The organism is Burkholderia sp. 9779_493 (genome assembly GCF_015712215.1).
Lineage (GTDB): Bacteria > Pseudomonadota > Gammaproteobacteria > Burkholderiales > Burkholderiaceae > Burkholderia > Burkholderia cenocepacia.
Genome location: NZ_JACCQA010000009.1, coordinates 168,619 through 224,516 on the forward strand (window position 1 = coordinate 168,619; position 55,898 = coordinate 224,516).

A 55,898-nucleotide genomic window follows, 5' to 3' on the forward strand; every position below is an offset into this window, starting at 1 on the left:
AATCGACGGCGTTCCAGCGCAACGAGTCGCAGTGGCCGCTGGCGCTGCGCTTCACCGGCAAGGGCGGCGAGTTCCTGGCCGACGTCCATGTCCGGATCGTCGACGGCAAGGGCGCCGAGGTGCTGAAAACCGACACGCGCGGGCCGTACATGCTCGTGAAGGTGCCGCCGGGGCGCTATACGGTGCACGCGTCGTACCAGGGCAGCGACGAATCGCGCGCCGTCACGGTCGGCGCGAAGGGCGGCGCGAAAGCCGCGTTCCAGTGGAGTGCGCAGTAGCCCGTCGCGCGCGGCCGGGCTCCCGGTCGCGCAATCGGACGAAGTTTCGCCCATAATGAAAGCCACGGCATGCGTGCCGTGGCTTTTTCGTTTCCTGCCCCCGGCCTGACGCCGCCCGAAGGAGAAACGATGTCCGATGCAGCCGACCCCCGACTCGAAATCGTGCCGAACCGTCATCGCGTGCGCGTGATTCATCGCGGCATCACCTATGCCGATTCGCACGGCGCGCTGACCGTGCGCGAGGCGGGGCTCCCGGACATTCATTACCTGCCGCGCGGCGACGTCAACATGCGCCGGCTCGTGAAATCGGGCGTCACGTCGGCCTGCCCGTTCAGGGGGCAAGCCGTGCATTTCGACTTGCAGACGGAAGACGGTGTGATCGAGAACGCCGCATGGAGTTACGAAGAACCGAAGGAGGCGGCGGCCGTGCTCGCGCACTACGTCGCCTTCGATGTCGCACGGGTCGACAGTCTCGTCGAGACGTCCTGATGCGGCGCGCGTTCATCGGGGAGGCGTCATGGAACTGAACGACACGTTACGCGTACCGCTCGCGCCGCCTGTCGTGCGGGATGCGCTGGAGGATCTCGCGCTGCTGCGGGCGAGCTTCGACCATTGCGAATCGTTCGTGAAACTCGCGCACGGCGAGTTCGCGCTGACGATCACGGTGCCGCTCGGCCCGCTGCGCGCCCGCTACGACGTGCGCGCGCATGCGGCCGCCGAGCAGGGCGACGCCGAAGGTCGGCCGCGCCGGGTGCTCAACTTCAAGGCGCGGGCCGACGGCCTCGGCGCGCTGCGCGGCCAGGTCGAACTGGTGCTGACACCGGATGACGATGCGAACGCCACGCGGATCGAATACGTGGTCTGGGCGACGGCCAGCGGGCCGCTCGCGGAGTTGCCGGCGCGGCAGATCGACAATGCGCTGCGCGAATGGACCGACACGTTCTTTCGCGAGTTCGGCGCGGTCGTGCAGGCGAAGCACGGTCTCGCGCCGAATCGCGCGCGCGCCCCGGCGCAGCGCCGCCAGCATGTCTTCCTGCGGCCGGCGTCACTGGTGGCCGCGACGAAGCGTTCGCTGCCGCCGCACTTCGGCGGCGCGCTGAGCGGGCGGGCGGCGAGCGCGCTTCCGCATCGCGATTCGGGCACCGTGCCCGTATGGGCCTGGGCGGCGATGATCGTGTTCGTCGCGTTGCTGCTTTACGCGGCGCGCTGGATCAACGGCGGCTGAGCGGCTGCCCGGTTCCGCTTCGAGGCCTGCCCGCCACGCGCGCGGCCGGCGTCACTGTCCCGCGTCGGCACGGGCTCCGGCGCCGCGAAATTCCCTTCGATACGCAGACGGCGACGTGCCGAGCGCGCCCGCGAAATGCTGGCGCAGCGACACGCTCGAGCCGTAGCCGGCCGCCTGCGCGATCGCGTCGATCGACTGCCCGGTGGTTTCGAGCAGATGCTGCGCACGCGCAAGCCGTTCGGCCTGCAGCCACGCGGTGACGGTCGTGCCCGTCGCCTGGCGGAAGTGGCGCGTGAACGTGCGGCGGCTCATCAGCACGCGTTCGGCGAGCGAATCGACGCTGTGCGCGGCGTCGAGATGCGCGCGCACCCAGTCGAGCAGGCCCGCGAGTCGTGCATCGCGGGGGTGCGCGGCGACCGGCTGCGGCACGTATTGGGCCTGTCCGCCCTGGCGGTGCGGCGGGATCACGAGGCGGCGCGCGATCCGGTTCGCGGCGTCCGAGCCGAAGCGCCGCCGCACGACGTGCAGGCAGCAGTCGAGGCCGGCGGCCGTGCCGGCCGACGTCATCAGGTTGCCGTCGTCCACGTAGAGCACGTCGGGATCGAGTTTCACGCGCGGAAAGCGTTGGGCGAAATCGTCGGCCCACGCCCAGTGCGTGGTGGCCGGACGGCCGTCGAGCAGGCCGGCCGCGGCGAGCACGTAGGCACCGAGGCACAGGCCCACGAGCTCCGCGCCGCGCGCGGCGACCGCGCGGACCGCATCGAGCAGCGCGTCGGGCGGCGCTTCGTCCGGGTCGCGCCAGGACGGCACGATGACGATGTCCGCGTCGTCGAGCGCGTCGAGCCCGTACGGTGCGGTGATCGTGAAGCCGCCCGTCGTCGCGAGCGGGCCGCGCTCGGCCGAGCAGACGCGGAACTCGAACGCGGGCGACGCGGCCGCATCACGTTCCTTGCCGAACACGACCGATGGCACGGACAGGTGGAACGGACTGATGCCGTCGTACGCGATCACGGCGACGATGGTCGGAACGGACGGGGCGGGCGACGCGGCGGCGAGCATGGCGGATTCCGGAAAGGCGATGGCCCGATTTTATCGAAGAATGGCTATCGGGCCACTATCGGCATACGCGCTGCGGTCCGACAATGCATCCCATCGCACTGCTGGCCGCCCTGCTCCGGGGCGGGGCAGCGCCTCCCGACCAGGAGTCCGCCATGCTTGCCGCCGCGTCGCCCGCCGTCCCGCAATCCACTTCCCGTCCCGCTGCCCGCCGCGCACTGATCGTGATCGACGTGCAGAACGAATACGTGACGGGCAACCTGCCGATCGAATATCCGCCGCTCGACGTGTCGCTCGCGAACATCGGCCGGGCGATCGACGCCGCGCACGCGGCCGGCGTGCCGGTGATCGTGGTTCAGCACGTCGCGCCGGCCGGTGCGCCGATCTTCGCGCCCGGTACCGACGGCGTCGCGCTGCACACGGTGGTCACCAGCCGCCCGTACGCGCACCTGATCGAGAAGGCGCAAGCGAGCTCGTTCGCCGGCACCGATCTCGCCGCGTGGCTCGACGCGCACGGAATCGACACGCTCGCGGTGACCGGCTACATGACGCACAACTGCAATGCGTCGACGGTCTATCACGCGGCGCATGCGGGGCTGAAGGTCGAATACCTGAACGACGCGACGGGCGCGCTGCCTTACGAGAACGAAGCGGGGGCGGTGAGCGCCGAAGAGATTCACCGCACGTACGCGGTGGTGTTCCAGTCGAATTTCGCGGCGGTGATGTCGACCGACGCGTGGATCGCGGGGCTCGCCGGCGCACCGATGCCGGCGCGCGATTCGGTGGCCGCGTCGAACCGGCGGGCCCGCGCGCGGCGCGCGAAGGCGGCCTGACCCGGCACGGCGACGCGGCGCGCGATGCGCCGTGCCGTCAGTCGCGGTCCTTCAGCATCGCCGGGCTGTAGCGCAGCATGTCGAAACAGCCGTCGACGAGCTTTTCCGCATGCTGCTCGGCGTCGATCTCGTCGGGCAGCATCAGCATGTCGCGCACGAAGCCGCTGACCAGCGTGTGCAGCATCAGCGTCGCGCGCCACGTGTCGAGCCGCTCGGGCAGCAGCTTGAGCCCCACGGCCACCGCGAGATCGGCGTCGATCATGTGCAGCGCCTCGCTCATCCCCGCGCGGTTGCGCTGCAGCAGCGGCTCCATGTCCGCGACGTACTCGCACTTCATGAACAGGATGCTGAACACGCGGCGCAGCTGCGGGTCGCGCTGCACGCCGAGCAGGCACCAGATCAGGATCTGGCGCACCTTCTCCAGCGGATTGCCGCCCGGCGCGTCGAGCGGCATCCGTTTCAACTCGTCGATCGGCAGGAACACGCGGTCGAACATCGCATCGAACAGTTCGCTCTTGTTCGCGAAATGCCAGTAGATCGCGCCGCGCGTCACGCCGGCGTGCTGCGCGATGTCCGCGAGCGACGTGTGCGACACGCCTTTCTCGAAGAACACGTGTTCGGCGGCGTCGAGAATGCGATTGCGCGTCTCGAGCGCCTCCTCCTTGGTACGTCTGACCATGTGCAGGCCTGATTGGATCGATCGTAGGTGAATATAGGGTCCGCAACCCCTCGTCGCCGTCACGCAGACGGGCTATGCTTGCTGCTGGTAACAATCTGTAAGACTGGACAGCGGGCGGAGTACAAACGGGCTTTTTACATACATTCGTGAATGTATATACAATACCACCCTACGATCGAATGACCCAAGTGGCAATCAGTTAATATCCCACTCTGCTGATTCCCGCCCTAGTACCAGTCCGCAGTTCGCGGCATCCCCGTCGGCACGGAGGTCTCGTGCCGACGTGCTGTATCTGGCAGTCCAGTAATTCAGGTGTTCGATCTGCGCCGCGAGGCGCATCCGTGTTGCGCTCCGGTCGGGCGTGGCACTTATTCCATTGGTTATACACAGAGGTCGCTCCATGCGCGTCGAACGGGTTCCATACCGCTTAATCACTGTCGCGACGGCCGCCGTTTTCCTGGCCGCGTGCGGGAAAAAAGAATCGGCACCGCCGCCGCAAACGCCGGAAGTCGGCGTCGTCACCGTCCAGCCGCAATCCGTACCGGTCTTCACCGACCTGCCGGGCCGCACCAGTGCATTCCTCGTCGCGCAGGTGCGCGCGCGGGTCGACGGCATCGTGCTGCGTCGTGAATTCACCGAGGGCACCGACGTCAAGGCCGGCCAGCGTCTCTACAAGATCGATCCGGCGCCGTACATCGCGGCCCTGAACAGCGCGAAGGCGACGCTTGCGAAGGCGCAGGCGAACCTCGTCACGCAGAACGCGCTGGTCGCGCGCTACAAGGTGCTGGTCGCCGCCAACGCGGTCAGCAAGCAGGACTACGACAACGCGGTCGCCACGCAAGGGCAGGCCGCGGCGGACGTCGCGGCCGGCAAGGCGGCGGTCGACACCGCGCAGATCAACCTCGGCTACACGGATGTCGTGTCGCCGATCACCGGCCGCGTCGGCATCTCGCAAGTGACGCCGGGCGCCTACGTGCAGGCGAGCCAGGCGACGCTGATGTCGACCGTGCAGCAGCTCGATCCGGTGTACGTCGACCTCACGCAGTCGAGCCTCGAAGGGCTGAAGCTGCGTCAGGACGTGCAGAGCGGCCGTCTGAAGACGACCGGTCCGGGCGCGGCGAAGGTGTCGTTGATTCTCGAAGACGGCAAGACCTATTCGGAGCCGGGCAAGCTGCAGTTCTCGGACGTGACGGTCGACCAGACCACCGGCTCGGTGACGATCCGCGCGGTGTTCCCGAACCCGAATCGCGTGCTGCTGCCGGGCATGTTCGTGCGTGCACGGATCGAGGAAGGCGTGAACGAGAACGCGTTCCTGGTGCCGCAGATCGGCGTCACGCACGACCAGAAGGGCCAGGCGATCGCGATGGTGGTGAACGCCAGCAACAAGGTCGAGCCGCGTCCGCTGAAGACCACCGGCATGCAAGGCCAGAACTGGGTCGTCGAAGGCGGTCTGCAGGCGGGCGATCACGTGATCGTGCAAGGCGTCGACAAGGTGCGCCCGGGCGCGACCGTGAAGACGGTCCCCGCGCAGCTCGCCCCGGCGGCCGATGCCGCTTCGGGCGCTGCTGCCCCCGCCGCGCCGGCCGCTGCCGGGTCCGGCGCCGCTGCCGCTTCCGGTGCCGCCGCATCGGGCGCCGCGCCGGCGAGTGCTGCCGCTGCTTCGAGCGCGAAATAACAGGGAGCCTGTTTCATGGCAAAGTTTTTTATCGATCGCCCGATCTTCGCGTGGGTGATCGCCATCATCCTGATGCTGGCCGGGGTTGCGGCGATCTTCACGCTGCCGATCTCGCAGTATCCGACGATCGCGCCGCCATCGATCCAGATCACCGCGAACTACCCGGGCGCTTCCGCGAAGACGGTGGAAGACACGGTGACGCAGGTGATCGAGCAGCAGATGAGCGGTCTCGACAACTTCCTGTACATGTCGTCGACGAGTGACGACTCGGGCAACGCAACGATCACGCTGACCTTCGCGCCGGGCACCAACGCCGACATCGCGCAGGTCCAGGTGCAGAACAAGCTGTCGCTCGCGACGCCGGTTCTGCCGCAGGTCGTGCAGCAGCTCGGTCTGTCGGTCACGAAGTCGAGCAGCAGCTTCCTGCTGGTGCTCGCCTTCAACTCCGAAGACGGCAGCATGAACAAGTACGACCTCGCGAACTTCGTGGCGTCGCACGTGAAGGATCCGATCAGCCGGCTGAACGGCGTCGGTACCGTCACGCTGTTCGGCTCGCAGTACGCGATGCGGATCTGGCTCGACCCGAACCGCCTGACCAACTACGGCCTCACGCCGGTCGACGTCAGCTCGGCGATCACCGCGCAGAACGTGCAGATCGCGGGCGGCCAGATCGGCGGCACGCCGGCCACGCCGGGCACCGTGCTGCAGGCGACGATCACCGAATCGACGCTGCTGCAGACGCCCGAGCAGTTCGGCAACATCCTGCTGAAGGTCAACCAGGACGGCTCGCAGGTGCGCCTGAAGGACGTCGCGCAGATCGGCCTCGGCGGCGAAAACTACAACTTCGACACGAAGTACAACGGTCAGCCGACCGCGGCACTCGGTATCCAGCTCGCGACCAACGCGAACGCGCTCGCGACCGCGAAGGCCGTGCGCGCGAAGATCGACGAGCTCGCACCGTTCTTCCCGCACGGCCTCGTCGTGAAGTATCCGTACGACACGACGCCGTTCGTGAAGCTGTCGATCGAGGAAGTGGTCAAGACGCTGCTCGAAGGTATCGTGCTCGTGTTCCTCGTGATGTATCTGTTCCTGCAGAACCTGCGGGCGACGATCATCCCGACGATCGCGGTGCCGGTCGTGCTGCTCGGTACGTTCGCGATCATGTCGATGGTCGGTTTCTCGATCAACACGCTGTCGATGTTCGGCCTCGTGCTCGCGATCGGCCTGCTGGTCGACGATGCGATCGTGGTGGTCGAGAACGTCGAGCGCGTGATGGCGGAAGAGGGGCTGTCACCGAAGGAAGCGACCCGCAAGGCGATGGGCCAGATCACCGGCGCACTCGTCGGCGTGGCGCTCGTGCTGTCGGCGGTGTTCGTGCCGGTGGCGTTCTCCGGCGGCTCGGTCGGCGCGATCTATCGTCAGTTCTCGCTGACGATCGTGTCGGCGATGGTGCTGTCGGTGCTGGTCGCGTTGATTCTGACGCCGGCGCTGTGCGCGACGATCCTCAAGCCGATCCCGCAAGGGCATCACGAAGAGAAGAAGGGCTTCTTCGGCTGGTTCAACCGCACGTTCAACAACAGCCGCGACAAGTACCACGTCGGCGTGCACCACGTGATCAAGCGCTCGGGCCGCTGGCTCATCATCTATCTGGTCGTGATCGTCGCGGTCGGGCTGCTGTTCGTGCGCCTGCCGAAGTCGTTCCTGCCCGATGAAGATCAGGGCCTGATGTTCGTGATCGTGCAGACGCCGTCGGGCTCGACGCAGGAAACGACCGCGAAGACGCTCGCGAACATTTCCGACTACCTGCTGAAGGACGAGAAGGAAATCGTCGAATCGGCGTTCACGGTCAACGGCTTCAGCTTCGCGGGTCGCGGCCAGAACTCAGGTCTCGTGTTCGTCCGCCTGAAGGACTACTCGCAGCGTCAGCATGCGAACCAGAAGGTGCAGGCGCTGATCGGCCGGATGTTCGGGCGCTACGGGAGCTACAAGGACGCGCTCGTGATCCCGTTCAACCCGCCGTCGATTCCTGAGCTCGGTACGGCTGCCGGCTTCGACTTCGAGCTGACGGACAACGCCGGTCTCGGCCACGACGCGCTGATGGCCGCACGTAACCAGCTGCTCGGGATGGCATCGAAGGACCCGACGCTGCAGGGTGTGCGTCCGAACGGCCTGAACGATACGCCGCAGTACAAGGTGAACATCGACCGCGAGAAGGCGAATGCGCTCGGCGTGACGGCGGATGCGATCGACCAGACGTTCTCGATCGCGTGGGCGTCGAAGTACGTGAACAACTTCCTCGACACCGACGGCCGGATCAAGAAGGTGTACGTGCAGGCCGATGCGCCGTTCCGGATGACGCCGGAAGACATGAACATCTGGTACGTGCGCAACGGGTCGGGCGGGATGGTGCCGTTCAGCGCGTTCGCGACCGGTCACTGGACGTACGGTTCGCCGAAGCTCGAGCGCTACAACGGTGTGTCGGCGATGGAAATCCAGGGTCAGGCCGCACCGGGCAAGTCGACCGGTCAGGCGATGGCCGCGATGGAAACGCTCGCGAAGAAGCTGCCGGTCGGTATCGGCTATTCGTGGACGGGCCTGTCGTTCCAGGAAATCCAGTCCGGTTCGCAGGCGCCGATCCTGTACGCGATCTCGATCCTCGTCGTGTTCCTGTGTCTCGCGGCGCTGTATGAAAGCTGGTCGATCCCGTTCTCGGTGATCATGGTCGTGCCGCTCGGCGTGATCGGTGCGCTGCTCGCGGCCACGATGCGCGGCCTCGAGAACGACGTGTTCTTCCAGGTCGGCCTGCTGACCACCGTGGGCCTGTCCGCGAAGAACGCGATCCTGATCGTCGAGTTCGCGCGCGAACTGCAGCAGACGGAGAAGATGGGGCCGATCGAGGCCGCGCTGGAAGCGGCGCGCCTGCGGCTGCGTCCGATCCTGATGACGTCGCTCGCGTTCATTCTCGGCGTGATGCCGCTCGCGATCAGCAACGGCGCGGGTTCGGCGAGCCAGCACGCGATCGGTACGGGCGTGATCGGCGGGATGATCACGGCGACGTTCCTCGCGATCTTCATGATCCCGATGTTCTTCGTGAAGATCCGCGCGATCTTCAGCGGCGAGAAGGAAGACGTCGACGAGGCGCTGCGTCTGGCTCAGGAGCACTCGCACCACGAAGAGAAGCCGGGCAACGGCGACGAAGGCAACAAGGGACAGTGATGATGCAAAAACACGCTTTGACTGCAATCGCAGTCGCGCTCTTTGCCACGGGCTGCACGATGGCGCCGCACTACAAGCGGCCCGACGCACCCGTCGCGCAGGCGTACCCGGCCGGCGGCGTCTACGCGACGCAGCCGGGCGCGGCCGGCGCGCGCAGCGCGAATGGCCAGGCGGCGACTGCCATCGGCTGGCGCGAGTTCTTCGTCGATCCGCGCCTGCAGCGGCTGATCGAGATCGCGCTGAAAAACAACCGAGACCTGCGCGTGTCGGTGCTCAATATCGAGGCCGCGCGTGCGCAGTACCAGATCACGCGTGCGGGGCTGTTCCCGACGCTCGACGGTACGGGTACGGGCAACCGTCAGCGTTTGCCGAATTCGCTGACGGCCGTGCCGGGCCGGAACATCACGACGACCTACAACGTCGGGCTGTCCGCGTCATGGGAACTCGACCTGTTCGGCCGCGTGCAGAGCCTGAAGGACCAGGCGCTCGCGCAATACCTGTCGACGTCGTACGCGCGGCAGGCGTCCGAGATCTCGCTGGTGTCGCAGGTCGCGGATCAATATCTGACGCTGCTGTCGACCGATGACCTGCTGAAGGTCACGGAGGACACGCTGAAGACCGCGCAGGCATCGTACGACCTGACCAAGCTGCAGTTCGACAACGGCACGGGCTCCGAGCTCGAGCTGCGTCAGGCGCAGACGGTGGTTGAGACGGCGCTCGCGAACCAGCAGGCGCAGGCGCGAGCCCGCGCGCAGGCGCTGAACGCGCTGGTGCTGCTGATCGGCGAGCCGCTGCCGGACGATCTGCCGGCGGGCATGCCGCTCGACGCGCAGAACCTGCTGACGGACGTGCCGGCCGGGTTGCCGTCGGACCTGCTGACGCGTCGTCCTGACGTGATGCAGGCCGAGCAGACGCTGCTGGCCGCGAACGCCAATATCGGCGCGGCGCGCGCGGCGTTCTTCCCGAAGATTTCGCTGACGGGCGCGTTCGGCACCGCGAGCCCGACGCTGGGCGGCCTGTTCAAGGCCGGCACGGCGGCGTGGTCGTTCGCGCCGAGCATCGCGCTGCCGATCTTCGAAGGCGGGCAGAATATCGCGAACCTCGATCTCGCGAACGTGCAGAAGCGCATCGAGATCGCGAACTACGAGAAGGCGATCCAGTCGGCGTTCCGCGAAGTGTCGGATGGTCTGGCCGCACGCGGCACGTACGACCAGCAGATCGCGGCGCTCGAGCGCAACGAGCACGCGCAGCAGCGACGCTTCGATCTGTCGGACCTGCGCTACAAGAACGGTGTCGACAGCTACCTGTCGGTGCTGACCGCGCAGACGGATCTGTACGCCGCGCAGCAGTCGCTGATCAGCGCACGTCTGGCACGCTGGACGAACCTGGTCGACCTGTACCGCGCCCTGGGCGGCGGCTGGATCCAGCGCGCCGGCGAGACGCCGCGCGCGCCGGATGCGCCGGTCGATTACGACAAGGCGGCTGCACCGGCGCCCGCGTCGGCAACCGCGACGAACGGGTAAGCACCGAGAAGGCAGGCGCGGGTTATCGCGCTTGCGCTTCGAACCGGCTGTATGCGGAAACGAGAACGCCACGGACGAAGGTCCGTGGCGTTTTCTTTTGCGCTGCCGGATCGGGCGGGGACGGGCGCTGTCGTCGTGACGATGCGTGCGCGGCGTTCCGCTGGTACCGATCACGCCGACCGCACCAACCGCGTCACGCCTGGCGGTCAGTCGGCATTCCGCATCATGCGCCGGCGATCCATCTGCTCGCGCGAAGCGCGTTCACCCCCGCACCACGCGTGGTCCCGCACCCCCAAAACAAAACGCCACGGCATGCCGTGGCGTTTCTCGTTACCGCCGTCACCGCTTCGCGCCATCGTCCGGCGCGGCGCGATCAGTGGTGCACGTCGGCGGGCCGCCCGTCGAAGTCGTGTCCCGCGCGCCGAATCTCGCAGCGCGCATCCTTTTCGCCTTTCACGCCGTTGAACACGATGTTCAGGATCACGGCCGAGGCCGATGCCAGCAGGATGCCGCTATGCAGGATCGGTGCGAGCGCGGGCGGCAGCTTCGAGAAGAAGTGCGGCGACACGACCGGCACGAGGCCCATGCCGACGCTCACGGCGACGATGAACAGGTTGTGCGAGTTGTTCACGAAGTCGACCTTCGACAGCACCTTGATGCCGTTCGCGGCGACCATCCCGAACATCACGATGCCTGCGCCGCCGAGCACGAACGGCGGCACCGACGCGACGACCTGCGCCATCTTCGGGAACAGGCCGAGCAGCACGAGGATCACGCCGCCCGTCGCACACACGAAGCGGCTCTTCACACCCGTCACGCCGATCAGGCCGACGTTCTGCGAGAACGACGTATGCGGGAACGAGTTGAAGATGCCGCCGATCAGCGTGCCGAGGCCGTCGACGCGCAGGCCGCGCACGAGGCGCTCCTGATTGACCGGGCGATCGACCATGTCGCCGACCGCGAGGAACATGCCGGTCGATTCGATGAACGTGACGAACATCACCGTGACCATCGTCACGATCGACAGCGGATCGAAGTGCGGCAGGCCGAAGTGGAACGGCATCACGAAGCCGACCCACGGCGCATGCGCGACGCCGTCGGTGTTCACGCGGCCGATCGCGAAGGCGATCGCGAAGCCGGCGACGATGCCGAGCAGCACCGAGATGTTCGCGACGAAACCGCGGCCGTACTTGTTGATCAGCAGGATCAGCGTGAGCACGAGCAGCGACAGGCCGAGATAGACCGGGCTGCCGTACTCGGGGTTGCCGACGCCGCCGGCTGCCCAGTTGATGCCCACTTCCATCAGCGACAGCCCGATCACGGCGATCACCGTGCCGACGACCACCGGCGGGAAGAACCGCAACAGCTTGCCGATCATCGGCGCGAGCACGATGCCGATGATGCCGGCCGCGATGGTCGAGCCGAAGATGTCGAGAATGCCGAGGCCGGGGTTCGTGCCGATCGCGATCATCGGGCCGACGGCCGCGAACGTGCAGCCCATGATGACGGGCAGGCGGATCCCGAAGATCCACAGGCCGAGCGTCTGGATCAGCGTGGCGATGCCGCACGAAAACAGATCGGCGCTGATCAGGAACGCGATCTGGTCTTTCGGCAGCTTGAGCGCGGCGCCGACGATAAGCGGCACGGCGACGGCGCCGGCGTACATGACGAGGACGTGTTGCAGGCCAAGCGTTACCAGCTTGCCGGTCGGCAGCACCTCATCGCACGGATGGACCGTGTTCGATTGCATCTGTCTCACTCCATGATCTTGTTTTCGGGGTGATACGAAGTTATTCGGAATGAATCCATGCAACAAGAGCACTGGGTTCTATTCCGTTCTTTGCTGGTTCGATATGCCATTTCGGCATGGAGCAGGGGGGCGATCATCGGGAAACTGCCGCAGGAGTGAGGTTCACCGGTTTTATAGCGCTTCAAAATAGCGCCGGCCCCCATGTCAAATATGGGCCGCTTTATGGTGTGTATCGGGTCGGCCGCATAGTGGCAAAAAGGGGGGTGCGGAAAGCGTGCCGGGTTAACCCGCGAGCGGCCGCTTTTGCGTGCAAGGTGCAGCCCGGTCAAACCCGCCGGCCGAGCGCCGTTTCGACGCGTCGACGTGACGGCAAAAAACGGGGCGCACATCGCGATCCCGTTATCATCGACATCCGTTCATACGAATCCCCCTCACGTCATGCGCCTGCTCGGAATCGACCTCGGCACCGGCTCCGTCAAACTCGTCACGCTCGATGCCGACGGCGTCGAACGGGCGGTCGCGAGCGAACCTTATGCGTTGTCGTCGCCGCAGCCGGGCTGGGCGGAAATCGCGCCCGACACCTGGTGGCAGGCGCTGGTGCGCGCGGCCGCGCGGCTGCCGGCCGACGAGCGGGCGCAGGTCGCGGCGATCGGCTTTTCGGGCCAGATGCATGGCGTCGTGCTGATCGACGCGGCCGGCCAGCCGGTGCGGCCCGCGCTGCTGTGGCCGGACACGCGCGCGGTGCGGGAGGCGGATGCAGCGAGCTGGCCGGCGTCCGGATCGCCCGTCGCCGGGTTGCCCGTCGCCCCGAATCCCGTCGCGCCCGGCATGGCCGGCCCGCTGTTGCGCTGGCTGGCCACGCACGAACCCGCTGCGCTGCGCGCCGCGCGCTGGGCCGTGCAGCCGAAGGACTGGCTGCGCATCGCGCTCGGCGGCGATGTCGCGGCCGATCCGAGCGACGCGTGCGCAACCGCGCTCGCGACGCCCGACGGCGCGTGGGACAACGCATTGATCGACACGCTCGGCTTGCCGACCGACCGCTTCGCGCCGGTGCGTGCGTCCACCGCGCGCTGCGGCGTGCTCGGCGCGCAGGCTGCCGCCGCGCTCGGCCTGCCGGCCGGCGTGCCGCTCGCGACGGGCGCGGCCGATACCGCGTGCGCGGCGCTCGGCAGCGGGCTGGCCGTCGCAGGCGACGCGCTGCTGACGACCGGCAGCGGCGGGCAGATCGTCGTGCTCGCGGACGCGTTGCCGCCCGCGCGGCGCGGCTTGCATCGCTATCGTGCGGCGGCCGGCGGCGGCTATTACACGATGGCCGCGATGCAGAACGTCGGGCTCGCGCTCGAAGCCGTGCGCGGCTGGCTCGGCTACGCGCGATGGGCCGATGCATATGACGATGCGTTCGCGCAGCCGGCGTCGGAGCGGCTGTGCTTCCTGCCTTACCTGACCGGCGAACGTTCGCCGTGGATGAACCCCGATGCGCGCGGCGGCTGGCTCGGCCTCGGGCTCGGCGACACGCGCGGCGCGATGATGCGCGCCGCGTTCGAAGGCGTCGCATTCGCGTTGCGCGCGGGGCTCGATGCGATCCGCGACGCCGATCGCCGTGATGCCGTGACGACGCTGCGTCTCGCGGGCGGCGGTTCGGTCGATCCGCGCTGGCGCCAGTTGCTCGCCGACGCGCTCGGCGCGTCGCTGCACGCGATCGATTGCCCGAACGCCGCGACGCGCGGCGCCGCGTTGCTCGCGGGCGTCGCGATCGGACATTGGCGTGAAGATGCGTTGCGCGCGCTGGCGCCGACTGCGTCGCCGGTCGCGGCCCCGCACGACGATCGCCGGCTGGCGGCCCGCCACGCGCGCTTCGTCGATCTGTACGTTCGCACGGATGCATGGTTCACGACGGGCGTTTAAACTCGAACACTTGTTCTTTTGCGTCAGCGATGACGCATCCTGGCAAGCCGGCGACCGTTTCCCGCACGCGATGCGCGGCGGGAGCGGCCATCATGGCGAGCACGAGATTCTTTCGCCGTGCCACGCGGCACGGCTTCGACCGCTTTGCACGAAACCCCGGCCGGCGCCGACCCGCGGGCCGGGGCCGATCTCACAGACATACAGGAGTGACACGATGAAGACGAAAGCCGCGATTGCATGGAAGGCCGGTGCGCCGCTCACGATCGAGGAAGTCGATCTCGAAGGGCCGCGCGCCGGTGAAGTGCTGATCGAAGTGAAGGCGACGGGCATCTGCCACACCGACTACTACACGCTGTCGGGCGCCGATCCGGAAGGGATCTTCCCGGCGATCCTCGGCCATGAAGGCGCGGGCGTGGTGGTCGACGTCGGCCCCGGCGTCGGCACCGTGAGGAAGGGCGACCACGTGATTCCGCTCTACACGCCCGAATGCCGCGAGTGCAAGTTCTGCCTGTCGCGCAAGACCAACCTGTGCCAGAAGATCCGCGCGACGCAGGGCAAGGGCCTGATGCCGGACGCGACGTCGCGCTTCTCGCTCGACGGCAAGCCGCTGTTCCACTACATGGGCACGTCGACGTTCTCGAACTACATCGTCGTGCCGGAGATCGCGGTCGCGAAGGTGCGCGAGGACGCGCCGTTCGACAAGATCTGCTACATCGGCTGCGGCGTGACGACGGGCGTCGGCGCGGTCGTGTACTCGGCGAAGGTCGAGGCCGGTGCGAACGTGGTCGTGTTCGGCCTCGGCGGGATCGGCCTGAACGTGATCCAGGGCGCGAAGATGGTCGGCGCGGACAAGATCATCGGCGTCGACATCAACCCGAAGCGCGTCGAGCTCGCGAAGAAGTTCGGGATGACGCACTTCATCAACCCGAACGAGGTCGAGAACGTCGTCGACCACATCGTGCAGCTGACCGACGGCGGCGCCGACTACTCGTTCGAATGCGTCGGCAACGTGAAGCTGATGCGCCAGGCGCTCGAGTGCACGCACAAGGGCTGGGGCCAGTCGTTCATCATCGGCGTGGCGGCAGCGGGCGAGGAAATCAGCACGCGCCCGTTCCAGCTGGTGACGGGCCGCGAATGGAAGGGCTCGGCGTTCGGCGGCGCGCGCGGGCGCACCGACGTGCCGAAGATCGTCGACTGGTACATGGAAGGCAAGATCAACATCGACGACCTGATCACGCACACGCTGCCGCTCGAGCGGATCAACGAAGGCTTCGACCTGATGAAGGCCGGCGAGTCGATCCGCTCGGTCGTGCTGTACTGACCGGGAGCGAATCGTCATGCTCGAACTCGTTTCCTCGCATGCGTGCCACGGCGGCGAGCAGCGCTTCTACCGTCACGATTCGGCAGCCATCGGCCTGCCGATGAAGTTCTCGGTGTACCTGCCGCCGCAGGCCGCGCACGGCCGCGTGCCGGCGCTGTTCTATCTCGCCGGGCTCACGAGTACCGACGAGACGTTCGCGATCAAGGCCGGCGCGCAGCAATACGCGGCGCAGCACGGCATCGCGCTCGTGATGCCCGATACGAGCCCGCGCGGCGCGGGCGTGCCGGGCGAGACGGATGCGTGGGACTTCGGCGTCGGCGCGGGCTTCTACGTCGATGCGACCGAAGCGCCGTGGTCGACGCACTACCGGATGGAGTCGTACGTGACGGGCGAGCTGCGCGAGCTCGTCGCGGCCGAACTGCCGATCGACGGCGCGCGGCTCGGCATCTTCGGCCACTCGATGGGCGGGCACGGCGCGCTGACGCTCGCGTTGCGTCATCCGGGGCTGTACCGGTCGGTGTCGGCGTTCGCGCCGATCGCCGCGCCGACGCGCTGCCCGTGGGGTGAGAAGGCGTTCTCCGGCTATCTCGGCGCCGATCGCGAGACGTGGAAGGCGCACGACGCGAGCGAACTCGTCGCGCGCGTCGATGCGCCGAAGTTCGCGGACGGCATTCTCGTCGATCAGGGGCTGGCCGATCAGTTCCTCGCGAACCAGCTGAATCCCGACGTATTCGAAGCCGCGTGCGCGAAGGCCGGCCAGCCGCTGACGCTGCGCCGCCATCCGGGCTACGACCACGGCTACTACTTCATCTCGACGTTCATCGCCGATCACCTCGCGCATCACGCGCGCGTGCTGGCGCGGTGAGCAGGGGCGCAAGCCGGTAACGCACACGGCGCGCCGCACGCGATTGCGAGCGCATGAAAAAACGCCGGCGCTGCCCTCGGGCACGCCGGCGTTTTCTTTGATCGGCATCGGGCGGCGATGCGCCGGGCCGCGATCAGTTGCGTCGCAACAGGCTCGCGCCGTACACGAGCGCCGACAGCGCGGTGATCCAGAAGCTCGTCGGCCAGTCGGTGTGATACGCGAGCACGATGCCGGCCCACGCTTCGAACAGCGCGAACAGCGCGGCGAGCAGCACGCCCGTCGACAGTCGCGTCGACACGTTCTGCGCGGCCGCCGCCGGCCCGACCAGCAGCGTGAACACGAGCAGCACGCCGACGATTTGCGTGGCCGCGGCCACCGCGAGCGCGCACACCGCGAGGAACAGCATCGACACCGTGCGCAGCGACACGCCCTTGGCTTCGGCCAGTTCGGGCTGCAGCGACGCGAACAGCAACGGCCGCGCGATCAGCGCGAGCGCGGCGAGGCTCACCGCGCCGATGCCCGCGAGCACCGCGAGCGTGTCGTGGCTGACCGCGAGCACGTTGCCGAACAGCAGTGCGGTGACCTGCGTCGCGAACGACGTGTAGAAGTGCAGGAACAACAGGCCGAAGCCGAGTGCGCCCGACAGGATCACGCCGATCGCGACGTCGCGGCCCGCGAGCTTTTCGCCGAGCGCGCCCATCCCGATCCCGGCCGCGAGCGTGAAGCCGACCATCCCCCAGATCGGCGAGACGCCGAGCAGCACCGCGCCCGTCGCGCCGGTGAAGCCGACGTGCGACAGCGCGTGGCCGGCGAAGGTCTGCCCGCGCAGCACCAGGAAGTAGCCGACGATGCCCGCGAGCACCGCGACGATTCCCGACGCCGCGAAGGCGTTGATCATGAAGTCGTATTCAAACATCGTGCGAATGCCCGGGATGAGCGTGTCCGTGGTGGTGGTGGCCGTGGCCGCCGCCGTGCGAATGGCCGTCGTCGTCCTCGTGTTCGTGATCGTGCTTCTCGATCTCGACGTCGCCCGACATCACGAAGATCTTGCCGTTCACGCGCATCACGTCGATCGGCGATCCGTAGAGCCGCGACAGCACGGGTTTCGTGATCACCTCGTCGACGGTGCCGAGCGCCGCCACGCCGTTGCCGAGATACAGCACGCGGTCGAGCGCGTTCAGCAGCGGATTCAGTTCGTGCGCGGAGAACAGCACGGTGATGCCGAGCTCGCGCTGCACGTTGCGCACGAGCTCGACGACGCCGCGCTGGTGGTTCGGGTCGAGGCTGATCAGCGGCTCGTCGAGCAGCAGCAGCTTCGGGTTGCCGAGCAGGCATTGCGCAAGCAGCAGCCGCTGCCGCTCGCCGCCCGACAGTTCGGACAGCGGGCGGCGCGCGAGCGACGGGCCGCCGACGAGGTCGAGCACGCGATCGACGTCGCGGCGCGTGGCCGCGTTCGTGTGCGGCAGGCCCCAGCGGTGGCCGTCGGCGGCCATCGCGACGAAGTCGTAGCCGCGCATCCGGCGGTTCGCGAGGCCGCTCCGGATCTGCGGCATGTAGCCGATCGACGGGTTGCCGCGCACGACCGGCACGCCGCCGACCGACAGCGTGCCGGCCGACACGGGCACGAGGCCGAGCACCGCGCGCATCAGCGTCGTCTTGCCCGCGCCGTTCGGCCCGAGCACGCCGACGAATTCGCCGGGCTCGATCGAGAAGCTGACGTCGCGCAGGATCGTGCGGCCGCCCAGTTCGAGCGTGACGCGATCGACGGCGAGGGCGTGGGGAGTGGCAGTCATGACGTTACGGTTGTCGGTTACTTGCCGGCTGAGAGCGCGTTGCCGAGCGCGTCGAGCTGGCCGCTCATCCATTGCTGGAAGGTCTTGCCGGCCGGCTGCGTCTCGGTGACGCTGACGGTCGGCACGCCGCCGTCGCGCGCGACCTTCAGCATGCGCTTGGTCATCGGCTCCTCGGCCTGGCTGTTGTAGATCAGCACGCGCACCTGCTTCTTGCGCAGATCGTTCTCGAATGCGGCGACGTCCTGCGCGCTCGCCTCCGTGTCGTTCATCGTCGCGAGCTGGAAGCGCTGGTTGCGCATGTCGAGGCCGATCGCGTCCGACATGTAGCCGAACACGGGCTCGGTGGCTGTCACGGGCACCCCCTTGAACTTCGCGCGCAGTGCGGCGACCTGGTCGTCGACGGGCTTCAGCGATGCGACGAACTTCTGCAGGTTCGCTTCGTATTCGGCCTTGTTCGCCGGGTCGGCGCGGCCGAGTTCGGCCGCGATCGCGCGTGCGGCCGCCGGCATCGTCGCCGGGTCGTACCACAGGTGCGGGTTGTCGCCGGCCTTCTTGCCGACGAGATCGGCGACGACGATCGTCGCGCGCTTCGCCTGTTTCGACGCGCCGAGCAGCTTGCCCATCCACGGATCGTAGTCGGCGCCGTTGTAGATCACGACCTGCGCGTGCTGGAGCGCGCGGGCCGTCTTCGGGCTCGCTTCGAACAGGTGCGGATCCTGATCCGGATTGCTGAGGATGCTGGTGACCGCGACGTGGCGGCCGCCGATCTGCGACGCGACGTCGCCGTAGAAATTCTCGGCGGCGACGACGTTGACGGTCGCGGCCTGCGCGACCACGGGCGCGGCGAACGACAGCGCGGCGACGGCGGCGGCCAGCCAGCGGACAGGCGACAGGGCGCGCCGCGGCGCGCGCTTCAGGGCAATGGACATGGAACTCCTCGTTGGAAGGGCGGCGCGTACGCCGCGATTCGGCGTCAGCGCTGCGCGGGCTTGCGCTTGCAGTGTCCGCACAGGCCGCTCAGCTCGACGACCTGGTGGTGGACTTCGAAACCGTGCGCGGGCTCGCTCGCGGACAACTGCTTCGCGAGGTCGCCGCCGGGAATCTCGACGGTGTCGCCGCACGAATCGCAGATCAGGAACTGGCCTTCGTGCGGCACGCCGATCTCGCAGCACGCGAAGAATGCGTTCTTCGATTCGATCCGGTGGATGAAGCCGTGTTCGACGAGGAAATCCAGCGCGCGATAGACGGTCGTCGGCGGCACCCGGCCGCGTTGCGGTTCGAGTTCGGCGAGCAGGTCGTACGCGCCGATCGGGCGTTGCGCGGCCAGCACGCGTTCGTAGACCTGGCGGCGCAGCGGTGTCCACGCGAGCCCGTGTTCGGCGGCGAATGCGTCGGCCCGGGACAGCCGGGCGTCAATGGGCGATGAGGTAGCCATGGCGTGAAGCAGGCGATGAAACACAGTACGGCGATGATATAACGTATCGCCGCGCCGTGCAGCGCGAATTCCGCGTTCCGCCGTCGCTCCGTCCCCTTCATGCCGCTCCCACTGCGCCGCACCGTGCGCGCCGCACCTTGCCGCGCGGGCGCGACCGGGCGTCGTCATGCGCCGCCGTGCCGCAGCGCGTCATAGAAAGCCGTCGCGTCGTCTTGACAGCGCGTATCGCGTATCCGATCATTCGATCACTAACAGAGCAATTGATCGGTTTGCGAGCGTTCGCTCACCTCGTGACCGTCGTACAGCAGAACGAACCGGAGACAGCCAGTGAGACTGGAAGACAAGGTCGCGATCCTGACGGGCGCCGCAAGCGGCATCGGCGAGGCGGTCGCGCAACGCTATCTGGACGAGGGCGCGCGCTGCGTGCTCGTCGACGTGAAGCCGGCAGGCGGCTCGCTCGCGCGGCTGATCGAGGCCAACCCGGGCCGCGCGGTGGCCGTCACGGCCGACGTCACGCGCCGCGACGACATCGCGCGGATCGTCGCCACGGCGGTCGAGCGCTTCGGCGGCGTCGACATCCTGTTCAACAACGCGGCGCTGTTCGACATGCGCCCGCTCCTCGACGAATCGTGGGACGTGTTCGACCGGCTGTTCTCGGTCAACGTGAAAGGGCTGTTCTTCCTGATGCAGGCGGTCGCGCAGCGGATGGTCGAGCAGGGGCGCGGCGGCAAGATCGTCAACATGTCGTCGCAGGCCGGCCGTCGCGGCGAGGCACTCGTTTCGCACTACTGCGCGACCAAGGCCGCGGTGATCAGCTATACGCAGTCGGCCGCGCTCGCGCTCGCGCCGCACCGGATCAACGTGAACGGCATCGCGCCGGGCGTCGTCGACACGCCGATGTGGGAGCAGGTCGATGCGCTGTTCGCGCGCTACGAGAACCGGCCGCTCGGCGAGAAGAAGCGGCTCGTGGGCGAAGCCGTGCCGCTCGGCCGCATGGGCGTGCCGGGCGACCTGACGGGCGCCGCGCTGTTCCTCGCGTCGGCCGACGCCGACTACATCACCGCCCAGACGTTGAACGTCGACGGCGGCAACTGGATGAGCTGACGTGGCGCCGCTCGCACGCGCCACCCGCCGGCCGGCCCGCGACGCCGCGGCCGCCGTCGCACGAGGAGGGCTCGCCTGATGGCCGAGATCGTCGTCGCCGGCGAACTGCTGGCGGAATTCGTCGCCGCCGAGCGCGGCCAGGGTTTCGATACGCCGGGCCTGTTCGCCGGACCGTTCCCGAGCGGCGCGCCGGCGATCTTCGCCGACCAGGCCGCCCGGCTCGGCGCGCGCGTCGCGTATGCGGGCTGTGTCGGTCGCGATGCGTTCGGCGACGCGATCGTCGCGCGGCTCGCCCGCGACGGCGTCGACGTCGCGCGCATCCGCCGCGTCGCCCGCCCGACCGGCACCGCGTTCGTCGCGTATCGCGACGACGGCTCGCGCAGTTTCGTCTTCACGCTTTCCACCAGCGCGGCCGCGTGCGTCGATGCGTCCGACGTCGACACCGCGATGTTCGACGGCTGCCGCTACTTCCACGTGATGGGCTCGTCGCTGACGAGCGAATCGGCGATCGCCGCGGTGCAGCGCGGCGTGATCGAGGCTGCGCGCGCCGGCGCCAAGGTGTCGTTCGATCCGAACGTGCGGCCCGAAATGCTGAGTTTCCGCCCGATGCGCGCGGCCCTCGACGAGATGCTCGCCGCGTGCCACCTGTTCCTGCCGAGCGAAGCCGACCTGCCGTTCTTCTGCGGGCCGCAGCCGGCCGAGCGCGCGATCGCCGGCCTGCTCGCGACCCATCCGCTGCTCGAGCGGGTCGTGCTCAAACGCGGCGCGCAAGGCAGCGTCGCGTTCGAGCGCGCGCACCGGGCCGACGCGCCGGCGTTCGCGGTCGACGAAGTCGATCCGACCGGCGCCGGCGACTGCTTCGGCGGCACGCTGGTCGCGAGCCTCGTCGCGGGCTTGGCCGTCGACGTCGCGTTGCGTCGCGCGAACGCGGCCGGCGCGATCGCGGTCACGCGGCGCGGCCCGATGGAAGGCAACAGCAGCGCGGCCGAGATCGACCGCTTCCTGACCGAACGGGGGATCGCATGTCCGGCCTGACGACCGTTGCCGAACGCACGCGCACCGCGCACGCGGACACCGTGCTGCGGATGATCTTCGACGCGAACCGCGCGGACGCGCAGCGCGGCATCTATTCGGTCTGCAGCGCGCACCGGCTGGTGCTGGAGGCCGCGTGCGAAGCGGCGCGCGCGGACGGCTCGCCGCTGTTGATCGAGGCGACCTGCAATCAGGTGAACCATCTCGGCGGCTATACGGGCATGACGCCGGCCGATTTTCGTCGCGACGTCGATGCGATCGCCGCGCGCTGCGGGCTCGCGCCGTCGGCGCTCGTGCTCGGCGGCGACCATCTCGGCCCGAATCCGTGGCGGCACCGTCGCGCGGCCGACGCGATGCGTGAAGCGGCCGCGATGGTCGCGGCCTACGTCGAAGCCGGCTTCGAAAAGATCCACCTCGATGCGAGCATGGCGTGCGCCGACGATCCGGCACGGCTCGACGATCGCACGATCGCCGCGCGCGCGGCCGAGCTGTGCCGCGTCGCGGAAGACGCGGCCGCGCGCGTCGGCATCGCGCCGGTCTACGTGATCGGCACCGAGGTGCCGACGCCGGGCGGCGAGGTGAGCGGCGACGCAAGTAACGACGCGATCGCACGGATCGCGGTCACGCGCAGCGACAGCATCGCGGCGACGCTCGATGCGCACCGCCGCGCGTTCTCCGCGGCCGGGCTCGACGATGCGTGGACGCGCGTCGTCGCGGTCGTCGCGCAGCCGGGCGTCGACTTCGACGATCGCCACGTGCTCGATTACGACAGTGCCAAGGCAGCGTCACTGGGCGCGAGTATCCTGCAGACACCGCGCCTCGTGTTCGAAGCGCATTCGACCGACTACCAGACCGAGGCGGCGCTCGCCGCGCTGGTGCGCGACCACTTCGCGGTGTTGAAGGTCGGCCCCGCGCTGACGTTCGCGCTGCGCGAGGCGCTGTTCGCGCTGACGTTCATCGAGGACGCGCTGATCGACGACGTCGCGCAGCGTTCGCGATTGCGCGACGTCGTCGATGCTGCAATGCGCGCGCAGCCCGAACACTGGGCGCCGTACTACCGCGGCGACGAGACCGCGCAGCGGCTCGCGCGCCAGTTCAGCTACAGCGACCGCATCCGCTATTACTGGCTGCAGCCGGCCGTCGCGGCCGCGGTCGAGCAGCTGTTCGACAACCTCGCGCGACAGCCGGTGCCGGAGACGCTCGTCGCGCAGTGGCTGCCGGATGTCTACGCGGCATGCCGCGCGGGCGGCCTCGCGAAGGCGCCGCGCGCATGGGTGCGCCACCGGATACGCGACGTGATCGCGCATTATGCGCGCGCGTGCGGCATGCAGCGGCCGGCATGACGGGCCGCGAAGGAAACGACGCAACACCGATGCAAGACCGACGACATTTCGAACAATCACAGGAGACATGCCATGCAACGAAAGATGCTCGACGCCGCCGCCCGCTGTTTCGCCGGAGCCGCGCTCGCGACGGCGGCCTGCGCGGCGTCCGCCGGCACGCTGACGATCGCGACGCTGAACAACCCCGACATGATCGAGCTGAAGAAGCTGTCGCCGGCGTTCGAGAAGGCGAACCCCGACATCAAGCTGAACTGGGTGATCCTCGAGGAGAACGTGCTGCGCCAGCGCGCGACGACCGACATCACGACCGGCAGCGGCCAGTTCGACGTGATGGCGATCGGCACCTATGAAACGCCGCAGTGGGGCAAGCGCGGCTGGCTCGCGCCGATCACGGGCCTGCCGGCCGATTACGACCTGAACGACATCGTGAAGACCGCGCGCGACAGCCTGTCGTACAACGGCCAGCTCTACGCGCTGCCGTTCTACGTCGAAAGCTCGATGACGTTCTACCGCAAGGACCTGTTCGCGGCGAAGGGGCTGAAGATGCCTGACCAGCCGACCTACGACCAGATCGCCGAATTCGCGGACAAGCTCACCGACAAGTCGAAGGGCACCTACGGGATCTGCCTGCGCGGCAAGGCCGGCTGGGGCGAGAACATGGCGTACGTGTCGACGGTCGTGAACACGTTCGGCGGGCGCTGGTTCGACGAGAACTGGAACGCACAGCTCACGTCGCCCGAATGGAAGAAGGCGATCAATTTCTACGTGAACCTGCTGAAGAAGAACGGCCCGCCCGGAGCGAGCTCGAACGGTTTCAACGAGAACCTGACGCTGACCGCGTCCGGCAAGTGCGCGATGTGGATCGACGCGACGGTCGCGGCCGGGATGCTCTACAACAAGCAGCAGTCGCAGGTGGCCGACAAGATCGGCTTCGCGGCCGCGCCGGTCGCCGCGACGCCGAAGGGCTCGCACTGGCTGTGGGCATGGGCGCTCGCCGTGCCGAAAACGTCGAAGCAGCAGGACGCCGCGCGCAAGTTCATCGCGTGGGCGACGTCGAAGCAGTACATCGAGATGGTCGGCAAGGACGAAGGCTGGGCGTCGGTGCCGCCGGGCACGCGCACGTCGACGTATCAGCGCGCCGAGTACAAGGCCGCCGCGCCGTTCTCCGACTTCGTGCTGAAGGCGATCGAGACGGCCGACCCGAACGATCCGTCGCTGAAGAAGGTGCCGTACACGGGCGTGCAGTACGTCGGGATTCCTGAATTCCAGTCGTTCGGCACGGTGGTCGGCCAGTCGATCGCGGGCGCGGTCGCGGGCCAGATGTCGGTCGACCAGGCGCTCGCCGCGGGCCAGGCCGCGGCCGACCGCGCGGTGCGGCAGGCCGGCTACAAGAAGTAACGCGCAAGCCGTCGCGCGGCCCGCGTCGGGCGCCGTGGCACACGGCGCGGGCCGGCGAGGCGGACAGGCGGGCGGCCGTTCGCGCCCGCGCATCAACCGGAGGGACTCCGATCATGCGTCACCTGCGTCTTCCCCTGAGTCACGCTCACGCGCCGTCGGTCGGCGACGCGTCGTCGCCGCCCGGCGCGCCGCGCCGCGCGCGCGGCGGCGCGAGCTGGCTCGTGTCGCCGTCCGTCGCGGTGCTGCTGCTGTGGATGTCGATTCCGCTCGCGATGACGATCTGGTATTCGTTCTCGCGCTACAACCTGCTGAACCCGGACGTGAAGGGCTTCGCCGGGTTCGACAATTACCGCTTCCTCGCGACCGATCCGTCGTTCCTGCCCGCGATCTGGCACACGCTCGTGCTGATCGGCGCGGTGCTCGCGATCACCGTGGTCGGCGGCGTGCTGATGGCCGTGCTGTTCGACCGCAAGTTCTACGGGCAGGGCGTCGCGCGCCTGCTCGCGATCGCGCCGTTCTTCGTGATGCCGACCGTCTCCGCGCTGATCTGGAAGAACATGATCCTGCATCCGGTGTACGGGCTCGTCGCGAACGCGATGCGCGCGCTCGGGATGACGCCGATCGACTGGTTCGCCGATTACCCGTTGACCGCGGTGATCATCATCGTCGCGTGGCAATGGCTGCCGTTCGCGTTCCTGATCCTGTTCACCGCGATCCAGTCGCTCGACCAGGAGCAGAAGGAAGCCGCGCGCATCGACGGCGCCGGCCCGATCGCGATGTTCTTCTACATCACGCTGCCGCACCTGAAGCGCGCGATCGCCGTGGTCGTGATGATGGAGACGATCTTCCTGCTGTCGATCTTCGCGGAAATCTACACGACGACCGGCGGCGGCCCCGGCGACGCGACGACCAACCTGTCGTACCTGATCTACGCGCTCGGCCTGCAGCAGTTCGACGTCGGCCTCGCATCCGCGGGCGGCATCATCGCCGTCGTGGTCGCGAACGTCGTGTCGTTCTTCCTCGTGCGGATGCTCGCGCGCAACCTGAAAGGGGAATACGAGAAATGAGCGACCTGACCTTCTCGGGCCGGCGCGCGCCGGCCGCGTTCGACCTCGTGCGGCGCGCGCTGCCCGGCACGCTCGCGTGGCTGATCGCGCTCTTGCTGTTCTTCCCGATCTTCTGGATGGCGATCACCGCGTTCAAGACCGAGCAGCAGGCGTACGCGTCGTCGCTGTTCTTCATGCCGACGCTCGACAGCTTCCGCGAGGTGTTCGCGCGCAGCAACTACTTCGCGTTCGCGTGGAATTCGGTGCTGATCTCGGCCGGCGTCACGGTGATCTCGCTGCTGTTCGCGGTGCCGGCCGCCTACGCGATGGCGTTCTTCCCGAACCACCGCACGCAGAAGGTGCTGCTGTGGATGCTGTCGACCAAGATGATGCCGTCGGTCGGCGTGCTGGTGCCGATCTACCTGCTGTGGAAGAACGCGGGGCTGCTCGATACGGTGTCGGGGCTCGTGATCGTCTACACGCTGATCAACCTGCCGATCGCGGTGTGGATGACCTTCACGTACTTCAACGAGATCCCGAAGGACATCCTGGAGGCCGGGCGCATCGACGGCGCGTCGACGTGGCAGGAAATCGTCTACCTGCTGATGCCGATGGCGCTGCCGGGGCTCGCGTCCACCGCGCTGCTGCTCGTGATCCTGTCGTGGAACGAGGCGTTCTGGAGCATCAACCTGTCGAGCTCGAACGCCGCGCCGCTGACCGTGTTCATCGCGTCGTACTCGAGCCCCGAAGGGCTGTTCTGGGCGAAGCTGTCCGCCGCGTCGCTGCTCGCGGTCGCGCCGATCCTGATCGTCGGCTGGCTGTCGCAGAAGCAGCTCGTGCGCGGGCTCACGTTCGGGGCGGTCAAATGAGCGCGGCAAATCATGGCGTGAACGTGCTGATCTGCGACTGCGACGGCGTGCTGATCGACAGCGAGGCCGTGGCCGCCGACGTGATCGTGCGCGAACTCGATGCGCGCTGGCCGGGCGTCGACGCGCGGCCGGCCGTGATGCCGCTGCTCGGGCTGCGCATCGAGCGCGTGCTGGCCGGGGCGGCCGATGCGGTCGGCCGCACGCTGTCGGCCGACGACGTCGACGCGATCCGCCGCGCGGTGGAGGCCGCGGCCGTCAACGCGCCGATGGTCGACGGCATCGATGCGGCGCTGGCCGCGATTCGACTGACGACGGCCTGCGCGAGCAACAGCTATCGCGCGTACGTCGAGGCGGCGCTCGCACGCACCGGCCTCGCGCGCTTTTTCGGCGACCGGCTGTTCTGCGCGGATTCGGTCGCGCGGCCGAAGCCGGCGCCGGACGTGTATCTGGCGGCCGCGCGCACGCTCGGCGCGGCGCCCGCGAATTGCCTGGTCGTCGAGGACAGCGTGACCGGCATCACCGCGGCGGCGGCGGCCGGCATGACCGTGCTCGGCTTCGTCGGCGGCGGGCACGCATCGGCGGCCCAGATCGACGCGTTGCGCAGCATCGGCGCGCGTCACGTATTCGACGACATGCACGAGCTGCCCGGCTACGTCGCGCGCTGGCAGGCGACGGGCGCGGTGCTGCCCCACTAGCAACGATCAGGCGCTGCCTGCACGGCGGCGCATCACGAACGAACGGAGACAGATCATGGCAAGCGTGCTCCTGCGCAACATCGCGAAGCGCTACGACGACACCGAAGTGCTGCGCAACGTGAACCTCGACATCGCCGACGGCGAATTCGTCGTGTTCGTCGGCCCGAGCGGCTGCGGCAAATCCACGCTGATGCGGATGATCGCCGGCCTCGAGGACATCTCGAGCGGCGACCTGCTGATCGACGGCGCGAAGGTCAACGACGTGCCGAGCGCGAAGCGCGGCATCGCGATGGTGTTCCAGTCGTATGCGCTGTATCCGCACATGACGCTGTACGACAACATGGCGTTCGGCCTGAAGCTCGCGGGTGCGAAGAAGCCCGAGATCGACCAGGCCGTGAAGCAGGCCGCGAAGATCCTGCACATCGACCACCTGCTCGATCGCAAGCCGAAGCAGCTGTCGGGCGGCCAGCGGCAGCGCGTCGCGATCGGCCGCGCGATCACGCGCAAGCCGAAGGTGTTCCTGTTCGACGAACCGCTGTCGAACCTCGATGCCGCGCTGCGCGTGAAGATGCGGCTGGAGTTCGCGCGGCTGCACGACGAGCTGAAGACGACGATGATCTACGTGACGCACGACCAGGTCGAGGCGATGACGCTCGCCGACAAGATCGTCGTGCTGTCGGGCGGCGCGGTACAGCAGGTCGGCACGCCGAACGCGCTGTATCACGCACCGGCGAACCTGTTCGTCGCGGGCTTCATCGGCTCGCCGAAGATGAACTTCCTGAAGGGCGCGGTCGAATCGGCCGATGCGGGCGGCGTGCTGGTGCGCTTCGACAGCGGCGAGACGCAGCGCGTGGCGGTCGACGCGGCGGGGCTGCAGCGCGGCGCGGCGGTGACCGTCGGCGTGCGGCCCGAGCACCTGCTGGTCGATGCGGCGGCGGCCGGCGTCGCCGCGCGGACGATGGCGGTCGAATCGCTCGGCGATGCCGCGTATCTGTATGCGGAGTCGGCCGTCGCGCCGGACGGGCTGATCGCGCGGATTCCGCCGCTCGACACGTACCGCACCGGCGAGGCGCTGCGCGTGCATGCGCAGCCCGAGCACTGCCACCTGTTCGACGAAAACGGGCAGGCGTTCCGGCGGCTGAGCGCGCACGCGAAGGCGGCGTGACGGCGGCGCGCCGGTTACAGCCGCAAATGCTCGGTCATGTAGTCGACGAACGCGCGTAGCTTGGGCAGCGGATGGCGGCCGGACGGCCACAGCACGTAGAACGGCGTGCGGCTCGCGACGTGATCGTCGAGCACTGCGCGCAGCCTGCCGTCGGCGAGCGTGTCGCGCACGAAGAACTCGGGCAGGCACGCGATGCCGAGCCCGCGCAGCGCGAAGCACAGGCGCGTCTCGGCGTTGTTGCTGACCATCGAGACGGGTACCTCCGGCGGCGTGCCGGTGCGCGGCGCGCGCAGCGGCCAGATCTCGAGCTTGCCGCTGCTCGGGAATCGGTAATGCAGGCAGCGGTGCTGCGCGAGGTCGGCCGGCGTGCGCGGCGTGCCGTGCCGTTCGAGATAGTCGGGCGACGCGACCAGGTGCTGGCGGAAGTGGCCGAGCAGCCGCGACGACAGTCGGGAATCGGTCGGATGGCCGGTGCGCAGTACCACGTCGAAGCCTTCGTCGATCACGTCGACGATCCGGTCGCTGAAATCGATGTCGAGCTCGATCTCCGGATACGCGGCCATGAAGTCGGCGAGCACCGGCAACAGCAACGTGCCGATCGTCGGCAGGCTCACGCGCAGCCGCCCGCGCGGCGCCTCGACGCTCTGCGTGAGTTCCCGCTCGGCCGCGTCGATTTCGGCGATCACGCGCCGGCATCGTTCGAGAAAGCGCGCGCCTTCGGCCGTCAGCGTGATGCTGCGCGTGCTGCGGTGAAAGAGCCGCACGTTCAGGCGTGCCTCGAGCCGCGCGATGCGCTTGCCGATCGCCGACGCCGACAGTCCGAGCGCACGGCCGGCCGCGACGAAGCTGCGCGTTTCCGCGACCTGGACGAACACGACGAAGCCGCCAAGATTTTCCATGCAGGTTCTCGATTACGGACACCCATGTCCGGAGTGTCCGGAACTCTAACCCGATTTTTCTTCTCGTGCCGGCTCCCTACGATGGGCGTTCCTTCACTGTTCGAGGTCACGCCATGTCATCACTGCCTGTCACCGCCCGCCGCGCCGAACCGGATGCCGCGCTGCGCGCCCGGCTCGATGCCGTGCTCGACCGCGCGTTGGCCGATGCGCGCGCGGTCGGCGCGGTCGTGCTGGTCGCGCGCGACGGCGAATTGCGTTATGCACGCGCGGCCGGGCTGGCCGATCGCGAAGCCGGCACGCCGATGCGCGAGGACACGCTGTTCCGGCTCGCGTCGGTATCCAAGCCGATCGTGACGGCCGCCGCGATGCGGCTGGTCGCGACATCGAAGATCGGGCTCGACGAGCCGGTCGCGCGCTGGCTGCCCGCGTTCACGCCGACGCTCGCGGACGGCACGCCGGCGAACATCACGCTGCGGCATCTGCTGTCGCATACGGCCGGGCTCGGCTATCGCTTTCTCGAAGCCGCCGCCGACGGCCCGTATGCGCGCGCGGGCGTGTCCGACGGGATGGACCGAGCGAGCCTGTCGCTCGCCGAGAACGTCCGGCGCATCGCCGGCGTGCCGCTGCAGTTCGCGCCCGGCACATCGTGGGGCTACTCGCTTGCGACCGACGTGGTCGGTGCGCTGATCGAGGCGGTCGATGGCCGGCCGCTCGCCGACGCCGTGACCGCGCTCGTGACGACGCCGCTCGGGATGACCGACACGGCATTTTTCACGCATGACGCGGCGCGTCTGGCGACGCCTTACGTCAGTACGCCCGACGTGCCGCGCCGGATGGCGGACGACGATCTCGTGCCGGTATTCGACGGCACGGTCGGCATCCGCTTCGAGCCGGCGCGCGCGTTCGATGCGACCGCGTGGCCGTCGGGTGGCGCGGGCATGGTCGGCACCGCGCACGATTGCCTGACGCTGCTCGATACGCTGCGCACGGGCCTCGACGGCTGGCTCGCACCGCGCTGGATCGACGAGATGGCGCGGGTGCAGCCGGGCGCGCACGACTTGCCGGATGCGCCGGGATTCGGTTTCGGGCTCGGTTTTTCCGTGCTGCATGACCCGGTGGCCGCGCAATCGCCGGAGTCGGTCGGCACCTGGCGCTGGGGCGGTGCGTACGGGCACGCGTGGTTCGTCGACCGCGCGGCAGGGCTGACGGTGGTGGCGTTGACCAATACGTTGTACGAAGGGATGCACGGGCGCATCGTCACCGACGTGCGCGATGCGGTGTATGGCGTCGACGATCGGAGCGCGCAATGAGCGAGTGCGTATCCGTCTCCGACCGCGCTGTCGATCGAGCGGCAGATTCGTCCACGCCGGCCCGCGCACGCTTGCCCGTCGCGAACCTGCTCGCGCTCGCCACCGCCGGCTTCATCACGGTGCTCACCGAAGCCCTGCCGGCCGGCCTGCTGCCGCTGATGAGTGCCGACCTGCACGTGACCGAGGCGCTGATCGGCCAACTGGTGACCGTCTACGCGCTCGGCTCGATCGTCGCGGCGATTCCGCTCGTCGCCGCGACCCGTGCGATGCGCCGGCGCCGGCTGCTGCTCGCGGCGCTGGCCGGCTTCGTCGTCTCGAATGCGCTGACGGCCGGGTCGCCGTATTACGCGCTCACATTGGCGGCGCGCTTCGTCGCGGGGATGTCGGCCGGGCTGCTGTGGGCGCTGCTCGCGGGCTACGCGAGCCGGCTGGTCGACCCGTCGCTGCGCGGCCGTGCGATCGCGATCGCGATGCTCGGCATACCGGCGGCGATGTCGATCGGCATTCCGGCGGGTACCGCGCTCGGCGCGATGTTCGGCTGGCGCATCGCGTTCGCGGGCATCACGCTCGCGGCGCTCGTGCTGATCGGCTGGATCCGGCTGCGTGTGCCCGACTATCCGGGGCAGGCGGCCGGCGCGCGCGAGCCGGTGCTCGGCGTGATGACGCTGCCCGGCGTGCGGCCGGTGCTGGCGGTGATGTTCGCGTACGTGCTCGCGCACAACCTGCTGTACACGTACGTCGCGCCGTTCCTCGCGGGCGTGCGGATGGGCGCGCAGGTCGACGTGGTGCTGTTCGTGTTCGGCGTCGCGTCGCTGGTCGGCATCGCGCTGACGGGCGCGTGGATCGGCGCCGCGCAGCGACGCCTGACGCTCGCCAGCATCGCGCTGTTCGCGCTGGCGGCGGCGATGCTCGGCGCCGGCTCGGGGATGACGGTCGTCTATGCGGGCGTCGTGCTGTGGGGGCTCGCGTTCGGCGGTGCGCCGACGCTGTTCCAGACCGCCACTGCGAACGCGGCGGGGGAATCGGCCGACGTCGCGCAGTCGATGCTCGTGACGGTCTGGAATCTCGCGATCGCCGGTGGCGGCATCGCAGGCGGGATGCTGCTCGACGCGACGGGCGCCGGCGCGATTCCGTGGGTGCTCGTCGTGCTGCTGGCGCTGGCGTGGGTCGGCGCGTGGCGCGCCCGCCGCCATGCATTTCCGGCGCCGCGCGCGGCCTGAGCCGGCGTGCGCGATGGCGACGTCGGCGTCAGGCCGCCTTCGCGGCGAGCGCGGCGCGCGCGCAGGTTTCGTCGGTGACGAGCCCCGACAGCCAGCCGCCGCGCAGCGCGGCAATCACCGCGTCGTGTTTCTTCGGGCCGCCGGCGAACGCGATCGTGGGCAGCTTCGGCGGCGTCGCGAGCGCGACGCTCGTCACGCGCGCGCTGGTCGACACGGTGATCTGCGTGCCCTGCGCGTCGATCGGCACGCCGAGCAGTTCGGCCACCGCGCCGAGCGCGGTCATCTCGTCGCGCTCCTGTTCGGTGATGAAGCCGTCTTCGTAGAGCGGGCAGTGCGGGCCGATGTTGCCGATCCCGACGAACGCGACGTCGGCCTTGCCCGACAGCGCCTCGACGATCCGGTACAGCCGGTGATTGCACCACTGCGCGCGTTCGGCGTCGCTGTCCGCGAACAGCGGCGCAGGCAGCAGGAAGTGCTTGCTGCCGGTTTTCTCGGAGATGTACTGCGCGACGTCGTAGCGGTTCGACGAGCCGTCGGCCGCGATCGCGCCGACCATCGATACGAGCCGGTGCTGCGGGCGGTCGATTTGCGCGATCTGCGCGACCGCGGCCTTCAGCGTCCGGCCGCTGCTGACCGCGATCACCATCGGCCGCGTTTCGTTCAGGTAGCGCTCCATCACCTGCGCGCCGGCGACCGCGAGCTTGCGGTCGATCGCGTCGGGCGCATCGGCGTCGACCGGCACGACTTCGCACATCGCGAGGCCATAGCGTTTCGACAGTTGCGCGCCGAGATCGAGACAGTCGGCGAGCCGATGGTCGACGCGCACACGGATCAGGTTCTTCTCGACCGCGAACGCGACGAGGCGCTGTGCGACGGGGCGCGACACCTGCAGCTTTTCGGCGATTTCGTTCTGCGTGTCGCCCGCGACGTAATAGAGCCACGCGGCGCGCGTGGCGAGATCGAGTTTTTCTGAGGACTTGGACACGATAGCGATTCGGTTCGGATCTGGGGGCCGCCCCGCGGACCGGCCGGCGGGCCGCATGACGGCATCCACTGTACCGCATGTCGCGCGCGCGGCCGGCGGCCGGTCGCGCGAGCGCGGCGCCTACGCGAGTCGTGCGCGCGACGGTTCGTACAGCGGCCGCACGTGGCGGTACAGCGTGCGGAAAGCGTCGAGGCGTTCGCGCAGCCGCGCATGGCGGGCGGCGTCCGGCGCGTATTCGGCGCGTACCGGCGGCTTGGTCAGCACCGTATGCGGATCGCCGCCGACGGCCAGCCAGCCGAGCCGTGCCGCGCCGAGCGCCGCGCCGGTTTCGCCGCCGCCGTGCTGACGCGTGCGCACGTTCAGCGCGTCCGCGATCAGTTGCGCCCAGAACGCGCTGCGCGCGCCGCCGCCGATCAGCGACAACTGGTCGGTCTCGACGCCGGCCGCGTGCAGCGCGTCGAGACCGTCGGCGAGGCCGAGCGTCACGCCTTCGAGCACCGCGTAGCCGAGGTGCGCGCGGTCGGTTGCGTGCGTCATGCCGAAGAACGCGCCTTGCGCGTACGGATCGTTGTGCGGCGTGCGCTCGCCCGACAGGTAGGGCAGGAACAGCGGCGCCGCCGCGAGTGCGTCGGCGTCGAGCGCCTCGACTTCGGCGAGCAGCGCGGGCTCGTCGGTGCCGGTCAGCTTGCAGACCCAGCGCAGGCAACTCGCGGCCGACAGCACGACGCTCATCAGTTGCCAGCGGTCGGGAATCGCATGACAGAACGCATGCACGGCCGACGCGGGATTCGGCATGAAGCGGTCGCCGACCACGCTCAGCACGCCGGACGTACCGAGCGACACGAAGCCGTCGCCCGCGTGGATCGCGCCGATGCCGAGCGCGCTCGTCGCGTTGTCGCCGCCGCCGCCCGCGACCACGACGGCCTCGGACAACCCCAGTTCGCGCGCGACGTCCGCGCGCAACGTGCCGGACGGCGCGTTGCCTTCGACGATGCGCGGCATCTGCCCGCGCGTCATCCGGCACGCGTCGAGCAGCGCATCGGACCAGTCGCGGCGCGCGACGTCGAGCCACAGCGTGCCGGCTGCGTCCGACGGATCGGACACTTTCGCGCCGGTCAGCCGGAATCGCAGGTAGTCCTTCGGCATCAGCACGCACGCGGTCGCCGCGAACACGTCGGGCTCGTGCTTCGCGACCCACAGCAGTTTCGGCGCGGTGAAGCCGGGCATCGCGAGGTTGCCGGCCAGTGCGTGGAGATCGGGCGCGCGTTCGGTGAGCAGCGCGCATTCGTCGGCGCTGCGCATGTCGTTCCACAGGATCGCGGGGCGCAGCACGCGATCGTCGCGGCCGAGCAGCACGGCGCCGTGCATCTGGCCCGACAGGCCGATGCCGCGTACCTGCGCGAACGCCTGCGGGTGCCGTTCGCGCAGCGCGGCGAGCGCGGCGAGCGTGCCTCGCCACCAGTCGTCCGGATGCTGTTCGGCCCAGCGCGGATGCGGTCGCGACACGCTGAACGGCGAGCCGGCGGTGCCGACGACCGCGCCGTCCGGGGCGAGCAGCAGCACCTTCACTTCCGAGGTGCCGAGGTCGATGCCGAGATACATGAGCGATCCGTTCCGTCAGAGAGGAGCCGCTACTTTAGCCGTGCCGCACGGCATGTGCCAAGCGGGTTCGCCCGGTGGCGCGGCCGGGCGCCGCGCGCGGGTCATCAGCGTGCGGCGAGCCATGCGTCGACGCGCGCGAGCCCGGCGCGCAGCGCGTCGAACAGCGCCGCGTTGCCGGCGAGCGAGCCCCACAGCGCGCGGTTCGCGCCGAGCGCGACAACGGGGTCTGAGGCCCCGACGATCGCGCGGGCGCTGCTGTCGTCCATCACGCCGTCCTGGTACGCATACGGCAGCGTGCCGCGCGCCCAGCGTTCGAGAAAGCGCAGGAACAGTGCGGGCAGCACGGCGGTGGCAATGGGTGCCGCGCCGCGCGCGAACGATTCGACGAGCGTCGGCGCGATGAAACCGGGGATCTTCGAGAAACCGTCGGCCGCGACGCGCTGGTTCGTGTCGAGCACGTACGGATTGCCGAAGCGCTCCAGCACGACGTCGCGGTAGCGCGCGAGATCGAGCGGGCTCGGCGTGAGGCACGGGATCACGTCCTGCGTCACGTAGTCGTGCGCGAAGCGGCGGATCGCCGGGTCGTGCGTGCCTTCGTGGATGTAGGTATGGCCCGCGAGCGTGCCGGCCCATGCGATGCAGCTGTGCGTCGCGTTGAGGATGCGGATCTTCGCTTCCTCGTACGGATGCACGTCGTCGACGAGTTCGGCGCCGGCCAGCTCCCAGCGTGGCCGGCCGGCCGCGAAACGGTCCTCGATCACCCACTGGATGAACGATTCGCCCATCACCGGGCACGCATCGTCGACGCCGGTGGCCACGAGGACGCGCTCGCGCACGTCGGCGGTCGGGCGCGGCGTGATGCGGTCGACCATCGCGCTGGGCGTCGCGACGTGCGCATCGAACCACGCGAGCAGGCCGCCTTCGCCGCGCCGTTCGAGGAATTCGCGCATGCCGGCGCGAAAGCGAGCGCCGTTGTTGCGCAGGTTGTCGCAGCTTTGCAGCGTGAGCGGGCCCGCGCCGCGCTTCACGCGTTCGGCGAGCAGCGCCGCGAGCGCGCCGTACAGCGTCGTGCGCGCGCCCTGCAGGTCGGCGGCGAGATCGGCATTGGCGACGTCGAGCCGGTTGTGTTCGTCGAGGTAGTAGCCGCCTTCGGTGACGGTGAACGACACGATCCGGCAGGCCGGATCGGCGCCGGCGTCGATCAGTGCGGCAAGGTCGATCGACCACGGCAGCACGCGCGTGATCGCGCGGATCGTCTCGTACGCGCGCTCGCCCTGCGGGGTGACGGTTTCGAGCGTGTACGCGCCGTGCTGCGCGGCGAGCGCGTCCATCGTCGCGCGCATGTCGTCGCGGATGTTGCCGACGGTCAGCGACCAGCGCTCGTCGGCCGGCACGGCGGCGTTCACGCGGTGCAGATACCACGCCTGATGCGCGCGGTGAAACGAGCCGGCGCCGATGTGCAGCAGCACGGGCGCGTGGGCGGAGGGCGATTCGCTCATCCGGTGTCTCCTTTTCCTGCCTGTCTGTCCTGTCGAATACGATCATTTGCTCTTTATGTGAGCGAATGATCGTATTCGGGCGAACGAAAGTCAAGGCGGGGACGCGGCATTTCGATGGTGCGCTGCGGCGGCGCGCGGGCAGGGCGGACGCGGAGCCGGCAGGAAACGAACGTCAGCGTCCTTCGCGCGTGAGCGCGACGAGTTCGTCGAGCAGCTTGCCGGCCGGCCCCGGCAGGATGCCGTGGCGGCGCCGGAACGCGGTGAGCGTACGCACCGCGACCACTTCGCGCACGGGCAGCGTGTCGATCGTGCCGGCGCGCTGCTCGGCGCCGACCATCGGCTCGGCCATCCAGCTCAGGAAACCGGCGTGCGCGACCAGGCTTTTGAGCGTCGTGACCGAGCGCGTCTCGACCGCGATGTCGGGCAGCGGCAGCCCGTGCGCGTCGAAGGTCGCGCGCATGTGGTCGAACGGCGCGGTGCCGCGCGGCGGAATCGCCCAGCGCGCGTGCAGCGTATCGGCGAGCGTCGGCGGGCGGCCGAGCGCGCGCAGCGGATGGTGCGGCGCCGCAACGATATGGCTCCGGTCTTCCCAGCGGCACTCGGGAATCGCGACGATCTCGTCGGTATCGGGCCCGTGCGCGGACAGCGCGAGGTCGATCTCGTGCTTGATCAGCCCTTCCGCGAGCCGGTCCCACACGCCTTCGATGATCTCGACGCGCAGGTTCGGCCAGCGGTCGAGCACGCGGCCGACCGCGATCGGCAGCACGAGGCTCGCGATGCTGCCCACCGCGCCGACCTTGATCGTGCCCTTCGCGAACCCGCGCATCGCGTCGAGCTCCTCGCGCGCATGCTCGGCCTCGTGCTGCAGCAGCGTCGCATGCGGCAGCAGCGCCTCGCCGAACGCGGTGAGCTGCACGCCCTTCGAATGGCGCTCGAACAGCGGCGCGCCGACCTGTTCCTCCAGCCGCTTCAGGATCCGGCTCAACGCCGGCTGCGTGACGTGCAGCGCGTCGGCCGCGCGGCCGAGGCTGCCGGACGCGACGATCGTCGTGAACGCGCGTAATTGTCGGAGATCGAAAGTCATGCCGGATCGTAATGGCTTTTTGCAGAAAATACAGTATCCGAGAATGGCTTGCACTTCGATACTGTGGAAACCGCCCAGTCATCGAGGAGACACCCGAGCATGTCCGGCCATCCGCCCCCTTCCGCATCGATCACCGTCCGCGACGCGGTCGTCGACCTGCTCCGTCAGTTCGGTATCGACCGCGTGTTCGGCAATCCCGGTTCGACCGAGCTGCCGATGTTCCGCGACTTCCCCGACGATTTCCGCTACGTGCTCGGCCTGCACGAAGCCGTCGTGGTCGGGATGGCCGACGGCCATGCACAGGCCACCGGCAATGCGGCGGTCGTCAACCTGCATTCGGCGGCGGGTGTCGGCAACGCAATGGGCAATCTGTTTACCGCGTTCAAGAACCGCACCCCGCTGATCGTCACCGCGGGCCAGCAGGCGCGCGCGATTCTGCCGTTCGATCCGTTCCTCGGCGCGACGCAGGCCGCCGAGCTGCCGAAGCCGTACGTGAAATGGAGCATCGAGCCGGCGCGGGCGCAGGACGTGCCGGCCGCGATCGCGCGCGCGTACCGCATCGCGATGCAGGAGCCGCGCGGCCCCGTGTTCGTGTCGATCCCGGTCGACGACTGGGACCAGCCGGCCGAACGGCTGCCGCGGCGCGACGTCAGCAGCATCGTGCGGCCCGATCCCGACGCGCTCGCGCGGCTCGGCGACGCGCTCGACGCCGCGCGGCGCCCGGCGTTCGTGGTCGGCGCGGCCGTCGATCGCGCGGGAGCATGGGACGACGTCGTGCGCCTCGCCGAGCGGCACCGGGCGCGCGTGTACGTCGCGCCGATGTCGGGGCGCTGCAGCTTTCCGGAAGACCATCCGCTGTTCGCCGGCTTCCTGCCCGCGATTCGCGAGAAGATCGTCGCGCGGCTCGACGGGCACGATCTCGTGTTCGCGTTCGGCGCGCCCGCGTTCACCTATCACATCGAAGGCTTCGGCCCGCACCTGCCGCCGGGCGCGACGCTCGTGCAGCTCGTCGACGATCCGGGCGTCGCCGCGTGGACGCCGTCGGGCGATGCGGTCGTCGGCAATTTGCGGCTCGCCGCGCGCGACCTGCTCGCGCGACCGGCGCCGCCCGAGCGGCCGATGCCCGCGGCGCGCGCGCCGCGGGTACGCGTCGACGCGCCCGCCGCCGGCGAGCGCATGTCGGTCGCGTTCGCGCTGCAGACGCTCGCCGACGTGCGCGACGCGTCCGACATCGTCGTCGAGGAGGCGCCGAGCGCGCGGCCGGTGATGCAGGAGCATCTGCCGTTCACGCGCAGCGGCACGTTCTACACGATGGACAGCGGCGGGCTCGGCTACGGGATGCCGGCCGCGGTCGGCGTCGCGCTCGCGCAGCCGGGCCGGCGCGTGATCGGGCTGATCGGCGACGGCTCGAGCCTGTATTCGATCCAGGCGTTGTGGAGCGCCGCGCAGCTGAAACTGCCGATCACGTTCGTGATCCTGAACAACCGGCGTTACGCGGCGCTGCAGGATTTCGCGCCCGTGTTCGGCTTTGGTCCGGGCGACCCGGTGCAGGGCACCGAGCTGCCCGACCTGGATTTCGTCGCGCTCGCGCAAGGGATGGGCTGCCGCGGCGTGCGCGTCGCCGAAGCGGCGAAGCTGCGCGACACGCTGACCGACGCGCTGCGTGCCGCGACGCCGGTCGTCGTCGAAGTCGAGATTGCGTGACGCGCCGCGCGCGTCCTTCCGGAGATGCCATGCAAACCGTAGCGATGCTGATCGGCGGCGAACGCCGCCACTCGTCCGGCGGCGCGACCTTCGTGCGCCGCAACCCGCTCGACGGCCAAGTCGCGTCCGAAGCGCCCGCATGCACCGTCGACGATGCGCGCGCGGCGGCCGATGCGGCAGCCCGTGCATTTCCCGACTGGGCCGCGCTCGGGCCCGGCGCGCGGCGCGCCTTGCTGCTGAAGGCGGCCGCCGCGCTCGAAGCGAAGCACGACCAGTTCGTTGCGGCGATGGCGGCCGAGACGGGGGCGTCCGCGCTGTGGGCTGGCTTCAACGTTCACCTCGCGGCGAGCGGGCTCGTCGAGGCCGCATCGCTCACCACGCAGGTCGGCGGCGAGCTGATTCCGTCGGACGTGCCGGGCTCGCTCGCGATGGGCGTGCGGCAACCGGCAGGCGTCGTGCTCGGCATCGCGCCGTGGAACGCGCCGGTGATCCTCGCGACGCGCGCGCTCGCGCTGCCGCTCGCGTGCGGCAACACGGTCGTGCTGAAGGGCTCGGAGCTGTGTCCCGTCACGCACGGGCTGATCGTCGAGGCGCTGCAGGAGGCCGGACTGCCGCCGGGCGTCGTCAACTTCGTGACGAACGCGCCCGACGATGCGGGCGCCGTCGTCGATGCGCTGATCGCGCATCCGGCCGTGCGCCGCGTGAATTTCACCGGCTCGACGCGGGTTGGGCGGATCGTCGCGCAAGCGTGCGCGCGTCACCTGAAGCCGTCGGTGCTGGAACTCGGCGGCAAGGCGCCGTTCGTCGTGCTCGACGATGCCGATCTCGACGCGGCGGTCGCCGCGGCCGCATTCGGCGCATTCGCGAATTCCGGGCAGATCTGCATGTCGACCGAGCGCATCGTCGTCGACGCGGCGATCGCCGATGCGTTCGTCGCGAAGCTCGCCGACAAGGCCGCGTCGCTGCCGCTCGGCGATCCGCGCAACGGGCCCGTCGTGCTCGGTTCGCTGATCGACACGAAGGCGGTCGAGCGCTGCAACGCGCTGATCGACGATGCGCTCGCGCACGGCGCGACGCTGCTGTGCGGCGGCAAGGCCGACACCACGCTGTTCCCGGCGACGCTGCTCGACCATGTGACGCCGGCGATGCGCATCTACGCGGAAGAATCGTTCGGCCCGGTGAAGGGCATCGTGCGCGTCGACGGCGAGGAGGCCGCGATCCGTTGCGCGAACGACAACGCGTTCGGGCTGGCGTCGGCCGTGTTCAGCCGCGACGTCGCGCGGGCGCTGCGCGTCGCGGCGCGCATCGAATCGGGCATCTGTCACGTGAACGGCCCGACCGTGCACGACGAGGCGCAGATGCCGTTCGGCGGCGTGAAGGACAGCGGTTTCGGCCACTTCGGCGGCAAGGCCGGCATCGCCGCGTTCACCGACCTGCGCTGGATCACCGTGCAGACGGCGCCGCGCCACTATCCGTTCTGACGAGGCCGCCGACGATGAGAATTGCAATTCTGGGCGCCGGCGCGATGGGCTCGCTGTTCGGCGCGCGGCTGGCCGAAAGCGGCGAAGCCGTCACGCTGATCGACGTGAACGATGCGCATCTCGATGCGATCCGCCGCGACGGGCTGCGCATCGACGACGACCGCGGCGAACGGCGCATTCGCACGCTGCAGGCCGTGCGGCCGGACGCCGCGAATGCGGCCGCGGCCGCCGCGCCCGACACACCGTTCGATCTGCTGATCGTTTTCACCAAATCGCTGCACACGCGCGCCGCGCTCGACGGCGTGCGCGCGCTGCTGACGCCGGACACGTTCGTGCTGACGTTGCAGAACGGGCTCGGCAACGTCGAGACGCTGAATGCGTTCGTGCCGCTCGAGCGCATCCTGGTCGGCGTGACGACGTGGCCGGCCGATGCGGCCGGGCCCGCGCACGTGCGCTCGCACGGCGCCGGCACGATCCGCATGATGACGGCCGACGGCGCGGCACGCCCGTTCGCGACGGCCGTGGCCGACACGCTGTCGCGCGCGGGGCTCGCCTGCACGCTCGATGCCGACGTGTGGGCCGCGATCTGGGAGAAGGTCGCGTTCAACGCGGCGCTCAACACGCTGTGCGCGACGACGGGTTGCACCGTCGATCAGCTCGGCCATCATCACGACGGGCCGCGGCTTGCGCTGGCGATCGCGGCCGAGACGGCCGCCGTCGCGCGCGCGAAGGGCATTGCGGTCGACGGCGAGCGCGTCGCACGCAACGTCGAGCATGCGATTCGCGAACATCGTGGCCATCGCCCGTCGATGCTGCAGGACGTGCTCGCGGGCCGCCGCACCGAAATCGACGCGATCAGCGGCAAGGTCGTCGCGGCCGCGCGCGAAGCGGGCGTCGCGGTGCCGCATGCCGAGACGCTGCTCGCGCTCGTCCGGTTGATCGACGCACGGACGAACTGAGCCACAGGCCGGCGGCCGGCTCGCGCCGCATGACGATACGGAGGCCGCGCCCGTGGGGCGACGGCGCCGGGTCGTGAAGGGTGGAACAAGACGCCGACGCCGATGCACGGGCGCCGGTCGATGCACAGCACGAGATCCGGGCACGCATGCGCGCCAGCCCGGACAACCGGAGACGCCATGAAAACCATCGAATGCCGTTGTCTTGCCGCGCGCCGTTCGCGCACGTTGCCGCCGACGTGCGGCGCCCGGGAGGCCGCATGAGCACGCACGACGCACTGGATGGCCGGCGGCCGCCGTCGATCGACATCGGCACGACGCTCGACGACGGGCCGTTCACGCTGATGCAGCGCTGCGTGGTGCTGCTCGCCGCGCTCGCGATCGTGCTCGACGGGTTCGACGGCCAGCTGATCGGCTTCGCGATTCCCGTGCTGATCCGCGAATGGGGTATCACGCGCGGCGCGTTCGCGCCGGCCGTCGCGGCGGGGCTGGTCGGGATGGGCATCGGCAGCGCGTGCGCGGGGCTCGTCGCGGACCGCTTCGGCCGCCGCCAGGCCGTGATCGGCAGCGTGTTCCTGTTCGGCCTCGCGACCTGCGCGATCGGGTTCGCGCCCGACGTCGCGACGATCGCGATGCTGCGCTTTTGCGCCGGGCTCGGGATCGGCGGCGCGTTGCCGACGGCCACGACGATGACCGCCGAATACACGCCCGCGCGGCGCCGCACGATGATGGTGACCGCGACGATCGTCTGCGTGCCGCTCGGCGGGATGCTGGCCGGCCTGTTCGCGCACGAGGTGCTGCCGCGCTACGGCTGGCGCGGGCTGTTCTTCGCGGGTGGCGCGTTGCCGCTCGTGCTCGGCTTCGTGCTGGTGCGCGCGTTGCCCGAGTCGCCGCGCTATCTCGCGCGACGCCCCGCACGCTGGCCGGAACTCGGCGCGCTGCTCGCGCGGATGCAGCGGCCGGTCGCGCCGGGCACCGTGTTCACCGATACGAAGGACGCCCGCGCGCCGGGCAGCCGCGGCGGCTTCGGCGCGCTGTTCGCGAGCGGCCAGGCGCGCGACACGATCGCGCTGTGGTGCGCGTTCTTCATGTGCCTGCTCGCCGTGTACGCGGCGTTCAGCTGGCTGCCGACGATGCTCGCGGCGAGCGGGTTGAGCGTGTCGGTCGCGGGCTCGGGGCTCACCGCGTACAACCTCGGCGGCGTGATCGGCGCGTTGCTGTGCGCATGGGCGATCGCGCATGCGGGCTCGCGCTGGCCGCTCGCGCTGTGCAGCATCGGCGGCGCGGCGAGCGCGGTGTGGCTGATGGGTGTCGATGCGAGCCGCCACACGGGCTGGCTGATCGTCGGGCTCGGCCTGCACGGGCTGTTCGTCAACGCGGTGCAGTCGACGATGTATGCGCTGTGCGCGTACATCTATCCGACGGCCGTGCGTGCGACGGGCACCGCGAGTGCGCTCGCGTTCGGCCGGCTCGGCGCGATCCTCAGCGCATTCGCGGGCGCGATCGTGATCACGGCGGGCGGCGCGGGCGCGTATCTGACGATGCTGGCCGTGGCGATGGGCGTGGTGTGCGTCGCGCTGCTCGCGGTGCGGCGGCACATTCCGCGGCTGTCGCGCGTGCCCGCGCCGCCGCGCGAAGGGGAGGAACTCGCCCGCCCGTCGTCGTGACGGCGGGCGCGTGGCGTGCGTTACAGCGTGGTGCGCACGTGCCAGAGCTCGGGGAACAGCACGACGTCGAGCATCTTGCGCAGGTACGGCGCGCCGCTCGTGCCGCCGGTGCCCTGCTTGAAGCCGATGATGCGCTCGACCGTCGTCACGTGACGGAAACGCCACTGGCGGAACGCATCCTCGAGATCGACGAGTTCCTCGGCCATCTCGTACAGCTCCCAGTGCTGCTGCGGATGACGATAGACCTCGAGCCACGCGGCCTCGACCGTCTCGTCGTGCCGCGTCGGCTGGGTCCAGTCGCGTTCGAGCCGCTCTGCCGCGATCGGGAAGCCGCGCCGCGCGAGCAGTCGCACGACTTCATCGTAGAACGACGGCGCCTCGAGCGTCGCGCGCACCTGTTCGAGGATGTCGGGCCGGTGCGCATGCGGCTGCAGCATCTGCGCGTTCTTGTTGCCGAGCAGGAATTCGAGCTGGCGATACTGGTACGACTGGAAGCCCGACGACTGGCCGAGGTACGGGCGCATCGCCGAATACTCGGACGGCGTCATCGTCGACAGCACGTTCCACGCCTGCACCAGTTGCTCGAGGATGCGCGACACGCGCGCGAGCATCTTGAACGCGGGCGGCAGCGCGTCCGTGCGCACTGCATCGAGCGCGCCGCGCAATTCGAACAGCGCAAGCTTCATCCACAGCTCGCTCGTCTGATGCTGAATGATGAACAGCATCTCGTTGTGATCGGGCGACAGCGGATGCTGCGCGTCGAGGATCGAATTCAGCGACAGGTAGTCGCCATAGCTCATCGACTTCGAGAAATCGAGCTGCGCGTTGTGCCAGCCGGCTTGAGCGTCGGCCTCGCCCGGCACGTGCGGGGCTTCGTGCGCGGCTTGCGCCGGTTGTGCGGCGCGTGCGCCCGAGAACGGGCAGCCTGCCGGCGCGTCGCCGCCGGGGGGCTGCATATGACCAGAATTCACGACTTTCTCCAGATTTGAATGATGAATGCGCGGCGCGCCGCCGTTGCATGCGGTGCGCGCGCCGCGCAGAACCGGTCAGGTCACCGCGCCGCGTTCGGCGAACTCGGGCGCCTTCCACGCGTCGGTGGCGAGGATGTCGCGCAGCGTCTCGACCGCATCCCACACGTCGGCGAAGCGCGTATAGAGCGGCGTGAAGCCGAAGCGCAGCACGTACGGCTCGCGGTAGTCGCCGATCACGCCGCGCGCGATCAGCGCCTGCATCACTTCGTAGCCGTGCGGATGCTCGAAGCTCGCCTGCGAGCCGCGCTGGTGATGCGCACGCGGCGTGACGAGCTTCAGCGACAGGCCCGCGCAGCGCGCTTCGACGAGCGCGATGAAGGCATCGGTCAACGCGAGCGACTTGCGGCGGATCGCGTCCATGTCGGTCTGCAGGAACACGTCGAGCCCGCATTCGACCATCGACATCGACACGATCGGCTGCGTGCCGCACAGGAAACGCGCGATGCCCGGATCGGGCGCGAAGCCCGGCTGCATCGCGAACGGCGCGCGGTGGCCCCACCAGCCGGACAGCGGCTGCGAGAAATGCGCGAGATGGCGTTGCGGCACCCACACGAACGCGGGCGAGCCGGGGCCGCCGTTCAGGTACTTGTACGTGCAGCCGACCGCACCGTCCGCGCGCGCGCCGTTCAGGTCGACCGGCACTGCGCCGGCCGAGTGCGCGAGATCCCACAGCATCAGCGCGCCGGCGTCATGCACCAGCTGTGTGACGGCCGGCATGTCGTGCATGTAGCCGGTGCGGTAGTTCACGTGCGTGATCATCGCGACGGCCGTGTCCGCGCCGAGCGCGCCGGGCAGGTCGGCCGGATCGTCGATCAGGCGCAGCGTGTAGCCGCCGCCGAGCTGGTCGATCAGCCCCTGCGCGATGTACAGGTCGGTCGGGAAGTTCGAGCGCTCCGACACGATCACGCGGCGCTCGGGCGCACGCTCCACCTGGTGGCGCAGCATCGCCGACAGCAGCTTGAACAGGTTGATCGAGATGGTGTCGGTGACGACCGTTTCGCCGGGCGCGCCGCCGATCAGCGTCGCGAGCTTGTCGCCGAGGCGGCGCGGCAGCGCGAACCAGCCGGCCGTGTTCCAGCTGCGGATCAGGCCTTCGCCCCATTCGGCGCCGATCACCTGCTGCGCGCGGGCGGCCGATGCGCGCGGCTGCGCGCCGAGCGAGTTGCCGTCGAGATAGATCACGCCGTCGGGCAGCGAGAACTGGTCGCGCAGCGGGGCCAGCGGGTCGTCGCGGTCGAGCGCGAGCGCGTCTTCACGGGTCTTGATCATCATGATGTGAGGTCGTAGGTCGGGTAATCAGGAAGCGTGCGCGGGCAGCGCGCGCAGCACCGCACGCACGGGGCTCGCGTCGAGCGTCGCGAATTTGAGCGGCAGTGCGATCAGTTCGTAGTCGCCGGGCGGCACGTCGTCGAGCACGATGCCTTCGAGGATCGCCATCCGGTGCGCGCGCACGCGGTGATGCGCATCCATCGTCTTCGATTCCTGCGGGTCGAGCGACGGCGTATCGATGCCGATCAGCTTCACGCCGTGCGCCGCGAGCAGGTCGACGGTGTCGGGCGCGACCGCGCAGAAATTGCTGTCCCATTGCTCGACCGCGGCGCGCGCATACGTGCGCAGCAGCACGCGCGGCGGTACGCCGTCGAGCGCGGCTTCCACATCGGCCGGCCGCACGACCGGCGATGCGCCGATGCAATGGATCACGCGGCACGGGCCGAGATAGGTATCGAGCGGCACCGCGCCGATCGGCGCGCCGTCGGCATCGTAGTGCAGCGGCGCGTCGCAGTGCGCGCCCGTGTGCGGCGACAGCGTCAGGCGCGCGACGTTGACCGGCGAACCGGCCTCCATCCGCCATACGCGTTCGACGGCAACCGGCGTATCGCCCGGCCACACGGGGGTGGCGGGGCTGACCGGCGGCGAGATGTCCCAGAGTGTGTCCATGGCATGACGAAGCGTGAGTCGATCCTTCGAATGATAGGTGGACGCTCGCAGAAAGTGCTTGCGAAATAAACATGGACAATCCGCCGGATTGGCAGATAATTCGACTCAGAGGGAAAACGGGGACCAAAAATGCACGCGATCACGCTCGATGCCACCGACTGCCGGATTCTGGCGGTACTGCAGGAGGAGGGCAGAATCAGCAATCTCGACCTGGCCGAACGCATCTCGCTTTCGCCATCCGCCTGCCTGCGCCGCATGCGCCTGCTCGAGGAGCAGGGCGTGATCGAGCACTATCGCGCGTGCCTGAGCCGCGAGAAGCTCGGCTTCGAGCTCGAGGCGTTCGTGCAGGTGTCGATGCGCAACGAAGAGAATCAATGGCACGAGCGCTTCGCGGAAGCGCTGCGCGAATGGCCGGAGGTGGTCGGCGCGTTCGTCGTGACGGGCGAGAGCCACTATCTGCTGCGCGTGCTCGCGCACAACCTCAAGCACTATTCGGATTTCGTGCTGAACCGCCTCTACAAGGCGCCGGGCGTGATGGACATCCGGTCGAACATCGTGCTGCAGACGCTGAAGGACGAAGCCGGCGCGCCGGTCGGGCTGGCGCGCACGGGGGCGATCAAAGCGGTGTGAGGCCGTGGAAGCCGCCGCCGTGGAACACGAGCGGCGGCGCCGTTTCCGTTACGGCGCGCACGCCGCAGCGTTCCACTTCGCCGACGAAGATCACGTGGTCGCCTTCGTCGTAGCGGCTGCGGTTGTGGCATTCGAACCATGCGAGCGCGCCGTCGAGCACGGGCATCCCCGAGTTGCCGGCCGCATGCGCGATCCCTTCGAAGCGGTCGCCCTTGTAGGTCGAGAAGCGCTTGCACAGGTCCAACTGCGACGCCGCGAGCACGTTCACCACGTAATGGCTGTTGCCGCGGAACACCGGCGTCGACGCCGATTTGTGCGCGAGGCTCCACAGCACGAGCGGCGGATCGAGCGACACCGAATTGAACGAACTGGCGGTGATGCCGATCAGCTGGCCGGACGGCGCGCGCGTCGTGATCACCGTCACGCCCGTCGCGAACTGGCCGAGCGCCTGCCGGAAGGCGGCCGAGTCGAAATCCGGCGGATTGGCGTGGCTCATCGGGCAGCCATCCGGAACGGGACGGGCGGGCGCGACACGGCACGGGCGTGACGGGCGCGGCGGACGAAAGACGACGAGGCGGTCGATTGGGAAGGGGTGCGCATGGCCCGATTTTAACGGAATCGAGGGCGCCGGACCCGGTCGGGCGGCGCATCGCGACGGCAGGGTGGCGTAGCGAACACTGCGGCGCGCGGCCGGCAGCGCCGTTCCGTCACGTTTTTTAACGGTGCGGCCGTTGCGCCCGGCACCTCGTCGCGCCAGCGAGCCATCGCTGCCCGCGCTATCGCGCCGCCGCCAGCCCGAGCGACAACGCTCCCGTCACGATCAGGCTCGACGCCCACACCGCATCCAGATTGAACCAGCTCCGCGACACGAACTTCAGCCCGAGATAACGGTACACGAGCCACGCGAGCCCGCCGCCGGCGGCGATCATCGCGGCCGCATGCACGGCGGCGACGACGAGCGCCATGCCGAGATGCGCATCGACGAGCAGCGCCGCCGCGCGGTGGCCGGCATCCCGGTCGAGCCCGCACAGGCCGAGGTAGATCGGCACGAGCATCAGCCCCGCGCCGTGCGCGAGCGCGACCGCGAACGACCACAGGCCGAGCCGCGCCGGCGGAATCCGTGCGAGCGCCCGCGGATGCCGGCGCCGGATCAGCAGTACCGCGCCGAAGCCGATCACGAGCGCGCTCGCGCCGATCCGGATCGCCGACTGCCATGCGAGCAGCGCGGCGAGCAGCCCGAATGGCAGCATCACTGCGAAAACGGCCAGCGCATGACCGAGCGCGAGATAGCCGAGCGCCGCGACGAGCGCGTCGCCGCGGCGCGTCATCAGCGCGTTCGACACCGCGAGCGGCCAGCCCATCGCCGGGTTGAGTCCGTGATAGACGCCGCTCGCGAGCACGGCCGCCCACAGCGCGAACGACGCGTGAAGGCCGGTGCTCAACGCTTGACCGACGGATAGCAGAACGAGTCGGTCGAGCAGTCGCCGCCTTCGAGCCGGATCTGGTGCGCGCGGTAGCCGTCGGGGAACTCGACCCAGTAGTCGTCGGCGAGCGTCAGCCCGCCGTCCGGCCCCGCGTGCGCGAGCACCTGCGCGGCCGGCACGCCGTCCGGATAGAACTGGTCGTCCCACGTCGAATAGAGCGAGTTGGTCCAGTACACGCGCCGGCCGTCGCGACTGATCTCGACCATCTGCGGGCCGCCCGCGAACGTGCGGCCGTTCGAGTGCGGCGCACGGCGCGCGATGCCGCCGATGCGCACCGACCCCGCGAGCACCGGGTGGTGCGGGTCCGACACGTCATACTGGCGCATCTCGCCGGTGCCCCAGCACGACACGTACAGGAAGCGATCGTCGAGCGACAGGTCGATGTCGGTCACGAGCGGCGGCACCGCGCCGAATCCTTGCAGCAGCGGCGGCAGCTCGTCGGCCGCGGCCGGTTCGGCCGGGATCGTCGCGGTTTTCTTCACATGGAACTTGCCGCCTTCGCGCCACCAGGTCCAGATCGAGCCTTCGAGATTGGTCGTATCGACCACGACGCCGACGAATCCGTATTCGCGCACCGGGTCGTGCGCGGGCCGCACCTCGAGCGCCATCTGGTGCTGCGCGCCGAGATCGATCGTCTGCACGTTGCGCCGCGCGCGCAGGTCCCAGAAATGCAGCCGGTGCCCGTACTTGTTCGCGAGCAGATCCTCCGGGACGATCCCGTTCTCGAATTGCGGCGGCAGCGCCCATTCGCTCGACACCATGTAGTCGCGCGGCAGGTTCCACCAGAAGTCGTAATGCTTGTCCTGCGGGCCGCGGTCGATCTCCCAGCGGCCGAGCACGTCGAAGGTCTCGCAATCCATGATGAAGATGCCGGGCGCGCCGTCGGTGCCGTCCTTGCCCGCGCCGCCCAGCGTGCTCACGTAGATGCCCTCGGGTCCGCAATGCACGGTGTGCGGCCGCGAATAGCCGGTCTTCGCGAAGATTTCGTCGGGCTCGATGATCTTGTGGATGCGCGCCTGCGTCGGATGCGGCTTCGTGTCGATCACGTAGATGCGCGACGAGCGCAGGCCGGGAATGATCAGGAAGCGGCGCTCGAGGAACGCATGGCCGGTCAGCGGCGACAGCGACGACGAGCACGCATTCCAGCCGAAGTGGTGAAACTCGTCGCCGGTGTTCGGCATCGTCACCGTGTGCACGATCTTGCCGTACGTCGACGAACCGGGCTTCACGTCGATCACGGCAAGCGCGTCGGGTCTGGAAAAATCGGGGCTCAGCAACAACGTATAGGCAAACTCCTCCGCCGGCGCCTGCATCGCAAGTTCGGGCGAAGCGTGAAACGTCGGGTCGGGCCGCATGCTCATGGTGATGTCCTCCGGATGGTGTCGGATCGTGGACGCACGGCCGTTCGTTGCGGACGTGCGGACTGCGGTGGCCGCGCGCGTCGGCGACGCGCGCGATGCCGTGCATCAGGTCGTGAAAGCGGGAAAAGGCGAGGGGGTGCCGCGCGGCGCGCTCCGCGAAACCGGCACGTGCCACTGCGATGGTGCGATCGACGGAGCGGCGACCGGGCCCGCGACGCAGGCGATGTCTGTTAAGGCGTGCATATCGATGTTCCGGCAGATGATGGTGGCATCGGGGTCGGGCATGCATCGGACGCTGGGCGGGCGCGACGGGTTGGCCGTCGCTTGCGCGTGCCTAAGTGTAGACGAGAAACACGCGGCGGGGCGCGTGCGGCGCCCTGTCCGATCTGCCAGTTGCGCGCGCGAGTGAGATACTTGACGAAGTGCCGCTGCCTCCCCCTCGCGGGCGGGCAACGGCGACGCGAAACGATGGCGCCGGCACGGGCGTGCCGGCTGCCGTCATCCACGAGGGACTGATTTCATGGGGAACGAGATGCTTGAAACCGCGACGCTCGGAGGCGGGTGTTTCTGGTGTAAGCAAACAACCATAATCAATTTTCATCAATAAAATCAACAGCTTGCAAACTTGCTGAATTGACTTTGCTGGTTTTTTCTAGTAATTTGCTGGATTGAAAACGGGTCAAAAGCCTTGCCTGTCGCACTTCTTCACGGCTCGCACCTCCTAGAACCTAGCCCCTCGCACCTCTTCGGCTGTTCAATCTCAAAAACCTCTTTTTCTGTTGATTAGGTCCATCAATCAATAGAAAAAGAGGTTTCACAAAGAGTTTGAGAAATGTAATGTCTCAAGTTCAAAAACAAAAAAGCTCCATTGTGGAGCTTTCTTTTTATTTAATATTGAGAGTTTGTTTTATTTCATTAACTAAACTTCTATTTTCCATATAAAAAACTTTAACCTCTTTAACTGCACTTTTAATGTTTATGTTCTTTGTGAGTTGTGGGTCTAAATAATTAAATACATTTTTTAGAGAGCTAAATTTTTCTCTAAACAGAGTAAGACCATTAAGCATTTGAACTAATAAACACAAACCTTGATTTATACTATTTTCTTCTTCTGTTCCATTAGTATAAAAATCATGTTCTAATATTCTACTGTATGCTTGAAGTTTGAAAGCTTCTAGAATTTCAATTTTTGCCTCTTTTGAGTGTGGCAAACCATTGATAATTTCTAGAGCAACATCTTCAAAAAGGAATTTTGAAGATAAAAGATAATGTAAATATTGGTCTTCCATAGCGATTTCTCCTAAAAAGTAAAAGTTAAAACCCTGTATCTAGTGGGTTCGTCGCTATCTTCTAGGTTCTTCGTCGCTATTCAGGTGGAGACTATAACACAAAGAAAAAGAAAGGTCCAGCACTTTTTGAAAGAACTTACTTTTATAGACTGTTTTTAATTTACTTTATTGTTTTATTAGCTAGTTTCTTCTAAAAAGACTATATCATATTCGTCTTTTTTCAAAGAGTAACCCGGTAGGGCAGGTTTTTCTTGGATAATGTTGAATAACTGTACAGACTTCTCTAAAATGCTTTTATAATTTATACATTCAAAGTCTATTTCATTACATATATAGTTCTTTGTATCAATTATCTTATTTATCTCTTTATCATAAAAATCTTGTTTTTTAGTTACTTTATCAAAAGACTGTTTAATGTTTGAATAGCAAGGTAAATCTAAGTCAATTGAAATTACTGTTTTTATTTCTTCTTCAAAGTTTTTCTCAAAAACACAATATTGAGTATTTTTGATAAATACTATTTGATTGAGTTTGATAATGTCCTTTGTCTTTAACATGCACAAGTCATTTTCATAATGTCCTTTCTTGAAGATAACACCTAACAGTTTTTTACTTCCCATTTCTGTTATGTATTGGTTCTCAAAGTATTCTTGAAACTTGGAGACAAATTTATATAAGTCTCCATTTTTCAAGCATGACAAAACTTCTTTTGATAGCTCTTTTTTGTAATTAAAATAATGCTTGCATAGAAAATTAAATTTAGTAATTGAACCTTTCAAGCCAAAGAAATTAAATGAACGGATACCATAAAGATTTCTGCAAGCCATGTTTTTAATAGCATTATCATCTTTTTTCTCGTCATTATAAGTTGTATGTGTTTTTATAACATACTTGAACAAGTAACTAGAAGCTTTCGCTTTTCCATTGTTTAATATAATTTTTTGATTGCCAAAGTCTCTGGAAAGATTTTTAGTTTCTCTAATCTCGTCATGTATTTTTTTTATTAACTCTTCGTCTTTATCATGCCAAATAATCGCATGTAGGTGTAAAGTTGAATCGACTTGACACTCCATTACCTGCATACCAAATAAATCATCTCCGAACTTCAAACCTAAATTAGAAAGCTTGGCTCTAATTAATTTCCAGTAGTTGTTAATAGCATTTATAGCCTCTTGTGGTGTGTGTCCTTCAAATGAACAATTATTGTTCAAGGGATTGCAATGCATGTGAGAATTTAATGTGAGTGTTAAAAATGTAAAAGTAAATTCCTTGTCTTTTGCTATCTCTTCAAAACACTTACTTATTTTCAATATCTGTGCAATCTTCTCTCTTTGCTTTTGTTCATTAGTAACTAGCTTTCTAATTCTTCCATTTGCATCAATTAATCTAAAAGATTTCAAATATTCGTCTTGTTGTTTAATTTCTTCACGATATGCTGTAACAATGTCTCTTGTAGTAATAGAACTTCTATTTAATCCTACCAATTTCAATAATTGAGAACTGTATAAAATTAGCTGTCTTCTCTTCTTATTTAATTTCTTTCTATCGTTTTTCTTTTCTTCAAAAATACCATTATCACAAACCTTTTTATCGTTGCTGGAAAATTTTTCAAAAAACAATGGTATTGTTTCAATGTATGCTTGTTCATTTCCTCCAAATTGGTTTTTGATAATCCAATGAACATAGCTTTTGTGAATTTCAGGAACAAGTTTATTTAGTCTATTGTCACTAAAAGCTTTTTTATGTTTCTTCTCTTTTTCAATCTCTGTATTGACTAGATTGTGAAAAGGAACATAAGAAAGTTCGTATGTGTTTAAGATATTGTCAGTAAAATAATTTAATAAATCGTCTTTATTTGTATTGACATTTAAAGTAGAATTGTTTAATATAATCATAGTAGTTAATTTCTCTGTGTGTGTTTATATTTAGTCCTGATAAAACATAGAATATAAACAAGTTGTCTTTTAATCATAATAGTAAAAAGTAAAAAGTAAAGCCCCGCAATGGGGCTTTTTTTTATTCTGGGTCATTATCTTTATTGTCTTTAAATTTAAGCTCAATAAAACTATTAAAATCTTGCTTATGACAATCAAAGTAATCGCTAAACTCATAACCAAAATCTAATTTGTTTATCAAAGATATATCTAAAGTATATCTATACTTACTTCGTCGTTTCTTTTCACTATTTGCAAATTCTAAATCTTTTCTAGCCTGTTCCATTGAAATTTCATTGATTTCTGCATATCGCTCTAAAAGTAAGTTTTGATATTCTGTATCTTTATAGAAACGATTAATATGTATGATTTCATGACAAAAGAAACAGACAGGCTTTAACTTGACCAGTTTTTGAACCTTGCTTTTTTCGTTGTAGCTCCAAACTTCATGACATTGTGTGTCTGTTGTTGAGTCCTCTTTGAAGTCTTTAGAACTGCATTTACAGATACGACAAACAAACTTTTTAGTTTTCTCTCCGTTTTCATTGAGAACATAAACAAAGCTTTTGCTTTCAATATAATCTCTTATCTCTTTCCATGGCTGTATTGAAGAGTATTTATACTGTAATGCACTTCTTACATTTCTAAAGTTTTGTTCGGTAGGTATAAACTCAAACCTAATTTTGTATGATTTTTGTCTTTCGTATTCTGCAAGAATAGGTCTAAAATCTATGTCATAGTATCTATAGTCAAGTTTAGATTTTTTGAGTTGCTTTTGTTCATTATCATATTGTTTAGCAACTTCATTTAATCGCTCTTCGCTATCATCAATAAAGTCTTCGTCTTCTTTTAATTGATAATGCGAAGCTTCCTCTTGTTTTGAAAACAAAGACTTTATTTTTATTATTATTGTCTTAATCATGTTTATCTAGCCAAAATATAACCTGCACCGATTAACATTAAACTAGCTGTTATTCCGATTGTTGAGACAATGGCTAAAACATAAATCTTATGCCATTCTTGGTATCTCAATCTAATGACTTTAGATAGTCTTCTAGATAAGCTTAATTGCTGTTTAAGTGTCAAGTCGCTATCGTCAATAGATCTTAAGAACTCATATTGTTTATCTAATGCTCTGTAGTTTTTGATTGTTTTAATAATGCTCATAGTCTTTTCTCCTTTTTATTTTTATTATTGACTAATTCATATACTGCAAATAATGCTAATCCTCTTACTTTAATGCTATACATAGCTAGAGCCAAGAAAGCATCTTTTTCTGCTATGTTCAGCAACACAATTTTTTCAATCATGTTGGGTTCATTGTCGTATTTATATTTATCTTCCTCCTTATCGTCGTTAATAACTGCTCGGCTATTTCTATACTTCTCTTGTAACTGCTTAATTTTATCTTCATTCTTTGCTTGATAAATTTCTTCGTCTGTATAAAGCATCAATTCTTTACGAACCCAAAAAAGAGTTTGTAAAAAATTCGCTCTAATCATGATAGTTTGTTCATTACAAGCTAAGCCATTCAATGCTGTTGTTACTCTAGATTGTTCTTTAAGTAACTCTAAAATATGTTGTGTTTTTGTCATGCTAAACATTCCTCCCAATAATTTTTTATGAACTTCCATTGAAGTTTGTAGCTCTCTTTATTACTCAATCTTTTTTCTACATACTCGTTATAAATTTCTTTTCTATACTTGTATATCTCCAAACTTCTTTTAATATCTATTATCTTCACTCTTCTAAAATTTGTATCTTTAAGTAAATAATGCTCTTCTGTAGCATCTTCATTTCCAAAAGACTTATATGCATATTCTTCTTTTTCTGTAACATAAATATTATATTTGCCTCTAAACTCGTTATGATTGAGAGCTAACAATGTTTGAATAGCACTAGGACAAACACATATTCTTCTATCGTTCCACTCTGTAATACATTGCTTTCTATCGCCAATTACTATATAGCTGTGAGTAGCTGGTAGTATTGGTTTGATAGTTACAAAATCTCCTAAATCTTTATCAGTAGTAAAAAACCACTTCTCATAATCTTGAGTAATTTGTTTGTTGTATCTCTTTGCAAAAGACAAATACTTTTCTTCTAGTAAAATTCTTCTTATAAAATTAATCATATCTTCAATCCGTTAATTTCTATTTTTCTATTTTCTTCTTGTTCTAAAAGCTGTTTTTCATATTCAGCTTGAGCTATAGCTAGTTCATACTCTGCATTAATTCTTTCTTCAATAGTCTTTGCATTAGCTAACTTGCTTTTAGCTTTTGCAACTGCCATAGCACCACCAAGCGAACCACCTGCACCAATCGCACGAAAAGCCGTTGTGTCTGCACTTCTTCCCTCGTTCGCACCTGTAAAGCCTTGTCCGTTGCTGGTCTTCGCTTGCATAGGCTCGCTAGAACCTCCAGAAACGGGGCTAGAACCGGCTTTAGGCTGTTGGGTAGGGGGTTGGGTAGTCCTGCCAGGTGAAACGGTCCTAGAGCTCGTTTCTGCTTGTTTGTTGGATACATTCTTAAACTTCACTTCTTTATGTTGTTTAGCTGTATATCTACCTTCATTAAAATCATCTCTTACCTTGACAAGTCTGTTTAATTTCTCAATCTGTTTAGTAATATCAACTTCATTGGCTTTACCTTGTTTCCAATCAACAAAACCTTTTCTAATGTCCGCATAGCTGTTATTGTTATTTTGATAGATAGCACCTTTTAGAACTATCTTTGTATTATCTTTCAAAATAACAATATTGCTTTGATTGTTGTAAAGCTTATATCCCATATCTTCTTGAAGAAATTTAACTAGCTCTTCTTTATTTTTCACAACTCCATTTTTGATTAAATCTACACATGCTTTGTGTATATTTTCTTTTGTATAAAGATTTGAGAACTTGGTTTTATATTCACTATATAATTTAGCTTTCTTTTCTCCATTAGAAAGTTTTAGCTTGTATGGGTCAGCAACAACTTGATTAAAGCCATGCTTTGCATTCTGTATCTTGACAAAGCACTCTTTTAATTCTTTTGTAGTGTCGCCTGGGTTAAATGGGTTGTATGCAAGTCCAGTCTCTAAATCAATTTTATTGATAATGAAATGGATATGTTCGCCGTCATGTTCTTTGTGTTCAACAAATAAACAATTAACTCTATCTTTCATGTTTCCTAAAAAAGTATTTTTGAACTCTTTTATTAGCTGTAGTTTTTGTTCATGAGTTAATTTTTCGTCGGGAGCAAAAGATATAACACCACTAATACATTTATGCTCAAACTTTGAACATAACAAATCTATGTCTTTAGTAAGTTGGGGGTCTCCGTCTAACACAACAGGTTCAAAATCTCTTTCGTTCTTTTTATGGTCATGACTAGAGAGAACATAATTAACTGCTCCTGTAGCTGTTCCATTTTTCCCCTTTTTAGGCGAGTTATCTATTATTTTTATTATCATTTTAATTTCTTCACTTCATTAACTAAAACTTTCAAGCTATCTCTAATATCATGTAAAGTAGGTAAAATCTCGTCCCCTGCTTGCTTTGTTTCATTGCACCACCTAGCAACTTGATTAAGATTATTGCCTTGTTTTTTTACTTCTAAAATCAATTGAGATAAATGT

General features: G+C 64.9%; 52 protein-coding genes (2 of these 52 only partly in view). 26 read left to right on the top strand and 26 right to left on the bottom strand.

All coding sequences use genetic code 11. From position 1 onward, the window contains the following. The 3 genes from H0X95_RS11930 to H0X95_RS11940 form a co-directional block, all read left to right on the top strand. Positions 1-278, top strand: the 3' portion of a protein-coding gene (locus H0X95_RS11930) for a carboxypeptidase-like regulatory domain-containing protein (RefSeq protein ID WP_006490101.1). The gene continues 160 nt to the left of window position 1, outside the view; 278 of the gene's 438 nt are visible here — the last part of the coding sequence; its start codon lies off the left edge, out of view; the stop codon is at positions 276-278. A gap of 129 nt (positions 279-407) precedes the next feature. Beyond that, on the top strand, positions 408-767 hold the full coding sequence (locus H0X95_RS11935; RefSeq protein ID WP_006497332.1) for a DUF427 domain-containing protein: 360 nt from the start codon (positions 408-410) through the stop codon (positions 765-767). Between the two features lie 28 nt (positions 768-795). Further along, entirely contained in the window at positions 796-1,503 is a 708-nt protein-coding gene (locus H0X95_RS11940) for a CoxG family protein (RefSeq protein WP_059720702.1), read from the top strand. Positions 1,504-1,554: 51 nt separating this feature from the next. Here H0X95_RS11940 and H0X95_RS11945 read toward each other — a convergent pair whose 3' ends face one another. Beyond that, a complete protein-coding gene (locus H0X95_RS11945; RefSeq protein ID WP_048989254.1) occupies positions 1,555-2,562 on the bottom strand; it encodes a helix-turn-helix domain-containing protein in 1,008 nt (335 codons plus the stop codon). Between the two features lie 152 nt (positions 2,563-2,714). Between H0X95_RS11945 and H0X95_RS11950 the strand changes: the two genes are divergently transcribed. After that, positions 2,715-3,392: a cysteine hydrolase family protein gene (locus H0X95_RS11950; protein WP_059720701.1), complete on the top strand. Its 678-nt coding sequence runs from the start codon at positions 2,715-2,717 to the stop codon at positions 3,390-3,392. A gap of 37 nt (positions 3,393-3,429) precedes the next feature. Here the strand turns inward: H0X95_RS11950 and H0X95_RS11955 are convergent, their stop codons facing one another. Then, entirely contained in the window at positions 3,430-4,071 is a 642-nt protein-coding gene (locus tag H0X95_RS11955) for a TetR family transcriptional regulator (protein WP_006486802.1), read from the bottom strand. 400 nt (positions 4,072-4,471) lie between these two features. Here H0X95_RS11955 and H0X95_RS11960 point away from each other — a divergent pair, with 400 nt between their 5' ends. The 3 genes from H0X95_RS11960 to H0X95_RS11970 are packed head-to-tail and all read left to right on the top strand — an operon-like array spanning position 4,472 to position 10,485. After that, positions 4,472-5,746, top strand: coding sequence for an efflux RND transporter periplasmic adaptor subunit (locus tag H0X95_RS11960; protein WP_006497328.1), 1,275 nt, complete (start codon positions 4,472-4,474; stop codon positions 5,744-5,746). Between the two features lie 15 nt (positions 5,747-5,761). After that, positions 5,762-8,962, top strand: a complete 3,201-nt coding sequence (gene bpeB / locus H0X95_RS11965) for an efflux RND transporter permease BpeB (protein WP_006482626.1) — start codon at positions 5,762-5,764, stop codon at positions 8,960-8,962. Beyond that, on the top strand, positions 8,962-10,485 hold the full coding sequence (locus H0X95_RS11970) for an efflux transporter outer membrane subunit (protein ID WP_077234035.1): 1,524 nt from the start codon (positions 8,962-8,964) through the stop codon (positions 10,483-10,485). Before bpeB ends, H0X95_RS11970 begins: the two co-directional genes overlap by 1 nt. A gap of 373 nt (positions 10,486-10,858) precedes the next feature. Here the strand turns inward: H0X95_RS11970 and H0X95_RS11975 are convergent, their stop codons facing one another. After that, complete coding sequence (locus H0X95_RS11975; RefSeq protein WP_006487579.1) at positions 10,859-12,235, bottom strand: nucleobase:cation symporter-2 family protein; 1,377 nt, start codon at positions 12,233-12,235, stop codon at positions 10,859-10,861. A gap of 438 nt (positions 12,236-12,673) precedes the next feature. Here H0X95_RS11975 and H0X95_RS11980 point away from each other — a divergent pair, with 438 nt between their 5' ends. From H0X95_RS11980 to fghA, 3 genes are all read left to right on the top strand, one after another. Beyond that, the gene (locus H0X95_RS11980; RefSeq protein ID WP_059721419.1) at positions 12,674-14,140 is read left to right on the top strand and encodes a xylulokinase; all 1,467 of its coding nucleotides are present in this window, start codon (positions 12,674-12,676) and stop codon (positions 14,138-14,140) included. Positions 14,141-14,354: 214 nt separating this feature from the next. Next, positions 14,355-15,461 (top strand): S-(hydroxymethyl)glutathione dehydrogenase/class III alcohol dehydrogenase, encoded by a 1,107-nt coding sequence (locus H0X95_RS11985; RefSeq protein WP_006483756.1) that lies wholly within the window; start codon positions 14,355-14,357, stop codon positions 15,459-15,461. 16 nt (positions 15,462-15,477) lie between these two features. Further along, positions 15,478-16,326, top strand: coding sequence for an S-formylglutathione hydrolase (gene fghA / locus H0X95_RS11990; protein ID WP_059721418.1), 849 nt, complete (start codon positions 15,478-15,480; stop codon positions 16,324-16,326). A 133-nt stretch (positions 16,327-16,459) separates the two neighbouring features. Here fghA and H0X95_RS11995 read toward each other — a convergent pair whose 3' ends face one another. The 4 genes from H0X95_RS11995 to H0X95_RS12010 are packed head-to-tail and all read right to left on the bottom strand — an operon-like array spanning position 16,460 to position 19,554. Beyond that, positions 16,460-17,242, bottom strand: coding sequence for a metal ABC transporter permease (locus H0X95_RS11995; RefSeq protein ID WP_006483758.1), 783 nt, complete (start codon positions 17,240-17,242; stop codon positions 16,460-16,462). Further along, entirely contained in the window at positions 17,235-18,119 is an 885-nt protein-coding gene (locus H0X95_RS12000; protein WP_006496502.1) for an ABC transporter ATP-binding protein, read from the bottom strand. The genes H0X95_RS11995 and H0X95_RS12000 overlap by 8 nt, the downstream gene beginning before the upstream one ends. A 17-nt stretch (positions 18,120-18,136) precedes the next feature. Beyond that, positions 18,137-19,048, bottom strand: a complete 912-nt coding sequence (locus tag H0X95_RS12005) for a metal ABC transporter solute-binding protein (RefSeq protein WP_006496501.1) — start codon at positions 19,046-19,048, stop codon at positions 18,137-18,139. Positions 19,049-19,092: 44 nt separating this feature from the next. Then, on the bottom strand, positions 19,093-19,554 hold the full coding sequence (locus H0X95_RS12010) for a Fur family transcriptional regulator (RefSeq protein WP_006483754.1): 462 nt from the start codon (positions 19,552-19,554) through the stop codon (positions 19,093-19,095). 327 nt (positions 19,555-19,881) lie between these two features. On the opposite strand from H0X95_RS12010, the gene H0X95_RS12015 reads away from it, so the two are divergent. From H0X95_RS12015 to H0X95_RS12050, 8 genes are all read left to right on the top strand, one after another. After that, on the top strand, positions 19,882-20,658 hold the full coding sequence (locus H0X95_RS12015; RefSeq protein WP_006483759.1) for an L-iditol 2-dehydrogenase: 777 nt from the start codon (positions 19,882-19,884) through the stop codon (positions 20,656-20,658). A gap of 78 nt (positions 20,659-20,736) precedes the next feature. Further along, complete coding sequence (locus tag H0X95_RS12020; RefSeq protein WP_006496500.1) at positions 20,737-21,693, top strand: sugar kinase; 957 nt, start codon at positions 20,737-20,739, stop codon at positions 21,691-21,693. Continuing rightward, a complete protein-coding gene (locus tag H0X95_RS12025; protein WP_006496499.1) occupies positions 21,681-23,033 on the top strand; it encodes a D-tagatose-bisphosphate aldolase, class II, non-catalytic subunit in 1,353 nt (450 codons plus the stop codon). Before H0X95_RS12020 ends, H0X95_RS12025 begins: the two co-directional genes overlap by 13 nt. A gap of 72 nt (positions 23,034-23,105) precedes the next feature. Then, positions 23,106-24,431, top strand: a complete 1,326-nt coding sequence (locus H0X95_RS12030; RefSeq protein ID WP_006477974.1) for an ABC transporter substrate-binding protein — start codon at positions 23,106-23,108, stop codon at positions 24,429-24,431. 113 nt (positions 24,432-24,544) lie between these two features. Next, positions 24,545-25,498, top strand: a complete 954-nt coding sequence (locus tag H0X95_RS12035; RefSeq protein WP_006496497.1) for a carbohydrate ABC transporter permease — start codon at positions 24,545-24,547, stop codon at positions 25,496-25,498. Further along, on the top strand, positions 25,495-26,346 hold the full coding sequence (locus tag H0X95_RS12040; protein ID WP_006484674.1) for a carbohydrate ABC transporter permease: 852 nt from the start codon (positions 25,495-25,497) through the stop codon (positions 26,344-26,346). The genes H0X95_RS12035 and H0X95_RS12040 overlap by 4 nt, the downstream gene beginning before the upstream one ends. Beyond that, positions 26,343-27,041: an HAD family hydrolase gene (locus tag H0X95_RS12045; RefSeq protein WP_006496495.1), complete on the top strand. Its 699-nt coding sequence runs from the start codon at positions 26,343-26,345 to the stop codon at positions 27,039-27,041. The genes H0X95_RS12040 and H0X95_RS12045 overlap by 4 nt, the downstream gene beginning before the upstream one ends. 55 nt (positions 27,042-27,096) lie before the next feature. Next, positions 27,097-28,206: an ABC transporter ATP-binding protein gene (locus H0X95_RS12050; protein WP_006496494.1), complete on the top strand. Its 1,110-nt coding sequence runs from the start codon at positions 27,097-27,099 to the stop codon at positions 28,204-28,206. A 14-nt stretch (positions 28,207-28,220) separates the two neighbouring features. On the opposite strand, the gene H0X95_RS12055 is transcribed toward H0X95_RS12050, so the two are convergent. Beyond that, a complete protein-coding gene (locus tag H0X95_RS12055; RefSeq protein ID WP_059721417.1) occupies positions 28,221-29,105 on the bottom strand; it encodes a LysR family transcriptional regulator in 885 nt (294 codons plus the stop codon). Positions 29,106-29,218: 113 nt separating this feature from the next. Here H0X95_RS12055 and H0X95_RS12060 point away from each other — a divergent pair, with 113 nt between their 5' ends. Together H0X95_RS12060 and H0X95_RS12065 are read left to right on the top strand one after the other, a co-directional pair. Beyond that, the gene (locus H0X95_RS12060; protein ID WP_059721416.1) at positions 29,219-30,415 is read left to right on the top strand and encodes a serine hydrolase domain-containing protein; all 1,197 of its coding nucleotides are present in this window, start codon (positions 29,219-29,221) and stop codon (positions 30,413-30,415) included. Then, entirely contained in the window at positions 30,412-31,635 is a 1,224-nt protein-coding gene (locus H0X95_RS12065; protein ID WP_059721415.1) for an MFS transporter, read from the top strand. Before H0X95_RS12060 ends, H0X95_RS12065 begins: the two co-directional genes overlap by 4 nt. A 28-nt stretch (positions 31,636-31,663) precedes the next feature. On the opposite strand, the gene H0X95_RS12070 is transcribed toward H0X95_RS12065, so the two are convergent. The 4 genes from H0X95_RS12070 to H0X95_RS12085 form a co-directional block, all read right to left on the bottom strand. Continuing rightward, entirely contained in the window at positions 31,664-32,677 is a 1,014-nt protein-coding gene (locus H0X95_RS12070) for a sugar-binding transcriptional regulator (RefSeq protein ID WP_077019627.1), read from the bottom strand. A 63-nt stretch (positions 32,678-32,740) separates the two neighbouring features. Beyond that, on the bottom strand, positions 32,741-34,222 hold the full coding sequence (gene xylB / locus H0X95_RS12075) for a xylulokinase (RefSeq protein WP_006485856.1): 1,482 nt from the start codon (positions 34,220-34,222) through the stop codon (positions 32,741-32,743). A gap of 104 nt (positions 34,223-34,326) precedes the next feature. Then, positions 34,327-35,721: a D-arabinitol 4-dehydrogenase gene (dalD, locus tag H0X95_RS12080; protein WP_059721414.1), complete on the bottom strand. Its 1,395-nt coding sequence runs from the start codon at positions 35,719-35,721 to the stop codon at positions 34,327-34,329. Positions 35,722-35,893: 172 nt separating this feature from the next. Continuing rightward, a complete protein-coding gene (locus tag H0X95_RS12085) occupies positions 35,894-36,805 on the bottom strand; it encodes a LysR family transcriptional regulator (RefSeq protein WP_006485519.1) in 912 nt (303 codons plus the stop codon). Between the two features lie 99 nt (positions 36,806-36,904). Here H0X95_RS12085 and mdlC point away from each other — a divergent pair, with 99 nt between their 5' ends. The 4 genes from mdlC (at position 36,905) to H0X95_RS12105 (ending at position 42,613) form a co-directional block, all read left to right on the top strand. Then, positions 36,905-38,509, top strand: coding sequence for a benzoylformate decarboxylase (gene mdlC / locus H0X95_RS12090; protein ID WP_048988964.1), 1,605 nt, complete (start codon positions 36,905-36,907; stop codon positions 38,507-38,509). 29 nt (positions 38,510-38,538) lie between these two features. Continuing rightward, positions 38,539-39,990 carry an aldehyde dehydrogenase gene (locus tag H0X95_RS12095; protein WP_059721413.1) on the top strand — a complete coding sequence of 484 codons (1,452 nt, stop codon included), beginning with the start codon at positions 38,539-38,541 and terminating at the stop codon, positions 39,988-39,990. A gap of 14 nt (positions 39,991-40,004) precedes the next feature. Further along, positions 40,005-40,949 carry a ketopantoate reductase family protein gene (locus H0X95_RS12100; protein WP_059721412.1) on the top strand — a complete coding sequence of 315 codons (945 nt, stop codon included), beginning with the start codon at positions 40,005-40,007 and terminating at the stop codon, positions 40,947-40,949. A gap of 257 nt (positions 40,950-41,206) precedes the next feature. After that, complete coding sequence (locus H0X95_RS12105; RefSeq protein WP_034201905.1) at positions 41,207-42,613, top strand: MFS transporter; 1,407 nt, start codon at positions 41,207-41,209, stop codon at positions 42,611-42,613. A 20-nt stretch (positions 42,614-42,633) separates the two neighbouring features. Here the strand turns inward: H0X95_RS12105 and kynA are convergent, their stop codons facing one another. The 3 genes from kynA to kynB form a co-directional block, all read right to left on the bottom strand. Next, a complete protein-coding gene (gene kynA / locus H0X95_RS12110; protein ID WP_034201423.1) occupies positions 42,634-43,569 on the bottom strand; it encodes a tryptophan 2,3-dioxygenase in 936 nt (311 codons plus the stop codon). A gap of 90 nt (positions 43,570-43,659) precedes the next feature. Then, positions 43,660-44,913 (bottom strand): kynureninase, encoded by a 1,254-nt coding sequence (gene kynU / locus H0X95_RS12115; protein ID WP_230878196.1) that lies wholly within the window; start codon positions 44,911-44,913, stop codon positions 43,660-43,662. A 27-nt stretch (positions 44,914-44,940) separates the two neighbouring features. Then, positions 44,941-45,582: an arylformamidase gene (gene kynB, locus H0X95_RS12120; protein ID WP_011546066.1), complete on the bottom strand. Its 642-nt coding sequence runs from the start codon at positions 45,580-45,582 to the stop codon at positions 44,941-44,943. Between the two features lie 129 nt (positions 45,583-45,711). Here kynB and H0X95_RS12125 point away from each other — a divergent pair, with 129 nt between their 5' ends. Further along, on the top strand, positions 45,712-46,212 hold the full coding sequence (locus tag H0X95_RS12125; protein ID WP_006477992.1) for an Lrp/AsnC family transcriptional regulator: 501 nt from the start codon (positions 45,712-45,714) through the stop codon (positions 46,210-46,212). On the opposite strand, the gene H0X95_RS12130 is transcribed toward H0X95_RS12125, so the two are convergent. The 3 genes from H0X95_RS12130 to H0X95_RS12140 form a co-directional block, all read right to left on the bottom strand. Next, positions 46,199-46,708, bottom strand: a complete 510-nt coding sequence (locus tag H0X95_RS12130; RefSeq protein ID WP_006482487.1) for a flavin reductase family protein — start codon at positions 46,706-46,708, stop codon at positions 46,199-46,201. The genes H0X95_RS12125 and H0X95_RS12130 overlap by 14 nt on opposite strands. A gap of 280 nt (positions 46,709-46,988) precedes the next feature. Beyond that, entirely contained in the window at positions 46,989-47,654 is a 666-nt protein-coding gene (locus H0X95_RS12135; RefSeq protein WP_059721410.1) for a hypothetical protein, read from the bottom strand. Next, the gene (locus H0X95_RS12140; RefSeq protein ID WP_059721409.1) at positions 47,651-49,057 is read right to left on the bottom strand and encodes a selenium-binding protein SBP56-related protein; all 1,407 of its coding nucleotides are present in this window, start codon (positions 49,055-49,057) and stop codon (positions 47,651-47,653) included. The genes H0X95_RS12135 and H0X95_RS12140 overlap by 4 nt, the downstream gene beginning before the upstream one ends. Between H0X95_RS12140 and H0X95_RS12145 the strand changes: the two genes are divergently transcribed. Beyond that, positions 49,050-49,466 carry a hypothetical protein gene (locus H0X95_RS12145; RefSeq protein ID WP_226245078.1) on the top strand — a complete coding sequence of 139 codons (417 nt, stop codon included), beginning with the start codon at positions 49,050-49,052 and terminating at the stop codon, positions 49,464-49,466. The genes H0X95_RS12140 and H0X95_RS12145 overlap by 8 nt on opposite strands. Positions 49,467-49,941: 475 nt before the next feature. On the opposite strand, the gene H0X95_RS12150 is transcribed toward H0X95_RS12145, so the two are convergent. The 8 genes from H0X95_RS12150 to H0X95_RS12185 all read right to left on the bottom strand — a co-directional run. Then, positions 49,942-50,346: a hypothetical protein gene (locus H0X95_RS12150; protein WP_196446051.1), complete on the bottom strand. Its 405-nt coding sequence runs from the start codon at positions 50,344-50,346 to the stop codon at positions 49,942-49,944. A gap of 176 nt (positions 50,347-50,522) precedes the next feature. Beyond that, on the bottom strand, positions 50,523-52,241 hold the full coding sequence (locus H0X95_RS12155) for a replication endonuclease (RefSeq protein WP_196446052.1): 1,719 nt from the start codon (positions 52,239-52,241) through the stop codon (positions 50,523-50,525). 121 nt (positions 52,242-52,362) lie between these two features. Next, positions 52,363-53,202, bottom strand: coding sequence for a hypothetical protein (locus H0X95_RS12160; RefSeq protein ID WP_196446053.1), 840 nt, complete (start codon positions 53,200-53,202; stop codon positions 52,363-52,365). 2 nt (positions 53,203-53,204) lie between these two features. After that, positions 53,205-53,447 (bottom strand): hypothetical protein, encoded by a 243-nt coding sequence (locus H0X95_RS12165; protein WP_196446054.1) that lies wholly within the window; start codon positions 53,445-53,447, stop codon positions 53,205-53,207. Next, the gene (locus H0X95_RS12170) at positions 53,444-53,875 is read right to left on the bottom strand and encodes a hypothetical protein (protein WP_196446055.1); all 432 of its coding nucleotides are present in this window, start codon (positions 53,873-53,875) and stop codon (positions 53,444-53,446) included. Before H0X95_RS12170 ends, H0X95_RS12165 begins: the two co-directional genes overlap by 4 nt. After that, positions 53,872-54,414, bottom strand: a complete 543-nt coding sequence (locus H0X95_RS12175; protein ID WP_196446056.1) for a hypothetical protein — start codon at positions 54,412-54,414, stop codon at positions 53,872-53,874. Before H0X95_RS12175 ends, H0X95_RS12170 begins: the two co-directional genes overlap by 4 nt. Then, positions 54,411-55,733, bottom strand: a complete 1,323-nt coding sequence (locus tag H0X95_RS12180; protein WP_196446057.1) for a relaxase/mobilization nuclease domain-containing protein — start codon at positions 55,731-55,733, stop codon at positions 54,411-54,413. The genes H0X95_RS12175 and H0X95_RS12180 overlap by 4 nt, the downstream gene beginning before the upstream one ends. Then, on the bottom strand, positions 55,730-55,898 hold the final stretch of the coding sequence (locus H0X95_RS12185) for a plasmid mobilization protein (RefSeq protein ID WP_196446058.1). 173 nt of this gene lie beyond the right edge of the window; 169 of the gene's 342 nt are visible here — the last part of the coding sequence; the start codon falls outside the window, past its right edge — the gene reads right to left on this strand; it ends in the stop codon at positions 55,730-55,732. The genes H0X95_RS12180 and H0X95_RS12185 overlap by 4 nt, the downstream gene beginning before the upstream one ends.

Excerpts from the sequence above, each read along its gene's own strand:
- H0X95_RS11935 (WP_006497332.1), top strand. The coding sequence starts at position 408 with ATGTCCGATGCAGCCGACCCCCGACTCGAAATCGTGCCGAACCGTCAT.
- H0X95_RS11940 (WP_059720702.1), top strand. The coding sequence starts at position 796 with ATGGAACTGAACGACACGTTACGCGTACCGCTCGCGCCGCCTGTCGTG.
- H0X95_RS11945 (WP_048989254.1), bottom strand. The coding sequence starts at position 2,562 with ATGCTCGCCGCCGCGTCGCCCGCCCCGTCCGTTCCGACCATCGTCGCC.
- H0X95_RS11950 (WP_059720701.1), top strand. The coding sequence starts at position 2,715 with ATGCTTGCCGCCGCGTCGCCCGCCGTCCCGCAATCCACTTCCCGTCCC.
- H0X95_RS11955 (WP_006486802.1), bottom strand. The coding sequence starts at position 4,071 with ATGGTCAGACGTACCAAGGAGGAGGCGCTCGAGACGCGCAATCGCATT.
- H0X95_RS11960 (WP_006497328.1), top strand. The coding sequence starts at position 4,472 with ATGCGCGTCGAACGGGTTCCATACCGCTTAATCACTGTCGCGACGGCC.
- bpeB (WP_006482626.1), top strand. The coding sequence starts at position 5,762 with ATGGCAAAGTTTTTTATCGATCGCCCGATCTTCGCGTGGGTGATCGCC.
- H0X95_RS11970 (WP_077234035.1), top strand. The coding sequence starts at position 8,962 with ATGATGCAAAAACACGCTTTGACTGCAATCGCAGTCGCGCTCTTTGCC.
- H0X95_RS11975 (WP_006487579.1), bottom strand. The coding sequence starts at position 12,235 with ATGCAATCGAACACGGTCCATCCGTGCGATGAGGTGCTGCCGACCGGC.
- H0X95_RS11980 (WP_059721419.1), top strand. The coding sequence starts at position 12,674 with ATGCGCCTGCTCGGAATCGACCTCGGCACCGGCTCCGTCAAACTCGTC.
- H0X95_RS11985 (WP_006483756.1), top strand. The coding sequence starts at position 14,355 with ATGAAGACGAAAGCCGCGATTGCATGGAAGGCCGGTGCGCCGCTCACG.
- fghA (WP_059721418.1), top strand. The coding sequence starts at position 15,478 with ATGCTCGAACTCGTTTCCTCGCATGCGTGCCACGGCGGCGAGCAGCGC.
- H0X95_RS11995 (WP_006483758.1), bottom strand. The coding sequence starts at position 17,242 with ATGTTTGAATACGACTTCATGATCAACGCCTTCGCGGCGTCGGGAATC.
- H0X95_RS12000 (WP_006496502.1), bottom strand. The coding sequence starts at position 18,119 with ATGACTGCCACTCCCCACGCCCTCGCCGTCGATCGCGTCACGCTCGAA.
- H0X95_RS12005 (WP_006496501.1), bottom strand. The coding sequence starts at position 19,048 with ATGTCCATTGCCCTGAAGCGCGCGCCGCGGCGCGCCCTGTCGCCTGTC.
- H0X95_RS12010 (WP_006483754.1), bottom strand. The coding sequence starts at position 19,554 with ATGGCTACCTCATCGCCCATTGACGCCCGGCTGTCCCGGGCCGACGCA.
- H0X95_RS12020 (WP_006496500.1), top strand. The coding sequence starts at position 20,737 with ATGGCCGAGATCGTCGTCGCCGGCGAACTGCTGGCGGAATTCGTCGCC.
- H0X95_RS12025 (WP_006496499.1), top strand. The coding sequence starts at position 21,681 with ATGTCCGGCCTGACGACCGTTGCCGAACGCACGCGCACCGCGCACGCG.
- H0X95_RS12030 (WP_006477974.1), top strand. The coding sequence starts at position 23,106 with ATGCAACGAAAGATGCTCGACGCCGCCGCCCGCTGTTTCGCCGGAGCC.
- H0X95_RS12035 (WP_006496497.1), top strand. The coding sequence starts at position 24,545 with ATGCGTCACCTGCGTCTTCCCCTGAGTCACGCTCACGCGCCGTCGGTC.
- H0X95_RS12040 (WP_006484674.1), top strand. The coding sequence starts at position 25,495 with ATGAGCGACCTGACCTTCTCGGGCCGGCGCGCGCCGGCCGCGTTCGAC.
- H0X95_RS12045 (WP_006496495.1), top strand. The coding sequence starts at position 26,343 with ATGAGCGCGGCAAATCATGGCGTGAACGTGCTGATCTGCGACTGCGAC.
- H0X95_RS12050 (WP_006496494.1), top strand. The coding sequence starts at position 27,097 with ATGGCAAGCGTGCTCCTGCGCAACATCGCGAAGCGCTACGACGACACC.
- H0X95_RS12055 (WP_059721417.1), bottom strand. The coding sequence starts at position 29,105 with ATGGAAAATCTTGGCGGCTTCGTCGTGTTCGTCCAGGTCGCGGAAACG.
- H0X95_RS12060 (WP_059721416.1), top strand. The coding sequence starts at position 29,219 with ATGTCATCACTGCCTGTCACCGCCCGCCGCGCCGAACCGGATGCCGCG.
- H0X95_RS12065 (WP_059721415.1), top strand. The coding sequence starts at position 30,412 with ATGAGCGAGTGCGTATCCGTCTCCGACCGCGCTGTCGATCGAGCGGCA.
- H0X95_RS12070 (WP_077019627.1), bottom strand. The coding sequence starts at position 32,677 with ATGCGGCCCGCCGGCCGGTCCGCGGGGCGGCCCCCAGATCCGAACCGA.
- xylB (WP_006485856.1), bottom strand. The coding sequence starts at position 34,222 with ATGTATCTCGGCATCGACCTCGGCACCTCGGAAGTGAAGGTGCTGCTG.
- dalD (WP_059721414.1), bottom strand. The coding sequence starts at position 35,721 with ATGAGCGAATCGCCCTCCGCCCACGCGCCCGTGCTGCTGCACATCGGC.
- H0X95_RS12085 (WP_006485519.1), bottom strand. The coding sequence starts at position 36,805 with ATGACTTTCGATCTCCGACAATTACGCGCGTTCACGACGATCGTCGCG.
- mdlC (WP_048988964.1), top strand. The coding sequence starts at position 36,905 with ATGTCCGGCCATCCGCCCCCTTCCGCATCGATCACCGTCCGCGACGCG.
- H0X95_RS12095 (WP_059721413.1), top strand. The coding sequence starts at position 38,539 with ATGCAAACCGTAGCGATGCTGATCGGCGGCGAACGCCGCCACTCGTCC.
- H0X95_RS12100 (WP_059721412.1), top strand. The coding sequence starts at position 40,005 with ATGAGAATTGCAATTCTGGGCGCCGGCGCGATGGGCTCGCTGTTCGGC.
- H0X95_RS12105 (WP_034201905.1), top strand. The coding sequence starts at position 41,207 with ATGAGCACGCACGACGCACTGGATGGCCGGCGGCCGCCGTCGATCGAC.
- kynA (WP_034201423.1), bottom strand. The coding sequence starts at position 43,569 with ATGCAGCCCCCCGGCGGCGACGCGCCGGCAGGCTGCCCGTTCTCGGGC.
- kynU (WP_230878196.1), bottom strand. The coding sequence starts at position 44,913 with ATGATCAAGACCCGTGAAGACGCGCTCGCGCTCGACCGCGACGACCCG.
- kynB (WP_011546066.1), bottom strand. The coding sequence starts at position 45,582 with ATGGACACACTCTGGGACATCTCGCCGCCGGTCAGCCCCGCCACCCCC.
- H0X95_RS12125 (WP_006477992.1), top strand. The coding sequence starts at position 45,712 with ATGCACGCGATCACGCTCGATGCCACCGACTGCCGGATTCTGGCGGTA.
- H0X95_RS12130 (WP_006482487.1), bottom strand. The coding sequence starts at position 46,708 with ATGAGCCACGCCAATCCGCCGGATTTCGACTCGGCCGCCTTCCGGCAG.
- H0X95_RS12145 (WP_226245078.1), top strand. The coding sequence starts at position 49,050 with ATGCTCATGGTGATGTCCTCCGGATGGTGTCGGATCGTGGACGCACGG.
- H0X95_RS12140 (WP_059721409.1), bottom strand. The coding sequence starts at position 49,057 with ATGAGCATGCGGCCCGACCCGACGTTTCACGCTTCGCCCGAACTTGCG.
- H0X95_RS12150 (WP_196446051.1), bottom strand. The coding sequence starts at position 50,346 with ATGGAAGACCAATATTTACATTATCTTTTATCTTCAAAATTCCTTTTT.
- H0X95_RS12155 (WP_196446052.1), bottom strand. The coding sequence starts at position 52,241 with ATGATTATATTAAACAATTCTACTTTAAATGTCAATACAAATAAAGAC.
- H0X95_RS12160 (WP_196446053.1), bottom strand. The coding sequence starts at position 53,202 with ATGATTAAGACAATAATAATAAAAATAAAGTCTTTGTTTTCAAAACAA.
- H0X95_RS12165 (WP_196446054.1), bottom strand. The coding sequence starts at position 53,447 with ATGAGCATTATTAAAACAATCAAAAACTACAGAGCATTAGATAAACAA.
- H0X95_RS12170 (WP_196446055.1), bottom strand. The coding sequence starts at position 53,875 with ATGACAAAAACACAACATATTTTAGAGTTACTTAAAGAACAATCTAGA.
- H0X95_RS12175 (WP_196446056.1), bottom strand. The coding sequence starts at position 54,414 with ATGATTAATTTTATAAGAAGAATTTTACTAGAAGAAAAGTATTTGTCT.
- H0X95_RS12180 (WP_196446057.1), bottom strand. The coding sequence starts at position 55,733 with ATGATAATAAAAATAATAGATAACTCGCCTAAAAAGGGGAAAAATGGA.